Genomic DNA, 45,859 nt, shown 5'->3' with positions numbered 1-45,859 from the left:
CGGCGTAGGCGATGACCAGGGACGGCCCGGCGGCGTTGAGCCGGCCGCCGGCGCCGAGGAACAGGCCGGTTCCGATCGCGCCGCCGATGGCGATCATCTGGATCTGCCGCGGCTTCAGGCTCTTGTGGTAGCCCTTGTCCTCGGCATGGAGAAGGTTTTCAGTGGCGTGTGCCTGGGCCGGGACCGTATGGTCAGTGACCGCCGCGTTCGAGGCGGCGCCCTGTGGGGAGTTGGACATCGGGGGATCCTTTTGGTTTCCGGTTTTGGGAGTGGAGCTTGCGGTGGGCCGGGCCGGGATGGGGTCCGGCCGGACGTTAGGGGGCGGCTTGTTTACTTGCTGAGGTTCGCCAGGCGTTCGGGGCTAAGGAGTTCCCGCAGCTGGGTTTCCGTGAGCAGGCCGTGTTCGAGGACCAGCTCGGCGACGCCGCGGCCTGTGGCCAGGGCTTCCTGCGCGATGGCGGTGGCGGTGGCGTAGCCGAGGTGCGGGTTGAGGGCGGTTACAAGGCCGATGGACTGCTCCACGGTGAGGCGGAGGTGTTCGGTGTTGGCGGTGATGCCGCGGACGCAGCGGGCCGTGAGGGTGCGGCAGGCTGCTTGGAGGTGGGAGATGCTCTTGTGCAGGCTGTGCACGATGATCGGTTCGAAGGCGTTGAGCTGGAGCTGCCCGGCTTCGGCGGCCATGGTGATGGTGACGTCGTTGCCGATGACCTCGTAGGCCACCTGGCTGACCACTTCCGGGATTACCGGGTTGATCTTGCCGGGCATGATGGAGGATCCGGACTGGACGGCGGGCAGGTTGATCTCGCCGAGGCCGGCGCGCGGTCCAGAGGACAGCAGGCGGAGGTCGTTGCAGATTTTGGACAGTTTGACGGCCACGCGCTTGAGCACGCCGGACAGGTGGACGAACGCGCCCACGTCCTGAGTGGCCTCGATGAGGTCGACGGCGGTGACCAGCGGCAGCCCGGTGATTTCGGCCAGGTGCCGGCACGCGGCCTCGGCGTAGCCGGCGGGGGCGTTCAGCCCGGTGCCGATGGCGGTGGCGCCGAGGTTGATCTCGTGGATCAGCAGGTCGGCCTCGGCCAGCCGCTGGCGGTCCTCCCCGATGGTCACCGCGTAGGTGCCAAATTCCTGGCCCAGGGTCATGGGAACGGCGTCCTGAAGCTGGGTGCGGCCCATTTTAACGACCGTCCGGAACTCCATCGCCTTTTCCGCGAAGGCGTCCTCAAGTTCCGCCAGCGCCGCGAGCAGCTCGCGGGCAGCGAAGATAGTGCCGAGCTTCACTGCCGTGGGGTAGACGTCGTTGGTGGACTGGCTGAGGTTGACGTGGTCGTTGGGGTGCAGCCGGGCGTAATCGCCCTTGGGGTGGCCAAGGACTTCCAGCGCCCGGTTGGCGATGACCTCGTTGGCGTTCATGTTGGACGACGTTCCGGCGCCGCCCTGGATCACGTCCACGACGAACTGTTCGCTGAGCTCGCCGTTCATCACATCGGTGCAGGCCTGTTGGATGGCCGCGGCGCGTTCGGCGTCCAGGAGCCCGAGCTCCAGGTTGGTCCTGGCCGCCGCCAGTTTCACGGCGGCGAGGCCGCGGACCAGGTGCATGTTGCTGGAGAGCGGCTGCCCCGTGATGGGGAAGTTTTCCACCGCGCGGAGCGTGTGGACGCCCCAGTAGGCACCGGCGGGGATATCGCGGTCGCCGAGCAGGTCGTGCTCGGAGCGCACGGCGGACAGGGATTGGGCATCCGGCAGGGTCTGGGTTTCGGTCATGTGCAGTCCTTAAAGAACGTCGTCGGTCGGGGACAGGGAGGAAAAATCTGTGGCCTGCAGGAGGCCCACTTGGCGGCCTCCGCCGAGGACCGCCCCGGTGGCGATGCCCGCAAGGGCGGAGGTGTCGACGTCGAGTGCTTCCAGCGCGCGGACAGTGACGGGCATGCGGGCCCGGTCACCGCCGTCGGAAATCTTGATGGCGACGGCGCGTCCGTCCGGAAGGCCCACCAGCTGGATGCCTTCGAAGCCGTCCTTCGCCAGGGCGCCGGGCAGGAGCCGCATGAGCTCCGTGACGTCGCGGCCAACACCTGCCACCATTTCCGGATGGCGGCGCATGGAATGTGCGACGGCGGCTTCCGGGCTTTCGGGGGCGGAAGCGCCATCAGCGAGTTCGGCGGAAGCAAGGCGGCCGAAGGCCCGGGCCATGCCGGCAAGGGTGAGGGCGAACAGCGGCGTGCCGCAGCCGTCGGTGCTGATGCCGGCGGGTTCCTCGCCGGTCAGTTCGGTGACGGTTTCAGCGACGAGCTTCTGCAGCGGGTGGGAGGGGTCGAGGTAGCCATGCACCGGCCAGCCGTTGATGACGCAGGTGGCGGCCATTGCGGCGTGTTTGCCCGAGCAGTTCTGTGCCAGCTGAGTGGGCTGGCCGCCGTCACGCAGGTACTCCTCGCGTTCGCGGACGCCATAGGGGAGGTCGGAGCTGTTCTCGAGGGCCGCGGGCGTGAGGCCGTGCAGTTCCAGGATGCGGCTGGCGCCATCGAGGTGCCGGGCTGCGCCGGAGTGGCTTGCAGCGGTGAGGGCCAGCAGGTCGGCGGGCAGGTCCAGCCCGGCCCGGACCATCGCCACGGACTGCAGGGGCTTGAGTGAAGATCGGGGGTAGAACGCAGCCTGGGGTTCGCCGACGGAGAGCAGGGTGCGGCCGCCGGGCGCGGTGGCGATCAGTGAGCCGTAGTGGACGCTTTCGACCAGTCCGTCGCGGGTCTGGACGGCCAGGGGTTCGTGCTGCGGCAGGATCGCTGCTGCTGCGGCGGGTGCGGAAGGGGAATGGCTTGCCGGCATGGCGGGGGAAGGCATGGCGTCCTCTGGGTTGCGTGTTGACTTGAGTTAGGTGTGGCGTGGAGGAGTTGTGGTGCCAGCGGAAGCTGGCGCCCCTAGGGGCTAAGGATGGAGTCGAGGGCTTCGCCGACGGCACGCAGGTGCCCGGCCATGGCGGCGCTGGCGTCTGCCGCGGACCCGGCTTCGATGGCGTCCAGGATGAGGCGGTGCTCGACGTCGGAGGCGTGCTGGCGGTCCGCCACCATGTTGAGGGTCTCGGACTGGTGGGCGAGGGCGTCGCGGATGTCCGCCACCACGCTTTCGAACACCTTGTTGCCGCTGGCGCGGGCGATGCCGGCGTGGAAGCTGGAATCGAGGGCGACCCACGCTTCGGGATCGGTCTCCACTGCCATGGACGCCATCATGCCGCGGAGGATCTCCAAGTCCTCGGCGGTGCGGCGCTCGGCGGCGAGGCCTGCCGCGGGGACTTCGATGTGCGGGCGGGCCTCGGTGAGGTCGCGGGCGGAGAACTGGCCCAGGACGAGGTCGTTCGCCACGTGATCGGCAACGACGAATGTGCCGCGGCCGGTCTTGGTCAGGGTCAGGCCGAGGGCCGTGCAGGAGCGCAGCGCCTCGCGGATCACCGATCGGCTCACGCCGTACTGCGAGGCCAGGGCAGCTTCGGAGCTGAGCTTGGCGCCGACCGCCAGCGTGCCGCTCTGGATGTCCCCGCGGATGGCGTTGAAGACAGCTTCGGCTGCACTGAGGCGCGCCAGCGGAGAGGTGCTCACTCCACTTAGTGGTCCGGCTGTCCGGCTGTCTGACAGGTTCACGATTAAGAATATGGCACGGGTCACAGGGACGTGTCAACTGCAGGATCGAGACTGCTGGGACGTGACCGGCTGGGTACTCGGGGAGCGGGAGGCCTGCTCGGTACGCTCGTTCCGATTCGAGCTTGTGTTGGTGGAGGCATCGGGCGTAGCGTGAAAAGTACGGGCAAACCGGCACGATCGTTCCTAACTGTTGAGGAGGCGCCGTGGCCAACCCCTTCACCGCTGAGGTCGCCGCCGCTGTCCGTGCCCGGCGCGCCGACCTCCGGCTGAGCCAGCAGGACCTCGCCGACATGGCCGGCGTCTCCGAGCGCTTCGTCCGCTTTGTGGAGCAGGGCAAGCCGACCCTCCGGCTGGACACCCTTTTAGCCCTGCTGGGCACGCTTGGGCTCCAGCTGCAGCTCACCACCCGCACCAGCGCGGCCGCCCGCGCCCTGGTGACCCAACCGCTGTCGGACACCCCGCCGTCGGACGTCCCGCTGGAAGGTGACGAACCCAGCAAACGGAGGCATCAGCCGTGAGGCACCGCATCGCCGACATCTATAAGCGGGGCGTGCTGGCCGCCCGGCTGGAACGGCACGACGGCGGCACCAGGTTCAGCTACCTTCCGGCCTACCTGCAGAGCGCCCGCCCTGCCGTCGCGAGTTCCCTGCCGCTCACAGCGGAACCGGTGCTCTCCGGGGCAGGGGCCGCCCCGCCGTACTTCACCGGGCTGCTTCCGGAGGGCCGCCGGCTGAACGCGCTGCGCCGGTCCATCAAGACCAGCGCGGATGATGACCTCTCGCTGCTCATCGCCGCGGGAGGCAACCCGGTGGGCGACGTGCAGATCGTGGGCCACGGTGAGCCGCTGGACCCGGAGGAGCACGCCGTCGAGGTGGACCCGCGCAAGCCTGTGGACTTCGACGAGCTGCTGGGCGACTCGGGATTGATCGATCCGGTGGCCCTTGCCGGCGTGCAGGACAAACTGTCCGCCGGGATGATCTCCATGCCCGTGGCCAGCGCCGGGCGCCGGTTCATCCTCAAACTCAACGCCCCAGAGTTCCCGCACGTGGTGGAGAACGAGTTCATCATGTTCCGCTACGCGGCGAAGCTGCGGATTCCGCTGAGCCGGGTGCAGCTCATGCGCGACGTCGCCGGCCGGCCCGGGCTGCTGGTGGAACGTTTCGACCGCGTGCCGCTGGAAGGCGGGACGGCGGGCGGGAGTGCGGCGGCCGCTACGGAAAGTGCACCGGACGCGGTGCAGCGCCTCGCCGTCGAGGACGGCGCGCAGGTGCTGAAGCTGTATCCGGCGGACAAGTACAACGTGGGGTTCGGGACGGTGTGCCATGCGCTCGCCGAATACTGCGCGGCGCCGCTGCCGGCCTTGCGGAACCTCGCCATCCAGGCCGCTTTCGCGCTGCTGAGCGGCAACGGCGACCTACATGCGAAGAACGTGTCCATGGTGCAGCAGCCGCACGGGGAATGGTCCATCGCACCCGTCTACGACATCCCCTCCACAGTGGTTTACGGGGACAAGACGCTCGCCCTGACGCTCGGAGGCAAGCGCAGCGGCATCTCCCGCAAGCACTTTCTGGCCTGGGCCACGGGCCTTGGGCTGCCCGAACGCACGTCGGCGCAGGCGGTGGATCTGGCGCTGAAGGCCGCCGGCCCGCTGCTCGCGGACCTGGAATCGGGGACGGCCTTTGCGGCAACCGCGGCAGCCCCAACTGACACCGTTTCAACGGCCGACGGCGGCGCCTCGCCTTTTCCGGGCATGGTCACCCGGGCATGGGTCAAGGAGCTCAAACACCGGCGGAGGCTGCTGGAAGGGTAGGGGCCAAACCTAAAGAGACGGCCCGCCGTCGTACCATCTGAGCACGCGCAGGGCGCGAAGGGTGTTCCAGCGGCTGGGGCGGCCGTCACCGTCCTCCATGGCGAAGTGGATGCGGCCCGGGTGGGTGTTCTCCAGCTGCCAGGTCCCGTCGGGCTGCTGTTTTGAGCGGACCAGCCCGATGGCTTCGGCAACGCGGGTGTCCGGGGTTCCCCCCGTGTCTTGCGAGTGCGCGTCCCGGAAGTAGTCGAGGCCGCGGAGCGCGTCATAGAACCAGCGGGTCGGGTAGGAGAACTGCAGCCAGTCCGGGTCCACCAGCTCCCCGGTGCTCTTTCGGCGGAGCAGCGCACGTTCCAGCAGATACTCCTCGCCCCGCTTCCGCGCAGCAATGGACTCTGGAGTTCCGCCGGTGGCCCGCTCGTGTTCCAACAGCCCTTCCAAAACGTTGATGGTGGTGGCGAAGGACGAGCGCACCGACCCCCGCTCCGCCTCGCAGTTCCAGCCGCCGTCGTCGAGCTGTTCGCTGAGGAGCCGCCGGACGATCCCGTCGACGTTCTCGCCGAAGTAGGCTCCGAGGGCCACGGCCTTGCCGTTGATGCACGGTTCCACCTCACCGTCGAAGAACGGCTGGCCGCCTTCCTCCCACCGGCTGTTCTCCCGGACTTTCCGCACCGCGGCGCGGGCTGCTTCACTGCCGGGGTCAAGGCCGAGGTCGCGCAGGAGAAGCAGGCTGTAGGTGGTGGCAGTCCACGGCTGGCCCGGCTCGGAGCCGTCATATGGCACCGGGAAGAACGTGCCGCCGTCCCACTGGCCGTCGTCGCCTTGCAGGGCGAGCATGCGGGCACCCCAGCCCTCAGAAGCGAGGCGGGCACGTTCGGCGCGAACCTCTTGGGCAGGCGCATCCGTCAGGTCGCGCAGGACCTGCCACCGGATCGAGGGATCGGCATCCAGAAGCCAGTCCAGCACGTGGTAATCCGCCGGCAACCGGGCGCTAAAGGTGCTGGATGCCCGCGCGCTGCATGGCGTCCTTGTAGACGTCCACGCTCTTGGTCAGGAGTTCTTCCTGCTTGGCCTCGGAAACAGCGAAGGCCCGCCCGCCGAGCGCGCTGGCCTTATAGATTTTGATGCCGTTGTTCTTGAGTGAGTAGTGGTAGGTCTTCTCGAAGAGCGTCAGGAAGGTGGCGGCGTCGGTCCCGTGCGCAATGATGGCCGAGACGCGCCGGTTGATCTTCATGAACTGCCGGAAGGGGCGCAGTCCGTCTGTCTTTTCCTGGACGCTGAGGGCCGAGGGCATATCGGGGTCACGCACCCAGGGGTAGGCGTTCCACGGCATGACGTAGCGCGGGTCCAGCTCGGCGAGCTCGTAGATCTGGGTGGCGCGCCGGGCGGCCTCGTCGTCATTGAAGTGGGATACGAAGCCGGACTCGGTTCCCTTGCCCGGGCTGACCTGGAGGCTGACAATCCGGCATTCATCCTCGTCATGGACGGGGTCGATGTAAGGAACGGTCGATCCCGGCTTCTTCTCCATGAGTTCATCGCACAGCTGCGTGACTGCTGCGATGTTCGGTTCCTGTAGCAGGGCTTTCTTTTCGTCCCAGTCAATCGTCACGATTTCTCCCTTAGCTGCATGGCGTCCAAGAATCAGGCGTCTTAGGCCACTCTACGCTTTTGACGGAAAGGGTGGGTGGGGGAGTTTCCGACGACCCAGCAGGAGGCCTAAACCCCTGCGTCCCGAAACGTGAATCGGCCAGCCACGAGAGTTGCAGCGACGGGCATGGTGGCGAACACGGCATCTGGCACGGTAAGGGGATCAGCATCCAGCACAGCGATATCCGCCACATCCCCGGCCCGGATCCGGCCTCGCCCCCGTGTCGAGGCGGCCAGCGCTTCCTCCCTGCTCAGGGCCTGCTCCGGGTGCCAGGGGCCGCGGCCATGGTTGCGCGCCCGTGCGGCCGCGGCGGACATCGCCAACCACGGATCCAGCGCAGCCACCGGTGCATCGGAACCGAGCGCCAGCCTCGCTCCGCCGTCCAGCAGCGAACGCAGCGGGAAGGCCCGGTCGGTCCGGCCGGCCCAGTTCGAGTCAGCGGCGTCGCGGTCGTCAAGGGCGTGCACGGGCTGGACGCTGGCCGTCAGGCCGAGCTCGCCGAACCGGGCGAAATCCTCACGCCGCACAAACTGGGCGTGCTCGATCCGTCCTCCGGTCCCGGCTTCGGCGAAAGCATCCAGAGCAACCTTGTTGGCGCCGTCGCCAATGGCGTGGACTGCCGGCACGAAGCCCGTCTCCCGGGCCCTTGCGAGAAGGGCAACCAACTCCGCTTCGCTTACGGTCAGGATGCCATGCCCGCCGTGCGGGTACGGGTCAACGCAGAAGGCGGTGCGCGTGTTGAGGGAACCGTCGATGAGCACCTTCAGCGGACCTATCCGCAGAAGTCCCGCCCCGCCGTCGACCATTTGCCCCGTCCGCAGGCCCGCAGCAGCGGCCCGCTCCAGGTCCTCCGGATACACGCCCGCCTCGACGCGCAGGGAGCGGAATCCACCGGTCATCCGGCGCAGCCAGACGTCGGGGTTCCACGTCATCTCCAGATCCACCACGCCCACCACACCGCGGGCGGCGGCCTCCTGCCCTGCAGTGCGGACCCAGCCGTCCACGACGTCGTCGGGCAGCTTTCCGAGTTCGCGCGTGACGGCGAATGCCGGCTCCTCCCGGAGCAGGCCGTCTGCCCGGAGTTGGACCCCGTACAGCCGTGCGGCCGCGGAATTCAGCCAGACGCAGTGGAGGTCGTGGCTGATCAGGGCTGTGGGCACTCCCCGGGTGGCGTCGTCGAGCATTTCCACGCTGGGGACGTCGTCCCAGACCGCGTCCCGGAAGCCCGCGCCCACCACTGTCATGGTCCCGCCTGCCGTGGCAATCCCCTTCCGGACAAGTTCGACGGCGGCGCTCGCCGAGGCGGCGCCGGAAAGGTCGATCCGGTTGGCGGCCAGCGCCCACTGCGTCATGTGGACGTGCTCGTCCCACAGGCCGGGAACGACGAAACGTCCTCCGAGGTCCAGCACCTGGGCATCCGCTACCGGGAAAGCTCCGGGGCGTTCTCCGGCTGCGGTGACCGCCGAGACATGTCCGTTGCGGATGTGGATGTTGGAGGACGCTGTGTCGCCGGGCAGCCGGACGGACGCGAGCACCATGTCCGCGGGCGTCGGGTCCTGGGCTGCCGGATCGTCCTGGTTGGAAGGCATACGAACAGGCTAGGCAGGTATCCGGCCGGCACCAACCCGCGCCGCGGCCGCCATTCGTTCGCCCGCACCGCCGGGGCTCCGCGCAACGGACTCTTCCCAGCGCTGGCACGGAAGGTGCATTCTGGACGTGACACGGTACCGACAAGGAAGTCGGGGAGGCGTTGGCCATATGAACGTTAATGTCCGGTCCCATTATGCGTACCGGCCGATTCGACTTGGGCAGCGACTGCCCGCCCGGGGGACGTGAGTGCCATGGACATCACCACCAGCCATCACCGCCTCAAGGTCGTCGTCCACATCGACGCGAACATGGAGCGCGCATGCATCGAGGTCCGCGGAACCCTGACGCCCGCCAACATCCGGGCGCTTTATGTTGTTGCGCGGCGTGCCAGGACCCTGCTGCCGGGCAAGGAAATCATTCTGGACCTGTCGACGGCCCGTGCCGCGATGGACACTATTACCGCGCTCCATGATCCTGCCCAGCTCACCCAACTCAGCGGCGAAGGCACGTCCGAGAAACCGTGCCGGCTTAGCATTCTGGACCCCCGGCCGGGCATTCATGCGCACCCCTCATTCACTCACGGGCACGGTGGCCACAAGAACCCTGACCACAAGCACCCTGACCACAGACACGGTGACCACCAGCACCCGGACGGCGAGCACAAAGACAAGGCCCCATCACGCACCGCCAAATCACGCACCGGCGAACCACGGGTGCCAGCCCGCCGCAGGACCCGGGATAAGGAACCGGCATGAAACCTGGCCGCATGGTGATGCTCGTCCTCGGTACGATCGCCGCGCTCCTGGGACTGGGGCTGTTGGCGGGCGCAGCGGGGGTGGGTTGGCTCAATTTCCAGCAACGCGACGAAGGCTACTTCACCACCCAGCCGCACCGGTTCGACGCAGCATCTTCTGCCATCACCACCGCAGGGCTGGACGTCATGGTCAGCGGCAGGCTGCCGGACGTCATTCCTTCGGAAACGGCCGGCAGCATCCTGCTCCGCGGAGCGGCAGCCAGCCCGGGCAAGGGGATATTCATTGGCGTCGCAACGCAACAGGATGCCGCGCGTTATCTCGAGGGCGTCAAGCGTTCCGAGATCCGGGAACTGAATCTGCGGCCCTACAGGGTCGATTACACCGAAGTGCCGGGGACGCGGATCCCTGCCCGCCCCGGACGCCAGAACTTCTGGGCGGCGTCCGCCGAAGGCACCGGCACGCAGGAACTCAAATGGGACATCCGCCCCGGCAGATGGACCGTGGTGGTCATGAATGCGGACTCCAGCGCCCCGGTCTCCGTGGATCTCCAGGCCGGAGTTCGCTCCGACCTGCTCTTGCCGCTCTTCCTGTGGCTGCTCATCGCGGGGATCGTCTTGCTGGTCATCGGTGTCCCCCTGATTGTTGTAGGCGCCATGGGGCTGGGACGGCACGGGCCGCCGCCGCACTATCCCCCGTCGCAGTATCCGCCGGGCCAGTATCATCCCGGCCACTATCCGCCGGGCCATCCCCTGGCAGGGCCCGCCCCGCCAGGGGGAACCCCGACGGCGGGACCTCCTGCCGCTGCCGGCGCCACCGGGCCGTTCGCCAGCGCAGGCATGCCGGGCGCAGAACCTCCGGGCATGCAGCCGGGTCCGCACCCGGCCCCTGGTTATGCCGCAGCCAGCTACCCGGCTCCGGGGTATCCGGCCCCTGGCTACCCTGCACCCGGTGGCGGGGCGGGCGCACCGCCGCCGCCCGGCGTCGTCGACCTCCTCGAGAACCCGAGGTACCCGGCCCGGCTGACCGGCCACGTGGATCCGGCGCTGTCCCGGTGGATGTGGCTGGTCAAATGGTTCCTGGCCATCCCGCACCTGATCGTCCTGTTCTTCCTCTGGTTCGCGCTGATCATCACCAGCATCGTCGCGTGGTTCGCGATCCTGTTCACCGCCCGCTACCCGCACTCCCTGTTCAATTTCAACGTGGGCGTGCTGCGCTGGAGCTGGCGGGTGTCCTTCTACGCCTTCACCGCGATCGGCACGGACCGCTACCCTCCGTTCACCCTGGCCCGCACCGACTATCCGGCCGACTTTGACGTCGACTATCCGGACCACCTCTCGCGCGGCCTGGTGCTGGTAAAGTCCTGGCTGCTCGCCATCCCGCACCTCCTGATTGTGGCTGTGCTCGCCGGAACAGCGCGTACTTGGGTGGTCACATCTGACCATGACGCCGCCAGCGGCTACACGGCGGGGAACGCGGTCTCGCTCCTGACGCTCCTGGCCTTCATTGCCGGCGTCATCCTGCTGTTTACGGGCAGGTACCTCCGGAGCCTGTTCGACCTGCTGATCGGCCTCAACCGCTGGGTTTACCGCGTCGCGGCATACGTTGCACTGATGCGGGATGAGTATCCTCCGTTCCGGCTGGACATGGGACCCGTTGATCCAGGCGAACCCCAGGCCGCCAGCCCACAAACTCCACCAGGAGGGCCATCATGAAACTCACCGTCCACACCTTTGTGAGCCTTGACGGCGTCATGCAGGGCCCGGGCGGAAGGGACGAGGACACCAGCGGCGGATTCGAGTTCGGCGGTTGGGTGGTGCCGCTCTTCGACGAGGACATGGGCAGGATCGTGAATGCGTGGTTCGCCGAAGCCGACGCCATCCTGTTGGGCCGCACCACCTACCAGATGTTCCAGCCCTACTGGGAGCAGGTCACCGACCCGGACGACGCCGTGGCCAGGGCGCTCAACAGCCTGCCCAAATATGTGGTGTCCTCAACGCTCACCGAGGCAACGTGGAACAACACCACCATTCTCCCCGCGAACTTCCTCGAGGCCGTTGACGACCTCAAATCCGGCCCGGGCCGGGAGCTCCAGGTCCACGGCAGCCACGAACTGGTCCGGGCCCTGCACGACGCCGGCCTGGTGGACGAGTACCGGCTGATCATCTTCCCGGTGGTCCTCGGCCAGGGCAAGCGGCTCTTCGAACCCGGGGTCACGCCGTCGGCCTTCACCCTTGCCGGCAGCAAGGCGACGTCGTCCGGTGCCGTCCACCTGACCCTGCTGCCCGCCGCCTTCGGTTCCGCCGACATGGAGGTAGGGGAGTTCGAGGTGCAGGGAGGCAGGGAGCAGGTCAAGGACTGATGCGCTGCCGGCCCAAATCACCGTCGGCCCGGGCGGCTCTCAACCCAGTCCGCGCAGGCGCTCCATTTCGCGGCGGTCCTTCTTGGTGGGCCGGCCGGTCCCGCGGTCCCGCTGCGGCAGCCCGAGCGCCGGAGCCACGGGCCGCGGCGGGGTATGGTCCGTGAAACAGTGCGACGCTGCCTCTGCACCCACGCGCTTGGCGATAAGCCGGCGCACTTCAAGGATCCGCTCGTAGCCGGGCTGGCGGACGCGCACGGTGTCGCCGGGCACCAGGGACTGCGAGGCCTTGGCCGGGTTCCCGTTGATGCGGACATGCCCTGCGCGGCAGGCGGCCGTGGCGGCGGACCTGGTCTTGTAGGCGCGGATGGCCCAGAGCCAGGCGTCGACGCGTACGGTGCTGGGGGCTGAGGGAAGGCTGCTCATGACTGGAGCCGAGTATAGCCGGGCCGTAGCGGACCTAGGCGTCGGGCGCGGCGGAACTCACCGCAGTCGGGCCGTCCGCCAGCACGATGTCGAAGGCCTCCACGCGACGGTCCGTGACGGTGGTGGGGGATTCGAGATGCACGGCGCCCGTGGGCAGGATGCCGGCACCGCCGAACTTTTCCATCACCCGCCACTGGGCCACCACGTCCTCGCCGCAGTGCTCGGGTGGCAGCTGGGTCCAGAACCTGAAGCCGCCTGCGTCCTCCAGGGCCTGGCGGCGGAACATCGTGCATCCGCCCAGCCAGGCCACCTTGTACGGAATCCACTGTCCGGACTTGAGCTCCAGCTCCGCGCTGACATGGCTCAGGTTGGCTGCGCTGTGCAGTGGCCAGCGTTCAAAGCCGTCCTCGCCGGGACGTATGCGCTCCGGGGTCACCGGCCCCTGCCATGGCGTGAAGGTCCCGGTCTGCTCAGGCCGGCGGTCATTCAGGAAGGAAAGTCCTTGAGGGGCCATGCCCACAAAGCCGCAGCCCAGGGTATCGAGGGCGTCACTCATCCTGGCCAGCGCGCCCGGTTCGAGCCAAACATCGTCATCAAGGAACAGCACTTTGTCCGCCTGGGCCTGCTCGAATGCAAACTGGCGGTGTTCGGCAAGGCCGCGGCGGGGCAGGTGACGGTGCAGTTCGACGGCGGTGCCCTGGGCGCGCAGGACCCGGAGCAGGCTGCCCGCGGCGGGGTGCTCCCAGGCAGCGGGTCCGTCCGACTGGTCACTGATCACCAGCCGGAAGACGGGGCCGTCCTGCGCGGCCAGCCCGGCGAGCGTGACGGCAAGTTCGGCTTGCCGATTGCAGGTGGGGATAAGGATGTCCAGTGCGGCGTTCCCGGTTGTCTGGCCCGAGGCCCAGTTGGCAGATGTGTGGCGACCCATGATCAGCGCCCTTCCGAGACGACAGTTACGTTCGGTGCACTGGTTCAGATACCCCCGGCTGCCGCTGGCTAAACAGGGCTGAGGGAATACTGGTACCCGGCCGGTGCGGACCTGGATGTAGGTCTGATGCGCGGGAAACTACGCGACCAGCACGGCTGCCGCGGAGTCCATGTGTTCGCGGATGGTGTTGCGGGCCAGGGTGGCGTCGCCGGTCTCGATGGCGGCGACGATGTCGTTGTGCCGCTCCACGCTCATGTTCCGCACGCCCTTTTCGAGCCCGGCGAACATGATGGACATCCGGATGGACCCTTCCAGCGATTCCCACGAGTGCAGCAGGGTCTCGTTGCCGGTGAGGCGGCACATGGTGCGGTGGAAGTCGAGGTCGGATTCGACCCGCCCCTCCAGCGTGCCGTGGGTGGCCGCCTCCATCACCTGGATGGCTGCGCGGAGCGTCCCGATGACGTGCTGGCGGTCCGGCAGTTCGCAGAGGGTGCGGGCTGCCAGGGATTCCAGGGCGGCCCGGACGGAGTAGATGTCGCGGATTTCCTTGGCATCCAGGTGGCGGACGGAGAGCCTGCCGCGGGCGCCCGCGGACACCAGGCCTTCCTGCTGCAGCTGCCGCAACGCCTCACGGAGCGTTCCGCGGCTGATCTGCAGCATCTCGGACAGCTCGGTTTCCACCAGGTGGCGGCCCGGCTCTAGCGCGCCGCTGGTGATGGCGGTGCGCAGCGCGGCCAGCGCCTGCTCGCGGAGGCTTTTCTTCTCCAGCCCCAGAAGGGTTGCTGTCGCGGCCATCGGATTCTCCCAAGGTCAGAGGTCAACTGTCTACAGTCACCGTGTTAACAATGATGCCACGGCAGGAGCGCTGGGCAAGCTGTTTTCCCAGCCCTCCTGCCGTGGCTGCGCTCCGGCGGAGCCGAACAGGGTTTTAGCCGAGCTCCGCCAGTACCTTCGCCACGATTCGCTGGACGGACAGGCCGTAGCGTTCGTGCAGTGTGGGCAGGGCTCCGGCATCGAGGAATTCATCCGGCAGCGCCACCGGCACCACCCGCTTGCCAAGCCCTGCGGTCACGACGGCGGAGGCCACCGTTTCGAACAGCCCGCCAATGACGCTGTGGTTCTCCAGCGTCACGGCCAGGCGGTCGGTGTTGATCTCAGCCAGGACGGTGGCGGCGTCGAACGGTTTGATGGTGGGCGTGTGCACGACGGCGACGTCCACGTTGTGTGCCTCCAGCGCCTTGGCGGCCTGGAGGGCGCGCATGGTCATGAGTCCGCTGGAGACGAAGACGACGTCGTTGCCCCCGCGCAGGACCTTGGCCTTTCCGAGTTCGAACGTGTAATCGTACTCGTCCAAGACCGTGGGCACGTTGCCGCGGAGCAGGCGCAGGTAGGTGGGTCCTTCGCTGGCCGCGAGCTGCGGGACGGCCTGCTCGATGTCGAGGGAGTCGCAGGGGTCCACGATGGTCAGGTTGGGCATGCCGCGGAAAATCGCCATGTCCTCGGTGGCCTGGTGGCTGGGGCCGTAACCGGTGGTGAGTCCGGGGAGGCCGCCCACGATGTTGACGTTCAGGTTGGGTTCGGCCGCGTCCAGGCAGAGGAAGTCGTAGGCGCGGCGGGCAGCGAATACGGAGTACGTGGAGGCGAACGGCACCAGGCCGGTTTCGGCGAGGCCGGCCGCCGCGCCGAAGAGGAGCTGTTCGGCCATGCCCATCTGGAAGAACCGCTCGGGGAAGGCCCTGGAGAAGATGTGCATGTCCGTGTACTTGCCGAGGTCTGCGGTGAGGCCCACGATCTTGTCGTTTTCCTGCGCAGCCTTCACCAGGGCGTGCCCGAATGGGGCGGACGCGGTCTTCTGGCCCGGATCGGCGAAGGACGCGATCATGGCCGAGGTCTTCAGCTTCGGCTTCGCGGCTGTTGTAGTGTCGGGAGCCTCGGTGGTGGCGCTCATGCTGAAGCCTTTCCTTCATAACCGGCGGTGAGCTGTTCGCGGCAGGTCTGCCATTCGTGTTCTTCGATGCGCATGAAGTGCGCCTTTTCCCGTTCCTCCAGCAGCGGCACGCCGCGGCCAACCTTGGTGTCGCAGAGGATCACGGAGGGGCGTCCGGTGGTGGCGGCCTGGTCTGCGGCATTGTCGAAGGCGGCGAGCAGTGCGGCAACATCGTTGCCGTCCACCCGCTGGGTGTACCAGCCGGCGGCTTCCCATTTTTCGGTAATGGGTTCGGTGCGGAGCACGGTGTCCGTCTTGCCGTCGGCCTGCAGGGCGTTGATGTCCACCATGGCGGTGAGGTTGCCGAGCTGGTGGTGGTGGGCACCCATGGCGGCTTCCCAGGTGGAGCCCTCGTCAAGTTCCCCATCGGAGAGGAAGTTGTAGATTCTGGCACTGGAGCCCTGGTAGCGCAGGCCCAGGGCCATGCCGACGGCGATGGTCAGTCCGTGGCCCAGGGAACCGCCGGAGATTTCCATGCCGGGGGTGTAGGTGGACATTCCGGACATGGGGAGCCGGGAGTCGTCGGAGCCGTAGGTTTCGAGTTCCTCGACGGGGACGATGCCGGCCTCGGCGAGGGCCGCGTAGTGGCCGATGGCGTAGTGCCCGGTGGAGAGCAGGAACCGGTCCCTCTGCTCCCAGTGTGGATCCTCGGCGCGGTAGCGGAGCTGGTCGGCGTACACGACGGCGAGCATGTCCGCCGCTCCCAGGGCCTGGCCCACGTAGCCCTGGCCCTGGACCTCGCCCATGTTCAGGGCGTGGTGCCGGATCCGGTAGGCGGCGGCACTGATTTTTTCGACGCGGCCGCCGGCCCGTTCGAGTCGTTCTGAGGCGGTTTCCTGGGTCATTCGTTCCTTCCGGGGGAGTGTGTGCAGTTCGTGCGGGCTAGTCTCGTGGACGGTGGTCATCAGGCACTCACCGACTGGGGGGTGCTTTTGGTGATTTCATCGGCCAGCTGGCGTTCCCGCTTGCCCCAGGTTTCCCGGGTGGCGAAGGCTGCCCAGAGGCCGATGAGGGCGTACAGGCCGAACAGCAAAGCCGGGCCGATCCAGCCGAAGCTGACGAACAGCAGGGTGGTGATGAAGGGGGTGAAGCCGGAGACCATGGCCGAGATCTGGTAGGCCAGCGAGGCGCCGGAGGCGCGGGTCTTGGCCTGGAAGAGTTCGGGGAACCAGGCGCCCTGGGCTCCGGCGAGGGAGTTCTGGCAAACGGCGTAGGAGAGCACGATCGTGGCGATGATGAAGACGAACAGGCCGGTGTTGACCAGCAGGAACATCGGAATGGCGAACAGTGCGGCGAAGGCGCAGGACCAGACGTAGATGGGGCGGCGGCCGATCCGGTCGGTCAGGCGGCCCCAGGCCTGGGTGGCGAAGATGCCGATGGCCGAGGCGATGCACAGGGCAACCAGGGTCTGGGTCTTGTCGGCCAGGTGCTGGCCGTTGAGGTAGGAAATCATGTAGGTGATGGACACGGCGTAACCGGCGGTCTCGGCGATGCGCAGGCCGATGCCCTTCACGATGTTGCGCCAGTCCGTCTTGATGACCTCAACGATGGGGGACTTGACGATCTCGCCGTGGCCCTTGACCTCATCGAACACGGGGGACTCGGGGACCTTGGAACGGATGATCAGGCCGACGATCACCAGCACAATGCTGGCAAGGAACGGTATGCGCCAGGCGAGCTCGCCACCGAGCTGGACGCTAAAAAGGAACACCAGGTTGGCCAGCAGCAGGCCCACCGGGAAGCCGGCCTGGACGATGCCCGTGTACTTGCCCTTGGACTTCCACGGCGCGTGTTCGTAGCTCATCAGGATGGCTCCGCCCCATTCGGCGCCGAAAGCCAGGCCCTGGACGACGCGGACGAACACCAGCAGCGCCGGAGCCAGCAGGCCCACCTGGCTGTAGGTGGGCAGCAGCCCGATCAGGAACGTGGCAACACCCATCAGGATCAGGGACGCCACCAGGACGGGCTTGCGGCCCACCTTGTCGCCCAGATGCCCGCCAATGATGCCGCCCAGCGGTCGGGCCGCGAAGCCGACGCCGAGCGTGGCGAAGGCGGCCAGCGTTCCGGTTACCGGGTCACCGGTGGGGAAGAACGCGGTTCCAAAGTACAGGGCGGCCGCGGTACCGAAGCCGATGAAATCGTAGGTCTCGATGACGGCGCCGACGCCCGAGCCGATGGCGACCCGCCGGGCGTCCTTGGTGCCGTGGACCGGCCCCCGCATGGTCAGAGCTTCGTTGCTCATGGTGGTTCCCTTTCGAAGAGCGGCTGAAGAAGCTCCAGCGCTGTCGACTGTTAACAAGATACGTCCCAGTGTGACGGGCGTCATGCTGACTGTCAACAGTCACCGTCGGAGGTTGACTGTTAACAGTCGATTCCTTTAGTGTGGTGTCCATCACTACCGCCTGCCGGGCGCAACCAGAGGATCAATGACGATGTTCCATTCCCGACTCGGGTGCTCATCCATCAGCTTCCGCCACGAGGATCTGCCGACAGCCCTGCGCACCATCGCCGGGCTCGGCTTCACTGAGATCGACCTTGGCGCACTTCCCGGCGTGTGCGACCACGTTCCGTATGAGCTCGACGCGGACGCGGTTTCAGCCGTATCCAGTGACGTTCGCGCCTCCGGCCTGCGGGTGCGTTCCGTCAACGGGGACATCGGGGACCTGAATGCAGTGCTCGACGCCGGCCGGCAGGCCGCACGGGACACTCATCTTGATGCCCTGCTCTCCCTCACCGCGAAAACCGCAGCCAAAGCACTGGTCCTTCCCTGCGGTGCGCTGAGCCACGAGCCGGTCCGGAGCGTCGAGGAGGATCTGGAGACCGTCGCGGCGCAACTTATCCGGGCGGGGGAACGCGCGGCGGAGTTCGGCGTCGAACTTTGGACCGAGTCACTGCACTTCCTGCGGTTCTGCTGGAACCTGGAACGCGCCGAACTGCTGGCCCGCCGGCTGGCGGGCTCCGGCGTCGGAATTGTCATGGACTTCAGTCACATCGTCGCCGCCGGCGAGGACCCACTGGAGTACCTTTCACGCCACGAGGGCCGGATAGCCCACGTGCACCTTCGCGATGCCGTGCCCGGCAACATCAACCTCAGCATCGGCAACGGCCACGCTGATTTCGCCGCCGGGCTGCAGGACCTCGCGGCACAGGGCTACACCGGGCACTTCAGCCTGGAACTCGAAACCCGGGACATCACCCGCGACGAACGCCCGGCCGCCGCAGCCAAGGCAGCCAGATTCATCACCGACCTCATCTGATCCACCCACAAAGAAAATTACCTAGGAGAATCATGTCCGCTATTCAGCGCACCGCCGTCCTCACCGGAGCCACTTCGGAACGGGGCATCGGCATCACTACCGCCCGCCGCTACGCCAGCCAGGGCTGGGGCGTGGTGATCCTGGACCTCGACGGCGAAAAGTCGGCAAAGGTCGCCACCGAAATCGGCAACGAATTCAACGTCCCGGCGTTCGGCTACGAGATCGACGTCGCCAACGAGGACTCCGTCAACGCCGCCTACGGGGCAGTTTCAGCCGAGGTCGGGAGGGGTGCCCTTCCCGCAGTCGGCGCCCTGGCCAACATCGCCGGCATCACCTCGCCGGTGCCCTTCCTGGAAACCACCCTTGACCTCTGGAACAAGGTCATGGCCGTGAACTCCACCGGCACCTACCTCGTCACGAAGGCCTTCCTGCCGGCCATGATCGACAACGGCTGGGGCCGCATCGTCAACATGTCCTCCGTTTCCGCGCAGCGCGGCGGCGGCGTCTTCGGCAAGGTCCCCTACTCCGCTGCCAAGGCCGCCATCCTCGGCTTCACCAAGGCACTCGCCCGCGAACTCGGGGATTCCGGTGTGACCGTCAACGCCATCACCCCGGGCGCAGTGGACACCAACATCCGCGTCGGCAGCACCGATGAACAGGAAGCCGCCATCAACGCCGGCATCCCGCTGGGCCGCAATGCCAGCGCCGAAGAAGTGGCCGCCGTCATCACGTTCCTCTCCTCCGACGAGTCTGCGTACCTGACCGGCACCACCATCGACATCAACGGCGGAAGCCACATGCACTAGGGGGACGCCAGCCAAGGCTCAGCAGGCTATTCGACGATGACCCGCACCCGCTGCACCGTGTTGTTGCCCATGCCCTGGTAGTTCCAGTGCTGTTCCAGAGGCTGGGTGGCACCGGTCGCGTCGGTGGCACGACACGCCAGTTCGTGGTGGCCGGGGTCGGCCACCCAGGGCAGGCTCCAGCCGCGCCACGCAAAGGCGCCGGCAGGCTTGTCCAGCTGGGCCGGAACCCACTTGCCGTCGATGCCGGCCTCCACCTTGGTCACGGTGCCCTCGCCGGACCACGCCCGGCCCTGGAGCATGACGGGGCCGCGGGACAGGTACCTGCGGCGGGTGAAGAAGTCCGGGATGCCCGGCGGAACCATGAGGGACCGGACCCGGATCCGTGAAACCGGGGTGCCGGCGTCGTCAGCGTCGTGCTGGTAACGGTACGCGACCGACTGCTGGTAGCCGGTGAAAGGGGCCGTGACCACCTGGATCGATTGCAGCCATTTGACGCTGGCCATGCCGTACCAGCCGGGGACCACTAGCCGCAGCGGATAGCCGTGCTGCGGCGGCAGTTCGCTGCCGTTCATCTTGTAGGCAAGGACGACGTCGGCCCGCGAGGCTTCCGAAATGGGCAGGCTCCGGGCGTACTGCTGCCGGACACCGCCCTGGATTCCGGTATCAAGGCCGGTGAACACCACCTCGACTGCCTCCGGCTCGACACCCGCCTGGGCGAGCAGGTACGCCAGCGGAACGCCGGTCCACACAGCTGTTCCCACGCCCTCCAGGGTCCAGGGTTGGCTGAGCGGGCGCGGTCTCAGCAGCGAACGCCCGTTGCCGGCGCATTCCATGGTCACTTGGACGCTGATGGCCGGATCCCGCTTGAGTGCCGCGAGGCTCAGTTCCATTGCCCGCTCCACGGCGCCGCCGATCCGCAGGTGCCACGCGCCGGTGACCTGCGGAATGTCGAAGTGCGTGAGCACGTAATGCAGCCCGGGCGGCGTCACGTCCTCACGCAGCGCCTCGAGCGGCATCGAGTGGTTCCGCACCGCGAGCTGCAGCTCTTCCCTGGTGATCGGGCCATGAGTGGGTTCACTGGAATGGAATCCGGTTAGCGCGGACTGCGGTACAGGGCGGGCGGACGGGCGGCGGCGGTAGATCAGCTTGGACATGGCCTTGCGATTCTGCTCGGTGCTGCGGGGTGCAGCTGCTGATAGGCGTGCTCCTCCTCACAGGTTTACGCCGCACTCAGTTGAGGGTCAACAGCCCGTCAAGAGCCGCTGATTAACGCGTCAGAGCTGCGGCAGCTTCACGAATCCCTCCAGCGCCAGCGGGTCCTGCCCCGTGAGCCCGCGAACGTCCGACGTCGGCCCGGCCAGTTCGCCGGCGGCGATCGCCGTGTAGGTGCTGACCCACGCCTCCACCTGCCACCCCGGCGCGCCGTAGGAGGCGCGGGAGGCGAAGGCCTCCTCCACGGTTTCGTGGTGGTACGTGACGGTCCTGCCCGTGGCACGCGTGAGCACCGCGGATGCCTGCGCCAGCGAGATGTCCTCCGGCCCGGTCAGGTTGTACGTTGCGCCGGAGTGGACGGCCGGGTCACGCAGCACGGCCACCGCGGACCGGGCAATGTCCTCCCGCGCGACGGCGGCCATGACGCCCTCGCCCCCCGGCCCCCGGATGACGCCGTCCTCTCCCGCCAGCATGGGAAGGAAGTCCAGGTAAAAGTTGTCCCGCAGGAACGTAAAGGCCATGCCGGAGGCCCGAATGCGCTCCTCGGTGGCATAGTGGTCGCGGCCCAGCGTGAAGGTGCATTCGGGCGCCGCACCGAAGAAGGACGTGTACACAATGTGCTGCACACCGGCCTGCGCGGCGGCGTCCACGAAGGCGTAATGCTGCTGGAGCCGGTCCTGCGCTTCCGCCGCCGAGACCATGAACAGGACCTTGACCCCTTCCAGTGCCATTCGGGACAGCGCCGGGTCCCGGTAGCTGACCGGCACCGACGGCGCGTCCTCCAGTTCCGGTGCCCGCCGGGGGTCGCGGACCAGCAGGCGCTGGGAGAACCCGGCGTCGGACAGCTGACGGGCCACCATGCCGCCCAGAACACCGGTGGCGCCGGTGACGGCAAGGTCTGGAAGTGCAGTCATGGGCCCTCCTAGGCCTCGCGGGTGGCAGGGGACTTTGTCTGGGCCGGGTCACGCTCGGCGAGGGAACCGATGGCGGCGTCGATCTTCTTCAGGACGTCCGGTTCAAGGCGCACGCCGGCGGCAGCGGCGCTGTCGGCCACCTGTTCCGGCCGGGAGGCGCCCACGATGGCGGAGGCGACGTTCGGGTTCTGCAGCACCCAGGCGACCGCCAGCTGCGGCATGGTCAGGCCGGCTTCCTCGGCGACCGGCCGCAGCTCCTGCACCGCGGTCAGGACGGCGTCCCGCATCCAGCGCTGGATCATCTTGGCGCCGCCCTTGTCGTCGGTGGCGCGGCTGCCCTCCGGGAGGGGCCGTCCGGGCTGGTACTTGCCGCTCAGGACGCCCTGCGCCATGGGGGACCAGACGATCTGGGAGACGCCCAGCTCCTCCGACGCCGGAACCACCTCCTCCTCGATGACCCGCCACAGCATGGAGTATTGCGGCTGGTTGGAGATCAGCTGGAAGCCCAGTTCCCTTGCCAGGGCGTGACCGTTGCGGAGCTGCTCGGCCGTCCACTCGCTGACCCCGATGTACAGGGCCTTTCCCTGCCGGACGATGTCCGCGAACGCCTGCATCGTTTCCTCGAGCGGCGTTTCAAAGTCGTAGCGGTGCGCCTGGTACAGGTCGACGTAGTCCGTCTGCAGCCGGCTCAGGGACCCGTCAATGGATTCCATGATGTGCTTGCGGGACAGGCCGAGATCGTTCTTGCCTTTGGGGCCGGTGGGGCCGAACACCTTCGTGAAGATCTCGATTGACTGCCGGCGTTCGCCCTTGAGCGCTTCGCCCAGAACGGTTTCGGCGGCGGTGTTGGCGTAGACGTCCGCGGTATCGAAGGTGCTGATGCCGGCGTCCAGCGCCGCCCGCACGCACTGGCTGGCGACGTCGTTCTCCACCTGGGAGCCGTGGGTCAGCCAGTTGCCGAACGTGATTTCCGAAATCTTGAAGCCGCTGTTTCCGAGGTATCTGAATTCCATGGGCTTCACGCTAGCGGAGATGGTTGCTCAGGGTAAGGGATGCCCGCAGCTTATCTCGCAGCCTGCCACTGTCCGGATCACAGCCGGCCCTGGCACCTGGCGGGTGACACCTGCCCGTCAGGCGCGGGTGCGGGCGTCCGGGTGCTGGGCGAGCGACGTCATGGAGCCGGTGTCCAGGACCGTGACGCGATCGGGTGTACCAGGTTTCCTCGCAGGCCGCGGCGGCTGGGCGGACAACGCCAACGCGGACCGGACCGTGGCCCCCTTGCCGGTGGCACCCGTGCTGGGCGGATCCGCCGGAGCCGCATCGTGGCGGAGGGCTGATTCCACAAGCGGCGCCACCTGCGTCACGCCGGCGGCGGCGACGTCGGGCGGCGGCAGGTCCCGCACCGTGACCTTGACTTCCGGCGCGGCGGCCCGGGCACGTGCCACGGCGCGGGCGTCGGCGGCAGCAACGGCGGCAGCCCAGTCCTTCGCGAGGACGGGCGGCACCGGACGGGCGGCAGTCACCAGCGGGTGGTCGGTGAGGGCGGTACGGAGCGCCACCCGGAGGCCAGCGCGGGTCAGCAGTTTCTTCCAGTCGATCGGTGCGCGCGGCTCACGGACCGGGCGCGGGGCCCTGGCGGACTTCTTCGCCTTGGCAGGCACGCTTTCCGCCCCGGCTGGCAGCGGACTGCCGTCTGCCGCCAGCCGCACAATCTCGATGGTCTCGTTCCTGGGGAGGCGGCCGAACAGCGCCATCACGATCAGCGCGACGAGGCGGCCGAGGCCCGCTATCACCAGCGTGAGCATGACACTGATGCACAGGCCGATGAACATGAGGAAGGCAACACCAAGGGTGCCAAAAAAGGTCAGGTTCAGTGCAATCGTTGTTGGATCTTCCACTTCACCCTCCTTACCTTCGGCGCCCGGTCCGTCCCCCGACGATCGAACCCGGTGGTCACGCCGGAAAACAGCCCCTTACCACCATACGGACTATTTACGGCCGACATGCCCTCATGACAAGTCCCGGCAATTGTTGTTTCCGAGCTGTTATAGGACCGGGCCCTCCCCGGTCGCCTGTAGTCTGATCCAGCAACTGACCGCCTCGTTCCCAGGGATGCCATGACCCAGCCAGAATCATTCTCCGGTAACTGCCCCTGCCTTTCCGGCGAGCAGTACACGGACTGCTGCGGCCGGTTCCACGGCGGTTCGGTAGAGGCGGCAACCGCCGAGCAGCTGATGCGTTCCCGCTACTCTGCCTTCGTCCTGCTGGATGCCGCCTACCTCCTGAAGACATGGCATTCCAGCACGCGGCCTGCGGAACTGGATCTCGATCCGGGCCTGGAATGGCGGCGGCTGGACATCGTATCCCTCGATCGGGGTGGCCCGCTCGACACCGAAGGCGTGGTGGAGTTCAAGGCGCACTTCCGGCACGACGGCGAACGCGGCGTCCACCACGAATCCAGCCGCTTCCTCAGGGTGGACCGGCGCTGGTTCTACGTGGACGCCGTCGCGCTTCACCAGTAGCGGAGCTGACCGGCTACCCGGCAGCCGGTCGGTGCTCCGCCTGGTTCAGTGCTCCTCGTAATCAGCCGTGGGAGTGAACCCGGCGCGGTCCACCTTGCGGTGGAAGTGCATGCCTGCCATGCCGCCCAGGACGGCACCCACCAGAGCCACGAGGGCCACCACGACGGCGGCAATGATGCCGGTGGTGGTGACCTGGCCCTCGTTGACCGGAATCCGCGGGAAGCTGTTCAGCTGCGCCAGGATATTGAACTGCTCGCCGGCGATCATGCCGAGCACGGCCACCAGCACTGCGGCGATCAAGGCCCAGATCCACACCATGAACCCCTGCTTGGCACCATTGAACCGGGCCATCCTGCCGGCGACGTAGCCGCCGCAGTAGTAGGAAACGAAGAGGATGACCAGCAGCACGACGATGCCCACGATCCCAATCGTCTGGTTCGAGGCAGCTCGCCCCACGTCGGTGTTCGTGGCAAGTCCCACGGCGGTCCCGGCCGCGGCGACCAGGGCGGTCAGCAGCACAGCCATGCCCGTGGCGGCCAGCCAGCCGAAGAACGCCGAGCCAACCTTGATGCCGCCGAACGCCTCCCTTTGCCGTGCCGCCGCCATTTCCCGGGTGGCGAAGGCGGGATCGTCTGGCCGTCCCGTGTCCGGGGGGCCGTCCGTTTCAGTGTCGGGTGTGTAGTCTCGCTCGGCGTACGGCGTCTCGGCGTCCGTGGTGTTGAGCGCCCGGGTGTGCGTGTCCGTCGTGGCGCCGGTCCCGGTGACACCGGGGCTGGCGGCTGAACGCCTGGTTTGGGTGGCGTCGTAAACAGGAGTGGCCTCCGTGGGGGCATCTGCCGTACTGCGCTCCGCGCTGAAGCCGGCAGGGTAGGCCTCTGCCGCGCTGTGTTCAGGCCTGTTCGCTTCTGACCTGGTGGGTTCGGACGTGCCTGATTCAGAGGAAGTGCGCCGGGGGCGCCTGTCCCCGGAGCCGATTGGGCTGCTCATCAGCGACTCGCTTTCATTGAACGGACCCGGGCTCAGGGGCCTAAGCCGGGCAACGCAATGCCGAGGCCAAGGCACTGACCTCAGTTTCTAGCTAACTCCGTTCAATGGGTATTAGCAAGGATGCTTAGTATCTTGGTTTTGGCGCGTCTTCCCTTGTCAGAGGCGGTGCGGGTGCTGTCAGGGCCTGGGTTCGTCAGGTCAGCGGTAGGCGCGGTGCAGGTTCTCCCTCGTTGACTCCCGGGCAGAGGCATCGGCGATCCACGGACCGGTCCCTTCGGACTGGTCCAGCACGCCGGCCTCCAGCCACTCGTAGTCGCCGGCCAGAACCTTGCGCGCGAGGTCACGGTCGCCGTGGTCGGTGTTCCGCCACAGCTGGTCGAAGTATTCGTCCACGCGGACGCGTGCCTGCTCACAGAAGGCGTCGGCCAGTTCGAAGGCCGTGGCGCCGCGTTCGGGCGCGGTGCGGAGCAGCATCTCGGCCCGCGAGCAGCAAGCCGCCATGGCGAACAGCTCGGCTCCGATATCGACGATCCGGCCCAGGAACGCTTGTTTGTGCTCAAGGCCGGCCTGCCAGCGGCCCATGCCGTAGAAGGTCTGCCTGGCCAGCCGGCGCGAGGACCGTTCCACGAAGCGGAGGTGCTTGGCCAGCCGGCCGAAGTCGCTGTACGACCGTGGATCCATGCCGGCACCCGCCACCAGTTTGGGCAGCCATTTTGCGTAGAAGCCGGAGGCTCCGACGGCGGCACGCGCCTTGTCCGAAAGGCTCGCCTCCGCGGAGGCCAGGTCCCCGGCGGCGGCAAGGTGGGCGTCCACGGCCTCGCGGGCTATCAGCAGCCGCATGATCTCGGACGAGCCCTCGAAGATCCGGTTGATCCGCAGGTCGCGAAGCTGCTGTTCGGCGGGGACGGCCCGCTCGCCGCGGGCCTCGAGCGACTCGGCCGTCTCGAAGCCGCGGCCGCCCCGGATCTGCACGAGTTCATCGGCGATCCGGTAGCTGATCTCGGTGGACCAGAGTTTGGCCAGCGCAGCCTCGATGCGGACGTCCTTTTGCCCGGCATCGGCCATTTCCGCGGACAGCTCGAATACGGCATCAAGCGCGAACGCGGTGGCGGCGATGAACGCGATCTTCTTGCCGACGGCTTCGTGCTTGCCCACGGGGCGGCCCCACTGGGTGCGGGCGTTGGACCATTCCCGCGCGATCTTGAGGCTCCAGCGGCCCGTCGCCACGCAAAGCGCCGGCAGCGAGAGCCGCCCGGTGTTCAGCGTGGTGAGCGCAATTTTCAGGCCCTGGCCCTCACGGCCCAGCCTGTTGGCGGCCGGCACCGTGACCTGGTGGAAGCGGGTCACACCGTTTTCGATGCCGCGCAGGCCCATGAAGGTGTTGCGGTTCTCCACCGTGATTCCCGGGGAGTCCATTTCCACGACGAAGGCGGTAATTCCCCCCTTGTGGACGGCGCCGTCGGCGCCGGTGTGCTGCGGCACCACGGCCATCACCACCACGAGCTCGGCGATCACGCCGTTGGTGGTCCAAAGCTTGACGCCGTCCAGAACGTACGAATCGCCGTCGGCGGTGGGAACGGCCGTGCTGCCCATCCGGGCGGGGTCGCTGCCGACGTCGGGCTCGGTCAGCAGGAACGCAGTAACAGCCCCCTCCGCGCAGCGCGGCAGGTAGGTGCGTTTCTGCTCGGCGGTACCGAACACCTTGACCGGTTCCGGCACGCCGATGGACTGGTGGGCGGAGAGCAGTGCGCCCAGGCTCGGATGCACGGATCCCAGCAGGGCCAGCGCCCGCCCGTAGTACACCAGTGACAGGCCCAGGCCGCCGTACTCCAACGGGATCTTCATGCCGAATACCCCCAGCTCGGCCAGGCCGCGGAGGTACTCATCGGGAATCTTCGCGTCACGTTCGATGATCCGTCCTGACATGGTGCGGCAGAACTCCGTCAGCCGTGCCATGAAGGCCTCACCGCGCTCCACGTCATCGGGTTTGGCGGCCGGCCAGGGATGGATGAGGCTGAGGTCAAAGCTGCCGAGGTACAGGCCCTTGGCGAAGCTGGGCCTGGCCCATTCGGTTTCGCGTGCAGCCTCGGCAATGGCGCGTGCGTCCTCTGCGGACGCGCCCGCGCCGATCTTCTCCGGGGCAACGGGTGTTTCGGACGCGGGACTGTCCACGGGCGGAACGGCGCCAGTGCCGTCCGTTGCCGTGCTGTCAGAAGCCAGGCTTTCAGTTGCGTGGCTGTCGGTGGCGGAGCTCACGGGGCATCTCCTCTGACCGGATGACCGGCTCAAAGCCCTGGGTCCGCCGCGGGTGGAGAACCCTTCAGCTGTCCCTCAATGCTACCCGCGGGTAAGTTCCGGTGCTAGGGGACGGCTGCCCCTGAAATTCCGCGGGAAACTCGACTGCGGCGGCGTGGTGCACCAGCCTGTCCCAGGCGTGGTTGATCCCGTGGACGGTCCTGAGCAGCACCGCGGCGACGGCCAGCCAGGCAAGCCTTCCCACGCCCACCAGGACGAGGGCGGCGAACGCCGCCACGGCCACGAACAAGACCAGTGCCAAGGCAACCATCAGCGTTCCAATGAACACCAGGGTGCCTGTCTCCACTGCACTCAAGTCGAACTCCATGCTTCCCCCTGCGCCGTTGCTGCGGATGGATCAGTAGCTCGAGACTAGGGCCAGGGGCGAAGCTTCCTCCAGCCTTTCGGCCATGCTGTGGCCGCCTTGATACGGGATCGAGACAATACTCTCCCGTAGGTCACGGAGTGATTGCGAAAACCTCATCTGTCACACCCGTAACGGTGCCTCACTGGCAACCGGGTCTACGGTTCGGGGCGACGGGCGGCTCTGCGTTAACCTTGTAGCTGGCAGTTTTCGGGTTTCCGCTGCCCAGACCATCCCCCAGCCGCTAAGGAGAGTGTGTGCCCCGGTCCGCCACGTCCTCCGCTGACGCGATCAGCGCAAGGCTCCGGGATCTGGAGCTCCTCACCAAGGGGCCGGCATGGGCCCTTACCCGCTCTGCCCCCTGGGTGATCGCGGTGCTGCAGGCATCCTTCACCCGCACCCGGCCGCAGCTTCCGCTGGAAGAATTCCACGCCGACGTCGACTCCTTCCTCGAGCAGCTTCGCCGCCAGGACCCGGGGCTGGGCGGCGGTGCCAACGGCAAGTCCTTCGGCGACGAATGGACCCGCAAGCAGTTCCTGACGCGCCGGAACCAGTCGGGGCAGATCGTGTACGAGGTTACGGAGCCGGCCGCCCGCGTGCTGGCATTTTTGGACAGCCTCTCCAGTGACAGGTCCACGCTTAACGGCTCCCGGCTGGGCACGCTCCTGGGCGACGTGGAGAAGCTCGCCAACGAGACCAACCCGGACCAGAGCGCCAGGCTGGAATCGCTGGAGGAGGAGATCGAGGAGCGGCAACAGCTGATCGAGGACATCAGCTCCGGTGACTTCGACGGACTGCTCGACGATGACCAAGCCGTGGAAGCGGCCGGCAACATCCTGGACCTCGCCGCCAGCCTCCCGGCGGACTACAAGAAAATGCGTGACCGGATCGAGGAGCTCGTGGGCGAGCTCCGGAACCAGATCATCGAGGAATCCCTGACCAAGGGTGCCACGATGGCCCAGGTCCTTGAGGCGGACAAGCGGCTGCGCCAAAGCCCGGAGGGCAGGACCTTCCGTTCCTTCACCGCGTTCCTCGAGGACCCGCAGCAGCAGCTGCGCTTCCGCTCCGCCATCGGTGAAGTGCTCAGCCGCCAGTTCGCGGACGACCTTTCGCCGGAGGACCGGGAGACCCTGAAAAACCTCGTGGCGGAGCTCAGGCAGCAGCACAGCCAGATCCAGCGCATCTACGGCAAGCTCAGCGAGAGCCTGAACACCTACATCCAGAGCGACGATTTCCGCCAGTCGGTGCGGCTCCGCAAGGTGCTGCGCGAGGCGGAGCAGGCCATCCGATCCATGCCTTACGAGCGTGAACGGCCCGGCCTGGTGCGCGGCCCGGTGCTGTTCAATGCCGGGTTCGAATCCCTCGCCATGGTCAAGCTTTTCGACCCGGACGAGTTCGCGGCCCCGCCCAAGCTCGCGGACCCCATTGCGTTCAGCGACTCGGACCGGGTGCGCTCGCCCCGGACCGCCAAGGCCAGGCCGGAGTCGATCCGCGCCGCGGCAGCGGGCGCCACGGCCCTCGCCGAGGCGTGGGGGCAGCTTCCGCCGGAGGAGCAGCACATCAACTCCATCAGGGCGCTGCTCTCGCATGCACTCCACACCGGCGCAGGTTTTGACCAGCTGGCCTGGGAGGCCCTCGACTTCGAACAGATAGACGGCACCACGCGCAAGGCGTACCTGCCGGTGGTAACGCTCAAGAAGGATTAGCGATGACAGACGTTTCAAACACCACGAGTGCAGCACCAGATGCCGCCCAGGGAGAACGGGCGGGGGCGGCATCTGGTGCGGAACGCTCCTTCGCCGTAACCCCGCGCGACACGTTTGTGGACGGCGCCGCCCTCTTCCCCGGCGACACCGGCGTGCTTCCCATGAAGGTGCGGCAGGCCCTCGTGAAGCTGCTGAAGGGCCCGTACGTCGACGGCGGCCGGGACGAGAAGCTTTGGACGACGCTGCTGGATAACCAGCTGATCCTGCGCAGCCGGCTGTCCGAGCTTTTCCTCACCCTCGAGCTGGACCACGAGCGCAAGATCGCGGTGCTGCGTCCGGTTGACCCGGAGGCGATCGGCGGCAGCGCCCGCTCCAGCATCCTGCGCCAGCAGCGTGCCCTCAGCCGGGTGGAAACGATCGTGCTGCTGCGCCTGCGGCTCCTGCTGGACCGCCACGTCACGGCGCAGACGGACCCCACCATCACGCGCGAAGAAATCGCCGAGCTCGTGGCGCACTATCAGCCGGCGGGCCTGCAGGACGCCCTGCGCGACTCGGACGTGGTTAACCGCGCAATCACCAAGCTCCTGGCCCGCCAGCTCCTGCTGACCACCGGCCTGGACGACGTCTACACCATCTCCAACGCCCTGCCCCTGGCCCTCCCGTTCGACAACATCGGCGACATCCCGGCCCAAATCGAAGCCCTCATAGCCGCCACGGCTGACCCCACGGGCACCGAACCCCTCATAGATCTCGACGTCGATTCTGCGGAGGACGCCGAAGACGATAACGAAGGGGCGGGGGCGGCAGCGCCGTCGTCGTTCTCAGCCACGGCAGACGAAGCGGAGGCAGCCAAGTGAGTATTGCGAGCATGCTTCCGCTGGGCGACGTGGTCAACCCGGGCCAGATGCGTCTTGCGCTGGTGCAGGTGGTCAACTGGGGCACGTTCCACGGCGCCCACACGATGCACGTGGACCGCAACGGCACGCTGCTGACCGGCAACTCGGGTGTCGGCAAGTCAACGCTGTTCGACGCGATGCTGCGGGTGTTTGACGCCCGGCCGCGATCCAACGAGGCCGCAGCCCAGCGCTCGGGTGCCGTGGAGGACAAGCGGACCACGTTTACGTACATGCGCGGCAAGGTGGGGGACAAAGCCGTCGGCGAGGGCTCGGCCAGTGCGTTCCAGCGTCCCGGTGCCACCTGGTCCGCTGTCGCCCTCACCTTCGACAACGCGGCCGGCACCAAGGTGACGGTGTCGGCGCTGTTTGACCTGCCTAAGAACGGCACGGAGTCGAGCGTCGGCCGGTACTACCTGATCGACAACAGGCAGCTGGACCTCGCCGCCATTGAGGACATCGCCGAGAAGCGCTTTACCAGGGCGGCGCTGGAAAACATTTTCCCGGACGCCCAGGTCTTTGACGTGCACAAGGCGTTCGCAGAGCGGTTCCGCCGGCTCCTGGGTATCAACTCGGACCAGGCGTTGCCCCTGCTCCGCGTCATCCAGGCCGGAAAGGGCCTCGGCGGCAGTGTGAACACGTTCTTCCGCGACCAGGTGCTGGACGCGCCGGCCACCTTGACCGCGGCGGACGACGTCGTCGAGGAATTCAGCAACCTCATGTCCATCCGGCAGCGCCTGGAGGACGTCCGGCAGCAGCGCGACCAGCTGGCCCCGGTCCCGGGACTGAACAGGGAGTACGCCCAGTCGCTGCTGGACGCGAACCGGCTCCGTGAGCTCGCGGGGGAGGAGTTCGAAGCGTACCGGCAGCAGCTTGCCGTGGGCGTTCACGAGAAAACGCTGGCCCGCTACAAGGCGCTGGCCCAGACGAAGGCCAAGGAGCTCGCCGCCGAACGCGCAGTGCGGGACGGCCTGGCCAAGGAACTCCGGCAGCTGGAGGCCGAGTACAACAACCAGGGCGGCAACGCCATCTCCTCGATCGAGCAGTCCCTCGAGAACGCACGGGTGGGGCTGAAGCTCCGCCAGCAGGTGGAGGAAGCGGCCCGGCAGGCGCTGACGGACGCAGGCCTGGACCTGGAGTGGACGGCCGAGGGCTGGGAACAGGCCCACGAGCAGGCAGCCTCCCGCTCCGCCGAGCTGAAGGACGATGCTGCGGCCCTGCAGGAGCTCCGGTTCGAGGCCTTTGACGCCCACGCCACGAAGAAGCGCGAGCTTGCCGCGGCCGAGCAGGAGCTCGTTTCGCTGAAAACGCGCAAGTCCCTGCTGCCGCCGTCGAGCATTGAAAACCGCGCCGCGATTGCCGCTACTACCGGCATCCCCGAGGAACAGATGCCGTTCGGCGGCGAGCTGATCGACCTGGCCGAGGGCCAGGAGCGGTGGCGCCCTGCCGCTGAACGCGCCTTGCGGAACCTGGCCACCACGCTGCTGGTCCCGGGCGAGCACTTTGCCGCGGTTACCCGCTACCTGAATGGCCACACGGTCCGCGGCGCTTTGCGCGCGGTGGACGTGTCCAAACCGCTCGCCGGAGCGGCGCTCGCGGTGGAAGACGTGGCCGACGGCGACCTGCTGACCAAGCTGGCCATCCTCACCACTGGGACGAACGGGGAAGCCGGTGTGTGGATCCGTGAGCGGATCGCCCTGGACCTCGCGTACCCGTGCGTGGAGAATCCGGACGAGCTTGCGGCCTTGGACAAGGGCCTGAGCCTCGGCGGCGTGGTCAAACGCAACCGGCATACCGTGGAGAAGGACGACCGGTTCACCAGTCGGCAGGATTACGTCCTCGGGTTCGACAACGCCTCCAAGCTGGAGCTCGTGGCCGGGCAGGTTGAGGACCTGCGCCAGGAACTGGCCAAGGCGGCGCAGTTGGCCCAAAGCCGCGAGGAATCACACCAGGGCATGTCCCGGCAGCTTGAGGCCCTGCGCCGGGTGGCCGAGGACCACCGTCCCTGGGAACAGGTCTCGGCGGCGGTTGCTGCCGACGAGCTCGCCAGGATTGAGCAGCGGCTCAAGGATGCCCTTGCCGCCCAGGCGGACCTCGAACCGCTCCGCGCCAACATCGAAACCGCGCGCCAGCAGCACCAGTCCAGCACCGAGGCGGCCGCGGTGCTGCAGAGCGAATACAAGGCGCTGGACCAGCAGCTCACCGCCTCCGATTCACTGCTGGAAGCCGCACGCATCCGTGTGAACCAGGCCCCGCCGTCGGACTCCACCGCCGCTGCGCTGGCGCCGTACTTCGCCGAATTCGGCGACGTCACCGAAATGCATGAGCTGGAAAACATCGCCGGCCGGGTGCGGACCCAGCTGCTCGGGGACTTGCACGGGGCAGAGTCCCGCGCCCAGGCCACGTCGGAGCGGCTCACGCGGATCTTCGAAGGCTTCGTCCGCGACTGGGGCACCGCCATTTCAGCCGACCATGGCACGTCGATCGGTGCGGTCGGCGAGTTCGAGGCCCGCTACCACGCGATCATCAATGACGGGCTGCCCGCGCAGGAGGCAGAGTTCCGGCAGTTCTTCAACCAGCGCACGCACGAGTCGTTCAGCACGCTGCTCCACCTGCTGGACGAGGAACGCCGCTCCATCACGAGCAGGATCCTGCCGCTGAACGGGATCCTGTCCGAGGTGAACTTCCACGAGGGCAGCTTCCTGGAACTCGACATCAAGCAGACCCTCCCGCCCACGGCCAAGCAGTTCAAGGACGCCATCCAGAACGCGCTTAAAACCCGGCACGCCCGGCACGGCAAGACGGAAGGCTCGAACCCCGGACAGGATGACGATGCCGAGCTGACCGCCCGTTACAAGTCCCTCGAGACGCTGGTGAAACGGCTGGGGTCGCAGACGCCCGAGGACCGGCGCTGGCGGGCCGAGGTGCTGGACGTGCGCGGGCACCTCTTCATCCAGTGCAAAGAGCACCGCGAGGTGGACGCGCCCGGGAAAAAGGGCGGGAAACGGATCGAGGTCTTCATGCATGCGGACACGGGTTCCATGTCCGGTGGTGAGCGCCAGCGGTTTACCGCCTTCATCATGGCGGCGGCGCTGAGCTACCAGCTGGGCATTGCCGAGCAGGGCTTCACCACCTACGGCACCGTGATGATGGACGAGGCCTTCGTGCTTGCCTCCGAAGAATTCGCCGGCGCCGGCATCAAGGCGCTGCACGAGTTCGGCTTCCAGCTGCTCCTTGCGGCACCGGAGAACGTCATCGACCTGTCCCGGCATCTGGGCTCGGTCACGGAGATCCTGCGGGACAGGCGCACCAACCGCTCCGGCGTGCTGACCGCGCCCGTTATCACCCCGAAACCGGGAACAGAAGGGCAGTGGCGGTCCGAGGCCAATCCCGTGGATATCGTGCTGCGCTAGTCTGTAACGGTTCGCGCGGCTCATAACAGATCGATGGATATTGTGGCGGCAGGGATCCGCGCTCGACGGCATCATCCGCGCCGGAGTTGAGCAGTTCCCGGCTCAGCCAGCGGATATTGAATGTGCGGCCGTGCAGGCGTCAATCTGGGCCTGGACGATCCCGCCGTAGCCCGCCACCAATTCGTCAAAGTCCCAGCCGTCGAAGAGCCCCAGGGTCCGCACGGTCTCGCCGAAACCGGTCATCAGCGCGGTGACCGTCGACGCATAGCGGCGGTCCGGCGTCGTGTCCCCGATCAGCTTTGCGATGCTGCCGAGGTAGCGTTCGCGCAGCTCGTGCCGGGCCGCCTCGGGATCAGGGGCATCGTGGACGTTGATCGGAATGATGGCCCAGGGCTCGTGCATTCCGCGTTCGCGGCGCATGAGTACCCGGAAGACCAGGGCGCCGCCGAGCTCGGCCGCCGGGACGGTCAGTTCGGTGAGCAGCGACTCGTCCGGCTGCACCGCCGCGAACAGCTTGGCCTTGGAGATGAACAGCTTCATCACCAGCGCGGCGGAAACCCCCGCTTCTGCGGCGATGTCGCGGACTGTCACGGCGCGGTAGCCGCGTTCGCCGAACAGCCGCCCCGCGGCGCTGAGGATGGTCTCCTGGCTGGGGCTGCTCATGCGCGCACCGGCTCCCCGCCGGGCCGCTCTGCGTCTGCCCCGTCCGGGAGATGTTCAGCTGCAAGGTCCACAGTCAGGGACCGGTTATCGACGGTGAGCTTCCGCGCCACGGCTTGATGAGTCACGGGATGAAGCATAGTCACCACGTAGCGTCCGGCGGCGGGAAGCGGAAGTGTGTACACGCCGTCGTCGTCCGTCCTGGCGGTGTCCACATGCTCGCCGGTGGCGTTCAGCAGCGTCACCACGGCACCTGCCACGGGCTCACGGCCAACGGCCGCCCGGCCGGTGATCTCGAGCCGCTCCTGCAGGAGGAAGTTCTGCCTCAGCGTGCGGCCGTCGAAATCGAAGACCTCCGCCATCGGCGCCCAGCCTGCCGCGTTGGCCACCACAAGGTACTTCCCGGCGCCCGGCAGCGCCACCGAATAGTTGCCCTCGGTGTCCACGCGGCTCCAGTCCACCGGCTCGCCCCCGGTCTGGAGAACGGTGACGACGGCGGGGGTGAGCGGGCGGTGGTCGGGAGCCAGGACGCGCCCCTGCACCACGAGCTCTGCTGCCGCCGGCGGGGCGGGACGGTGCGTCGTGATCCGCGGAATGAAGATGGCGGCCAGGACAGACGCGGCGGACGCCAGCGCGGCCATCCAGAACACGTCCCTGAAGGCATCGAAGGACGGCAGCCGGGCGGCGCCCAGCGGGATGGTGACGGACGTGAGAACGGCGGCCACCGCGGCGCTGGATGTTGACGTGCCAATGGAGCGGACCAGGCTGTTCAGGCCGTTGGCCGATGCGGTCTCCGTGATCGGGACGGCACCCATGATCAGGGTTGGCATCGCGGCATAGGCTATGGCCGTGCCGACGCTTACCACCGTGGAGCCGATGATCACCGAGGTGATGGAGTCATAGAAGAAGACCCGGCCCACGTAACCGACGATCATCACGGCGGCTCCCGTCATCAGGGCAGACTTGCCCCCGAAGCGCCGGATGATGCCGCCGGACACCGGGGCGAACACCACCATGGCCAGCCCTGACGGCACCATGCATAGGCCGGCCGTGATGACGCTCAGTTCAAAGCCGTAGCCGGTGGCGCCGGGGAGCTGGAGCTGCTGGGTGGTGAGGAGCATGTTGGCAAACATCGCAAAACCGATCAGCAGCGACGCGAGGTTGGTCATCAGGACGGGCCGCCGGGCGGTGGTCCGAAGGTCCACCATGGGCTGGCCCACCCTGAGCTCGTAGGGAATCCAAACGGCCAGCAGCAGCGCCGCGGCGAGGAACAGCAGAAGAACGGGCTCGGAGCCCCAGCCCCAGGTGCCGCCCTTGGAAATGGCCAGCAGCAACGATCCCAGCGCGGCGGAGAGCACCAGCGCGCCCGCATAGTCGAAGCGGCCGGGAGTGCGGACTTTGGATTCCGGGACCACGAGTACGACGGCGAGCAGCAGCAGTGTGCCGGCGGCCGCGGAAACCCAGAAGATCGACGTCCAGCCGAGGCTTTCATAGAGGACGCCGGCGAGCGGCAGGCCCATGGCGCTGCCGATGCCCAGGGTGGCGCTCATGAGTGCCACCGCGGAGCCCATCTTTTCCTTGGGCAGTTCATCGCGCATGATGCTGATGCCCACCGGGATCAGTGACGCGGAGAACCCTTGAAGTGCCCGCCCGATGATGAGCCACAGGAAGGTCCCGCCCAGGGCGGCCATGACCGAACCGGCCACCATGATGGCGAGGCAGATGACCATCATCTTGCGCTTGCCGTACATGTCGGCGCTGCGGGACACGATCGGGGTGGCGACGGCGCTGGCCAGCAGCGTGGCCGTCACCAGCCAGGATGCGTCGTCGGCAGTGACCGACAGGATCCGCGGAAAATCGGGCAGCAGCGGCACCACCAGGGTCTGCATGAGTGCCACGAGGGTGCCGCTGAGCGCCAGGACGGTGGTGATGGCGGACGGGCTGCGGGTCGGTTTCGGGGCAGGGGGTGCTGTCATGTGCGGCAGGCCTTTTGGGAAGTGTTTGTGGAAAGGAACGCCCGCGTCAGGGTGAACGAGCGTTTACTCCTTCGAGTGAACCATTGTTCACCCTTGGGTTGCAAGGCGCCGGAAGTTAGTCTGGCCACTCGTGGCAATTACCCAACGCAAACCTTTCGTAATGCCGCAAAGGATAGGCTAGTCTTACTTTAGTTTGCTTCATTCACCTAAAGAGTTCCGTGACTTCCCCCTCTTCTCCGGCCCGCAGGCCGTTCGCGGCGGTGCTGCCGCTGGCACCACGCGCCGTTCCCTGCTCAAGACCGCCGGCAAGGCCACCGCCGTCCTCGCCGCCACCGCGCTTTCCCTGACGGCGTGCTCCACCGGGCCGGTCTCCACCGCTTCAGAAGCCAGCGCCACGTTATCCACCAGCGCACACTTCCCGGTGACCATCAAGCACGTCTTTGGCGAGACCACCATCAAGGAGCAGCCCAAGCGGGTCGTCACGGTGTCTTGGGTCAACGACGACGTCGCCATTGCGCTGGGCGTGGTTCCGGTGGGCGTGCTCAAGAACGAATGGGGCGGCAACAGCAAGGGCTCCACTCCGTGGAAGGACGCCGCGCTGGAGAAGCTCGGCGCGGGCTTTGGCTCGGACAAGGCTCCGATCCAGTTCTCCGAGGCGGACGGCATCAACTTCACTGAAATCGCCAAGCTCAACCCGGACGTCATCTTGGGCGCCTACTCCGGCCTGACGGAAGGGGACTACAAGAAGCTCAGCGAGACTGCCCCCGTGGTTGCACATCCCGAGCTCGCTGGCCGCCGGCGTCATGCTTCTTCTGGCCACCGGCATCCTGCTGGGCAGCTACACCGTGACCATCCCCGACTTCTTCAAGATCCTCGCCGCCCACGTCACCGGCGGCGAGAAGATCCCCGGTGCCAGCTTCATCGTGATGGAGGCCAAGCTGCCGCGGGCGGTCACCGGCACGTTGATCGGTCTCGCCTTCGGGCTCTCGGGCGCACTGTTCCAGACCATGCTCCGCAACCCGCTGGCCAGCCCGGACGTGATCGGCATCAGTTACGGGGCCAGCGCCGCCGCGGTCCTGGCCATCGTGGTCTTCGGCGCCTCCTGTGCGGCTGTGTCCGGGGCTGCCCTGCGCGATGGCCGTGGCGGCCCTGATCTACGGCATCGCCCGCGGCGGCTCCCTGGGCATCGGAGACGGCAGCCGGGGCAACGCGGCCGGTAACCGCCTCATCCTCGCCGGCGTCGGCATTGCCGCCGCGCTGCATGCCATGGTCAGCTTCCTCATGACCCTGGGCGACATCCGCACTGCCGCCGAGGCACTTATCTGGATGAATGGCTCGCTCAACTCCGCCAGCTGGGAACGTGCCGGTGTGCTGGCCCTGACGTTGATGGTGCTGGTTCCGCTTGCAGCCCTGCTGGCCGGTCCGCTGCGCATCCTCGAACTGGGGGACGACGCCTCTGCGGGACTCGGCATCCGGGTGGCCGCGACCCGGCTGGGTCTGGTTCTCACCGCCGTCGCGCTGGCCGCGGTGGCGACGGCGGCCGCCGGGCCGGTGGCGTTCGTCGCCTTCCTCGCCGCCCCCATCGCCCGACGCTTCACCGGAAAAGCCAGCTTCCCGGCGTCGGCCCTGGTGGGCGCGCTGATTGTCCTCGCGGCGGACTATGTCGCCGCCAATATCGCCCCGCTGCTGCTGGGCGGCACCGTCCTGCCGGTCGGCGTCGTCACCGGCGCCCTCGGCGCCCCGTTCCTGCTGTGGTTCCTGGTCACGTCCAACCGAAGGGATGCCTGATGGCTGTTCTGCAAGCCCGGGACCTCACCCTGCAATACGACCAGCACCGGGTCGTGGAAAACCTCACGGCGGAGATCCCCGAGGGCAGGGTGACCACGATCGTGGGCGCCAACGCCTGCGGTAAATCCACAGGGCGGAACGTCGACGAACTCTCCGGCGGACAGCGCCAGCGGGTGTGGATCGCCATGGCCCTCGCCCAGGAAACGGACGTGCTGCTGCTCGACGAGCCCACCACCTACCTGGACCTCGCCCACCAGGTGGAGGTGCTGGACCTGGTCACCGACCTCAACCGGCAGCGCGGTACCACGGTGGCGATCGTGCTGCACGATCTCAACCTGGCCGCGCGGTACGCGGACCATGTCATCGCCCTGAAGGCGGGGCGGACCGTGGCGGAGGGCGCATCGTCCAGCGTGATTACCGAGGAGCTGGTCCGGAACGTCTTCGGACTGGAATCCCGGGTGGTGCCGGACCCGGTGTCCGGAACCCCGCTGATCATTCCCCTCGGCAGGCACCACGCCCTGCCCAGAAGTTCCGACCACGACCCTGGAGATGGCCTCATGAGCGCAGTACAGAACAGTTCCGCCCGCACCTCCATCACAGACCGTCCCGGCTTTGCCACCGAGCCGATGACGCTGGCGTTCGATGTCACCGTCTCCGCGGTGCAGGAGCTTAGCCCGAGCTTCCGGCGCGTGACGTTCGGGGGCTACTCGCTGCGCGACTTCGGCGTCCACGGGGACAGCCTGGACCTGCGCATCAAACACATGATCCCTTCGCTGGGGCCGGACGGCAGCCGGCTTCCGCTGACCGGAAGCAGGTGGCCTTCATGGGCTACTGGCGCCAGGGCAAGGCCGAGCTCTGACCCTGGTGCGGCTCGGCGGTCCGCTCACCCTGGGTTAATCCTTTCTTTCCCTGCTGGCCTTTTGGGTTTGCTAGATTCGCTCAGGTGGGTGTCTCTCCATTGCTTCCGGACCGGGGCACGCGGCGGGTCTTCGTTGCCTTGGGGGACTCGTTCACCGAGGGAGTGGGCGACCGGAGTTCAAAGCTGCCGAACGGGGTGCGCGGCTGGGCTGACCGCGTGGCCGAGAAGCTGGCCAAAGCAGAACCTGGCTGGCATTACGCCAACCTGGCGATCAGGAGCAAACGGCTGCGCCACATCGTTGATGAGCAGCTGGAACAGGCCCTGGCCATGGAGCCAACGCTGATCACCCTCTATGCCGGCGGAAACGACATCCTTGACTTCGGCACGGACATGGAAGCGCTCCTGGCCCAGTACGAGGAACTGGTGGCCCGGCTGACCGTCACGGGGGCCACCCTGGTCCTGTTCACGGGGTTTGACGTCAAGGTGTCCGCGGTGCTCGAACCACTGAGGAAACGGAACACGCTGTACAACCGGGGCGTCCGCGACGTGGCAGCCAAGTACGGAGCGGTACTCGTGGATTACTGGTGTTTCGAGGCCTTCCACGACCGCAGGATGTGGGACACCGACAGGCTGCACATGTCCAAAGCCGGCCACAAGTACCTTGCGGCCCAGGTCCTGGACCACCTGGGCGTGCCGCATAAGATCAGCCTCAAGGCGTGGGAGCCCCCGGCCAGGATGACCCTCCGCGACTGGGAACGGCGGCAGCGCCGCTGGGTGAACGACTGGGTCCTGCCGCTGTTTGGCCGCAAGCTTCGCGGCGTCACGCTTGGCGACCACCTGAGCCCCCGCTGGCCCCAGCCGGTGAAGGTTCCGCGCAAAGGCGGCCTGAAAAAGCTGATGGAGCCGCGCGACTAGTCCAGCAGGTTCTCGAACCCCGGAGCAGTGCGGTTGGGGGCGAATTCGACGACCTCGAAGTCTGCAACACCGTGCACGTTATACGGATCCTTGGCCAGGGACTCATCGAGCGTCTGCCGGTCGGCCCTGGAGAGCAGCACACCTCCGGTGCGCGGAACCTTGCGGCCGGCGGCGATGAAGACGCCTTCGTCAAACGCGTCCTTCAGCCAGTCCACGTGGGCATCAAAGTGCTGGTCCACGATCTCCTGGGCAACCTTATAGGTCAGGGAAACTACGTACATGACCGCAAGCCTACCGCCCGAGCCATGGCCAACCGGCGACTCGCCGCCGGCGGAGCCGGCCTTGAACCGTCAAGCGTCAGTTCTCCTAGGATGGTGTAATGACCGAACCGCGCTGGCTCACCGCCAATGAACGCCGGGCATGGCTTGCCCTGCTGAGCATCAACACCATGCTGCCCGCGTCGCTCGACACGCAGCTGCACGCGGCCGGCAAAGTGTCGCTGTTCGACTACAACGTGCTGGCGATGCTTTCCGAGGCTGACGGGCGCTTCCTGCCGATGAGTGAGCTGGCCGCACGGACCAGCGCGTCCCTCTCCCGGCTGTCGCATGTGGTCACCAAACTCCAGAGCCGCGGCTGGGTGGAACGCCGGCCGCATCCCGGCGACGCGCGCGTCACCACCGCGCACCTGACCGAGCAGGGCATGGCCACCATCGTGGATCTGGCCCCGGGCCACGTCGAATCCGTGCGCTCGCTGTTCCTGGACGCTCTGACGGAACGTGACGTTGCGGACCTCGCCCGCATCGGCGAAAAGATCGTGGCCCGCCTGGACAGCAATCACTGGATCCTCCGCGAGCGGCAGCAGTAGCGATAGCTAAGCAGCAGTAGCAGCGCCCAGGCCGCCGGACGGCAAGGGCCTGTCTTGGTTGCTTCCGGCAACGGGTGGCAGACTTGCTCCCATGGATTTCACCGCCCGCTACGTCGCCCTCGGAGATTCCTTCACGGAAGGCGTGGGCGACGACGACCCCACACGTCCCAACGGGGTCCGTGGCTGGGCTGACCGGGTGGCGGAGCAGCTGGCCTCGGCCGATCCCGGCTTCGGGTACGCCAACCTCGCCATCCGCGGCCGCAAGCTGCGGCAGATTCTGGCCGAGCAGGTGGACGCCGCCATTGCGCTCAATCCAACCCTGGTGTCCCTTTACGCCGGGGCGAACGACATTCTCCGCCCCAAGATCGATATCGACGACCTGCTCGCGGACTACGAGAAAGCCGTCGGAAAGCTCGCAGCCACCGGTGCCACAGTGGTGCTGTTCACCGGCTTCGACGCACGGGGTTCCAAGGTCTTCGGCACCATGAGGGGGCGCACGGCCATCTACAACGAACTCGTACGCGGCATCGCCGGGGACCATGGCGCCCTGGTGGTGGACTACTGGCGCTTCAACGAGTATTACGACTGGGGCATGTGGGCGAAGGACCGGATGCACATGTCCGCCGCCGGCCACGCCAACATGGCCAAGCGGGTCCTGACTGTCCTCAAGCACGAGCACTCCATTGAGGTTCCACCGATGACGCCCGTCCCCGAGCTCAGCAAGGCGGAAGCCATCAAGGCCAACGCGCGCTGGGTCCAGGAATTCGCTGCGCCGTGGGTGGTCCGGCGGGTCACCGGTAAGTCCTCCGGCGACAACCTCCAGCCCAGGTACGCCCAGCTCACCCGGCTCTAACCCCGCCGGAAGCCGCCCGTCGCCAGCAGCTCGCCATTGGTAAGGACGGCCAGCGCCTCGATATCCCACGAGGCAGTGGCGCGGTTGAGCATGGGAACCCCGCCGGCCACAATCGCCGTCGCCAGCACATCGGCCGTGACCACGTCCGCCGCGGCGACAGAGACCTGCCGGAATTCAACGGCCCCGGCCGTGGCGCTCCAGATATGATCCCCGCGCTCAGCGGAACCGGAGGTTGCCAGCGCAGCCCGGGCCCCGCCGTCGGCCGTCTTTCCGCCCAGCGGAGTCAAGCTCTGCGGTGGCGCACCCAGCCCCGCCCCGCCCAGCGGAAATCCCGCCAGCAGGGTCCTCCGGTCCGCCGGATCGACGATCCCCGCCCGCCACGGCGCATTGGTGCCGGGGCTGGGGGAACCGCTGACCAGCACATCCCCGCCTGCGTTCAGGCACCAGTTGGCCATGCCCAGCGCCAGCAGCGACATGCCGGCCTCCCTAATGGCGTGCCCCTTGACGATCCCGGAAAGATCCAGAGCCCCGTCCGGACGCTCCGGTGTGAACGCACCCTCGGTCAGAAGCCGCCACTCGGCCGCCTCCTCATACCGCGCCCGCATTCCGGCCGACGCCTCCGGCAGCGCGAGTTCGCCACGCACCAGCCGGCTCGCCTCCGAATCGGGGCGGTAGAGGCTGAAGATGCTGTCCAGTTCGGTGAACAAAAGTTCGACGACGGCGGTCGCCGCGTCCAGCTCATCCGCCGCAGCCTGGGGTGCTTTATGGGCATCCGTCGGAACAGCCAGACTGATGACGGTCCCCATGCAGGTGAACGTCCGGGCCCGGAGACGGTGCGTAGTTTCAGAGGTTTGCTGCATCAAGGGCTGCCTGGAGGGAGGTGAGGTAAGCATCGCTTGTCACGGTGGCGCCGCCCACGGTCTGTACATCGGCGGACTGTGCCTGAAGGATCTCGCTGCGAAGAATCGGGGCGGCATAGTTGCTGATCTGCACGGACCGGCCCTCGGCGTCGGTCAGTTTCAGGGCCGTGACGTCGGTGATCTGCCCGGCCTTTACAGTGATCTGGACCTGCACGGTGCCGAAGCGGGTCTCGACGACGTCGCCGTCGTACGTGCCGCCAGCCTTGGCCGCAGCACCGGCCGCTCCCGCCGCACCGGATGTGCCCGACGACGCCGACGGTCCCGACGACCCGGAGGAAGCGGTGCCACTGCTGTCCGCGGTCTCTGCCCCGGAGGAAGCGGTGCCGCTGCTGTCCGTGGTCTCTGCCCCGGAGGTAGTCCCCGCGGCCTGGTTTCCCGTTGCTGCGGCCGCAACCGCGCTGTGTGTATCGGCCACGTGGATACCTGATTGCCAGCCGACCAGGAGGATGCCGGCTGAAGCCAAGGCTGCTGAAACTGCTGCTCTGATTCTCACCAGTCAAACCTTTCGTGATGGAGCTGATCTTCGTGGACGCCGGCGGCCCGGGCTGCGTTCAGGACGTTGTCTGCCCATCGCGAGGGTCCGCACACGTAGACGTCGGCGTGGCCGATTTCTGGAACGTAATCCGCCAGGCCGTACCCGGCCCGGTGCTCGTCTGCCGGTAGCCAGCTGTCCGGTGAATCGGAGTCCCGTCCGCCTGTGAGATGGAACAGGGTGGCGCCGCGCTGCCGGCACAATTCGAGGATCTCCTCGCTGAGGTAGAGCTCCTGGTTGCTGTGCCCACGGAGCAGGACCGTCGCCTGGCCGGGGGCGAAAGGCGTGGTCTCCAGCAGGGCGCGGAGTGGCGTGATGCCGATGCCGGCACCGATCATGACCACCCGGTCTTTGCTTCGTGCGGCGGAACTGAAGAGACCGTAGGGACCTTCGATGGCGACCTTCGTTCCGCGACGCAGCCTCAGCAGCTGCGCTGAGCCCCGGCCGAGATTACGGACGGTGATCCGCAGTCTCCCGTGCCCGTCGGGTCCGGTCCGCACCGGCTCTGCAGACAGACTGAACGGATGCGGATGCCACCACATCCCGGGGGCGAGGAAGCGCCAGATGAAGAACCGTCCGCCGTTGCCCGCCAGTGATCCGAGCTGCAGGCCGCTCATTTCGATGTTGACCACCCCGGGTGCCACAGCGGTGACGCGTTCCACCGTGAGCTGGTGCCTGAAGGTTGCCCGCAGAGGCTGGATGATCCGGTAATACAGGAGGGCAGCCCCGGTGGCGATGCAGATGCCGAGCCAGTACCAGCGCTGCCATGTACCGACGGCGAACAGTCCGCCCACGCTGAACTGGTGCGGCAGTGAGGTGAGGACGGCAGTATAGGTGAGCAGATGCACGGCGTACCAGAATTCGTAGGGGAAACGCCGGCGGACCGCTACCAGGGACGTGACCACAACGGCAATGAAGAAGGCCATGGAGACAAAAGCGAGCCACATGTCGGGCACCAGCACCCAGAGAGCCACGGCTTCGCTGACCGGGTCAAGCCCTTCAGCCATGCCGTATCCCACCGCGATGAGAAGCCCATGGGCCAGTAGCAGGTACAGCGAGGGTTTTCCCAGCTTCCGGTGAAACTCGAGCGCCCTGTCGTGCCCCACCGCGCCGTCGATAAACGGAATCCTGGCGGTCAGCAGAAGCATGAGCAGCACCAGGTCCATGCCGGCAAGGCCGGCAACAATGCCCAAAGCAGTGATCAATCCGGCCGGGGAAGGCGCCGCAGTCAGGCCGCCGTCGGCCAGCCAGAGCGCAACCGAAGCGGCCAGCGAGGACCAGGCTGCCACCGTCAGGGCGTCGGCGCGGAGGAGCCTGCGCCGATGCCGGCCGGCGAAGCGGCCGCCGTCCCGGACCGGGGCTGGCCCACGGGTGGGTCGTGTCGGTGTGCCGGTCCCGGGGGAGGGCAGGAGCTGTGTGTTCATGACTCAAGATTCGGCCCAAAGCCTTTGACTTTGCTGTGAAGAGCCTTCTTTCCGGATATGTCTTGAATGAAAGTGCCGCCGACGGTTCGCGGGGCTGCGTTATACAGCGTTCCCCTTCGGATTGGTCTTTAATTCGCGTGTCTCGTAGACTTGGTTGGCGCTAGGTGGCGCGGAGCGTGTGCAATTGCTCCGGTTTGCGGCGGCTGTTGGTAGTTTTCACAGTCCCGAAGGCCGGCAGTTAGGGGCTCAAGTTGCGTGCATTCCTGTATTCGCCCAGCATCCCGGCACTCCGCAGTGGTTTCCATTGCCAGGTGTTCGTGGCTCATCGCATTCCGACGCAGTAAACCCGGTTCGCCGGTGTTGAAACGTGCGGACGCGTGAGGCTGGATGCGGACGCCGCCTGCCGCACGGTGAAGCAGAACTCTGCCAGCCGTTACATTCATTTTTCAGAGGAGAGTCGTCATGGCAGCACACTGCCAGGTGACCGGAGCCGAGCCGGGCTTTGGACACAGCATTTCGCACTCGCACCGCCGCAACAAGCGCCGGTTCGACCCGAACATCCAGAAGAAGCGCTACTGGGTTCCGTCCCTGCGCCGTAATGTCACTCTGCAGGTCTCTGCAAAGGGCATCAAGACCATCGACGTACGCGGCATCGACGTTGTCGTCGCCGCCATCCTGGCACGAGGAGTGAAGCTCTAGTGGCAAAGGACAAGGACGTACGTCCGATCATCAAGCTCAAGTCGACCGCGGGCACGGGTTACACCTACGTAACCCGCAAGAACCGTCGTAACGATCCGGACCGCCTGGTCCTGAAGAAGTACGACCCCAAGATCCGCCAGCACGTCGAATTCCGAGAGGAGCGCTAAACACATGGCTAAGAAGTCCAAGATTGCTCGCAACGAGCAGCGCAAGGTCATCGTTGAGCGTTATGCTGCAAAGCGCCTCGAACTGAAGAAGACCCTGGTTGACCCGAACGCGACTGACGAAGCACGCGAAGCTGCACGCCTCGGCCTGCAGAAGCTGCCCCGCAACGCCTCCCCGATCCGTCTGCGTAACCGCGACATCATCGATGGCCGCCCGCGCGGTACCTTCCAGAAGTTCGGTATCTCCCGTGTCCGCTTCCGCGACATGGCTCACCGCGGTGAGCTCCCGGGCATCACCAAGTCTTCCTGGTAATCCAGCACCGCTGATTCCAGCTGCTTGAGGAGGGCCGGCAACCATATGGTTGCCGGCCCTCCTGCGCGTTAACGTCACTTCGTTTTGCGGCCGGGCACCGCCGGGCCTCCGCCGGGCCTCCGCCGGTTCATAGGACCGTGCGGCGTGACGCACCGCACAGAACAGAATCACGACGCCGACGCCCGCCTTTTCGGCCCGTCGCACCCCGCTCGCCGCGGAAGTTCGCGGTTTTTGTGCGGCCTCCCGGTCGATTTGCGTGGGCCTTCGGGGGCGTGTAGAGTCTTTCGAGTCGCCGCCGCTGATGCGGAAAGATAGCGACCGACCCCCTTTCAAACGGCCTGGAAAATGGTGCACTGGTTAGTGTGCTGTGGACGGGCCGGGCGGGGGCCTTCCCTG

The 45,859-nt window shown here is 67.1% G+C and carries 42 protein-coding genes and 4 pseudogenes; 20 read left to right on the top strand and 26 right to left on the bottom strand.

The genetic code is table 11. The features are described from left to right. The 4 genes and pseudogenes from AC1DFE_RS21280 to AC1DFE_RS21265 all read right to left on the bottom strand — a co-directional run. Nucleotides 1–238 (bottom strand): annotated as a pseudogene (locus AC1DFE_RS21280) (amino acid permease); the annotation flags it as partial. Nucleotides 239–330: 92 nt separating this feature from the next. Then, a complete protein-coding gene (locus AC1DFE_RS21275; protein WP_476907844.1) occupies nucleotides 331–1,764 on the bottom strand; it encodes an aspartate ammonia-lyase in 1,434 nt (477 codons plus the stop codon). A gap of 9 nt (nucleotides 1,765–1,773) precedes the next feature. After that, entirely contained in the window at nucleotides 1,774–2,835 is a 1,062-nt protein-coding gene (locus AC1DFE_RS21270) for an asparaginase (protein ID WP_476907843.1), read from the bottom strand. Nucleotides 2,836–2,912: 77 nt separating this feature from the next. Next, a complete protein-coding gene (locus AC1DFE_RS21265; RefSeq protein WP_476907842.1) occupies nucleotides 2,913–3,629 on the bottom strand; it encodes a FadR/GntR family transcriptional regulator in 717 nt (238 codons plus the stop codon). A gap of 203 nt (nucleotides 3,630–3,832) precedes the next feature. Here AC1DFE_RS21265 and AC1DFE_RS21260 point away from each other — a divergent pair, with 203 nt between their 5' ends. After that, nucleotides 3,833–4,147, top strand: coding sequence for a type II toxin-antitoxin system Y4mF family antitoxin (locus AC1DFE_RS21260; RefSeq protein ID WP_476907841.1), 315 nt, complete (start codon nucleotides 3,833–3,835; stop codon nucleotides 4,145–4,147). Next, nucleotides 4,144–5,439: a type II toxin-antitoxin system HipA family toxin gene (locus AC1DFE_RS21255; RefSeq protein ID WP_476907840.1), complete on the top strand. Its 1,296-nt coding sequence runs from the start codon at nucleotides 4,144–4,146 to the stop codon at nucleotides 5,437–5,439. Before AC1DFE_RS21260 ends, AC1DFE_RS21255 begins: the two co-directional genes overlap by 4 nt. Before the next feature lie 9 nt (nucleotides 5,440–5,448). On the opposite strand, the gene AC1DFE_RS21250 is transcribed toward AC1DFE_RS21255, so the two are convergent. The 3 genes from AC1DFE_RS21250 to AC1DFE_RS21240 form a co-directional block, all read right to left on the bottom strand. After that, nucleotides 5,449–6,402 (bottom strand): prenyltransferase/squalene oxidase repeat-containing protein, encoded by a 954-nt coding sequence (locus tag AC1DFE_RS21250; RefSeq protein WP_476907839.1) that lies wholly within the window; start codon nucleotides 6,400–6,402, stop codon nucleotides 5,449–5,451. 25 nt (nucleotides 6,403–6,427) lie between these two features. Continuing rightward, a complete protein-coding gene (locus AC1DFE_RS21245) occupies nucleotides 6,428–7,045 on the bottom strand; it encodes a uracil-DNA glycosylase family protein (RefSeq protein WP_476907838.1) in 618 nt (205 codons plus the stop codon). A gap of 107 nt (nucleotides 7,046–7,152) precedes the next feature. Then, nucleotides 7,153–8,673, bottom strand: coding sequence for an amidohydrolase (locus AC1DFE_RS21240; protein WP_476907837.1), 1,521 nt, complete (start codon nucleotides 8,671–8,673; stop codon nucleotides 7,153–7,155). A 252-nt stretch (nucleotides 8,674–8,925) separates the two neighbouring features. Here AC1DFE_RS21240 and AC1DFE_RS21235 point away from each other — a divergent pair, with 252 nt between their 5' ends. The 3 genes from AC1DFE_RS21235 to AC1DFE_RS21225 are packed head-to-tail and all read left to right on the top strand — an operon-like array spanning nucleotide 8,926 to nucleotide 11,788. Continuing rightward, complete coding sequence (locus tag AC1DFE_RS21235) at nucleotides 8,926–9,429, top strand: hypothetical protein (RefSeq protein WP_476907836.1); 504 nt, start codon at nucleotides 8,926–8,928, stop codon at nucleotides 9,427–9,429. Continuing rightward, nucleotides 9,426–11,141 carry a DUF4389 domain-containing protein gene (locus tag AC1DFE_RS21230; RefSeq protein WP_476907835.1) on the top strand — a complete coding sequence of 572 codons (1,716 nt, stop codon included), beginning with the start codon at nucleotides 9,426–9,428 and terminating at the stop codon, nucleotides 11,139–11,141. The genes AC1DFE_RS21235 and AC1DFE_RS21230 overlap by 4 nt, the downstream gene beginning before the upstream one ends. After that, on the top strand, nucleotides 11,138–11,788 hold the full coding sequence (locus AC1DFE_RS21225) for a dihydrofolate reductase family protein (protein ID WP_476907834.1): 651 nt from the start codon (nucleotides 11,138–11,140) through the stop codon (nucleotides 11,786–11,788). The genes AC1DFE_RS21230 and AC1DFE_RS21225 overlap by 4 nt, the downstream gene beginning before the upstream one ends. 39 nt (nucleotides 11,789–11,827) lie before the next feature. Here the strand turns inward: AC1DFE_RS21225 and AC1DFE_RS21220 are convergent, their stop codons facing one another. The 6 genes from AC1DFE_RS21220 to AC1DFE_RS21195 all read right to left on the bottom strand — a co-directional run bounded on the left by AC1DFE_RS21220 (nucleotide 11,828) and on the right by AC1DFE_RS21195 (nucleotide 17,368). Then, a complete protein-coding gene (locus tag AC1DFE_RS21220; protein WP_087872834.1) occupies nucleotides 11,828–12,211 on the bottom strand; it encodes an RNA-binding S4 domain-containing protein in 384 nt (127 codons plus the stop codon). 34 nt (nucleotides 12,212–12,245) lie between these two features. After that, nucleotides 12,246–13,139 carry a glycosyltransferase family 2 protein gene (locus AC1DFE_RS21215; protein ID WP_476907833.1) on the bottom strand — a complete coding sequence of 298 codons (894 nt, stop codon included), beginning with the start codon at nucleotides 13,137–13,139 and terminating at the stop codon, nucleotides 12,246–12,248. 138 nt (nucleotides 13,140–13,277) lie between these two features. After that, nucleotides 13,278–13,934 carry a GntR family transcriptional regulator gene (locus AC1DFE_RS21210; protein ID WP_476907832.1) on the bottom strand — a complete coding sequence of 219 codons (657 nt, stop codon included), beginning with the start codon at nucleotides 13,932–13,934 and terminating at the stop codon, nucleotides 13,278–13,280. Nucleotides 13,935–14,067: 133 nt separating this feature from the next. Beyond that, a complete protein-coding gene (locus tag AC1DFE_RS21205; protein WP_476907831.1) occupies nucleotides 14,068–15,087 on the bottom strand; it encodes a transketolase family protein in 1,020 nt (339 codons plus the stop codon). Beyond that, nucleotides 15,084–15,971 (bottom strand): transketolase, encoded by an 888-nt coding sequence (locus tag AC1DFE_RS21200; RefSeq protein ID WP_476907830.1) that lies wholly within the window; start codon nucleotides 15,969–15,971, stop codon nucleotides 15,084–15,086. Before AC1DFE_RS21200 ends, AC1DFE_RS21205 begins: the two co-directional genes overlap by 4 nt. 59 nt (nucleotides 15,972–16,030) lie before the next feature. Next, on the bottom strand, nucleotides 16,031–17,368 hold the full coding sequence (locus AC1DFE_RS21195; RefSeq protein WP_476907829.1) for an MFS transporter: 1,338 nt from the start codon (nucleotides 17,366–17,368) through the stop codon (nucleotides 16,031–16,033). Nucleotides 17,369–17,558: 190 nt separating this feature from the next. Here AC1DFE_RS21195 and AC1DFE_RS21190 point away from each other — a divergent pair, with 190 nt between their 5' ends. Both AC1DFE_RS21190 and AC1DFE_RS21185 read left to right on the top strand, forming a co-directional pair. After that, on the top strand, nucleotides 17,559–18,383 hold the full coding sequence (locus tag AC1DFE_RS21190; RefSeq protein ID WP_476907828.1) for a sugar phosphate isomerase/epimerase family protein: 825 nt from the start codon (nucleotides 17,559–17,561) through the stop codon (nucleotides 18,381–18,383). Between the two features lie 32 nt (nucleotides 18,384–18,415). Further along, a complete protein-coding gene (locus AC1DFE_RS21185) occupies nucleotides 18,416–19,189 on the top strand; it encodes an SDR family NAD(P)-dependent oxidoreductase (protein WP_476907827.1) in 774 nt (257 codons plus the stop codon). 26 nt (nucleotides 19,190–19,215) lie between these two features. On the opposite strand, the gene AC1DFE_RS21180 is transcribed toward AC1DFE_RS21185, so the two are convergent. The 4 genes from AC1DFE_RS21180 to AC1DFE_RS21165 all read right to left on the bottom strand — a co-directional run bounded on the left by AC1DFE_RS21180 (nucleotide 19,216) and on the right by AC1DFE_RS21165 (nucleotide 23,213). Further along, nucleotides 19,216–20,343 (bottom strand): sulfite oxidase, encoded by a 1,128-nt coding sequence (locus AC1DFE_RS21180; RefSeq protein WP_476907826.1) that lies wholly within the window; start codon nucleotides 20,341–20,343, stop codon nucleotides 19,216–19,218. Nucleotides 20,344–20,463: 120 nt separating this feature from the next. Next, the gene (locus AC1DFE_RS21175) at nucleotides 20,464–21,315 is read right to left on the bottom strand and encodes an SDR family oxidoreductase (RefSeq protein WP_476907825.1); all 852 of its coding nucleotides are present in this window, start codon (nucleotides 21,313–21,315) and stop codon (nucleotides 20,464–20,466) included. A gap of 8 nt (nucleotides 21,316–21,323) precedes the next feature. Further along, complete coding sequence (locus AC1DFE_RS21170) at nucleotides 21,324–22,328, bottom strand: aldo/keto reductase family protein (RefSeq protein ID WP_476907824.1); 1,005 nt, start codon at nucleotides 22,326–22,328, stop codon at nucleotides 21,324–21,326. Nucleotides 22,329–22,445: 117 nt separating this feature from the next. Next, nucleotides 22,446–23,213 carry a hypothetical protein gene (locus tag AC1DFE_RS21165; protein WP_476907823.1) on the bottom strand — a complete coding sequence of 256 codons (768 nt, stop codon included), beginning with the start codon at nucleotides 23,211–23,213 and terminating at the stop codon, nucleotides 22,446–22,448. Nucleotides 23,214–23,432: 219 nt separating this feature from the next. Between AC1DFE_RS21165 and AC1DFE_RS21160 the strand changes: the two genes are divergently transcribed. Further along, nucleotides 23,433–23,837: a YchJ family protein gene (locus AC1DFE_RS21160; RefSeq protein ID WP_476907822.1), complete on the top strand. Its 405-nt coding sequence runs from the start codon at nucleotides 23,433–23,435 to the stop codon at nucleotides 23,835–23,837. A gap of 45 nt (nucleotides 23,838–23,882) precedes the next feature. Here the strand turns inward: AC1DFE_RS21160 and AC1DFE_RS21155 are convergent, their stop codons facing one another. From AC1DFE_RS21155 to AC1DFE_RS21145, 3 genes are all read right to left on the bottom strand, one after another. Then, entirely contained in the window at nucleotides 23,883–24,824 is a 942-nt protein-coding gene (locus AC1DFE_RS21155; protein ID WP_476907821.1) for a YrzE family protein, read from the bottom strand. A 198-nt stretch (nucleotides 24,825–25,022) separates the two neighbouring features. Then, nucleotides 25,023–26,996, bottom strand: coding sequence for an acyl-CoA dehydrogenase family protein (locus tag AC1DFE_RS21150; protein WP_476907845.1), 1,974 nt, complete (start codon nucleotides 26,994–26,996; stop codon nucleotides 25,023–25,025). A gap of 148 nt (nucleotides 26,997–27,144) precedes the next feature. Next, on the bottom strand, nucleotides 27,145–27,447 hold the full coding sequence (locus AC1DFE_RS21145) for a hypothetical protein (RefSeq protein ID WP_476907820.1): 303 nt from the start codon (nucleotides 27,445–27,447) through the stop codon (nucleotides 27,145–27,147). Nucleotides 27,448–27,740: 293 nt separating this feature from the next. Between AC1DFE_RS21145 and AC1DFE_RS21140 the strand changes: the two genes are divergently transcribed. From AC1DFE_RS21140 to AC1DFE_RS21130, 3 genes are read left to right on the top strand one after another with little or no spacing between them, the layout of a single operon-like run. Then, nucleotides 27,741–29,189 carry a DUF3375 family protein gene (locus AC1DFE_RS21140; RefSeq protein ID WP_476907819.1) on the top strand — a complete coding sequence of 483 codons (1,449 nt, stop codon included), beginning with the start codon at nucleotides 27,741–27,743 and terminating at the stop codon, nucleotides 29,187–29,189. 2 nt (nucleotides 29,190–29,191) lie between these two features. Then, nucleotides 29,192–30,046: a DUF4194 domain-containing protein gene (locus AC1DFE_RS21135; RefSeq protein ID WP_476907818.1), complete on the top strand. Its 855-nt coding sequence runs from the start codon at nucleotides 29,192–29,194 to the stop codon at nucleotides 30,044–30,046. Continuing rightward, on the top strand, nucleotides 30,043–33,495 hold the full coding sequence (locus AC1DFE_RS21130; protein ID WP_476907817.1) for an ATP-binding protein: 3,453 nt from the start codon (nucleotides 30,043–30,045) through the stop codon (nucleotides 33,493–33,495). Before AC1DFE_RS21135 ends, AC1DFE_RS21130 begins: the two co-directional genes overlap by 4 nt. A 102-nt stretch (nucleotides 33,496–33,597) precedes the next feature. Here the strand turns inward: AC1DFE_RS21130 and AC1DFE_RS21125 are convergent, their stop codons facing one another. Further along, nucleotides 33,598–34,158, bottom strand: coding sequence for a TetR/AcrR family transcriptional regulator (locus AC1DFE_RS21125; protein WP_476907816.1), 561 nt, complete (start codon nucleotides 34,156–34,158; stop codon nucleotides 33,598–33,600). Next, nucleotides 34,155–36,131 (bottom strand): MFS transporter, encoded by a 1,977-nt coding sequence (locus AC1DFE_RS21120; RefSeq protein ID WP_476907815.1) that lies wholly within the window; start codon nucleotides 36,129–36,131, stop codon nucleotides 34,155–34,157. Before AC1DFE_RS21120 ends, AC1DFE_RS21125 begins: the two co-directional genes overlap by 4 nt. A 289-nt stretch (nucleotides 36,132–36,420) precedes the next feature. Between AC1DFE_RS21120 and AC1DFE_RS21115 the strand changes: the two are divergent. From AC1DFE_RS21115 to AC1DFE_RS21100, 4 genes and pseudogenes are all read left to right on the top strand, one after another. Next, nucleotides 36,421–36,921 (top strand): annotated as a pseudogene (locus AC1DFE_RS21115) (ABC transporter substrate-binding protein); the annotation flags it as partial. Nucleotides 36,922–36,934: 13 nt separating this feature from the next. After that, nucleotides 36,935–37,919 (top strand): annotated as a pseudogene (locus AC1DFE_RS21110) (FecCD family ABC transporter permease). Next, a pseudogene (locus AC1DFE_RS21105) lies at nucleotides 37,919–38,437 on the top strand (ABC transporter ATP-binding protein); the annotation flags it as partial. The pseudogenes AC1DFE_RS21110 and AC1DFE_RS21105, both read left to right, overlap by 1 nt. A gap of 425 nt (nucleotides 38,438–38,862) precedes the next feature. Next, nucleotides 38,863–39,693 (top strand): SGNH/GDSL hydrolase family protein, encoded by an 831-nt coding sequence (locus AC1DFE_RS21100; protein WP_476907814.1) that lies wholly within the window; start codon nucleotides 38,863–38,865, stop codon nucleotides 39,691–39,693. Here the strand turns inward: AC1DFE_RS21100 and AC1DFE_RS21095 are convergent. Then, the gene (locus AC1DFE_RS21095; protein WP_476907813.1) at nucleotides 39,690–39,974 is read right to left on the bottom strand and encodes a YciI family protein; all 285 of its coding nucleotides are present in this window, start codon (nucleotides 39,972–39,974) and stop codon (nucleotides 39,690–39,692) included. The two genes, AC1DFE_RS21100 and AC1DFE_RS21095, sit on opposite strands and share 4 nt — an antisense overlap. Nucleotides 39,975–40,072: 98 nt before the next feature. On the opposite strand from AC1DFE_RS21095, the gene AC1DFE_RS21090 reads away from it, so the two are divergent. Both AC1DFE_RS21090 and AC1DFE_RS21085 read left to right on the top strand, forming a co-directional pair. After that, nucleotides 40,073–40,558 carry a MarR family winged helix-turn-helix transcriptional regulator gene (locus AC1DFE_RS21090; RefSeq protein WP_476907812.1) on the top strand — a complete coding sequence of 162 codons (486 nt, stop codon included), beginning with the start codon at nucleotides 40,073–40,075 and terminating at the stop codon, nucleotides 40,556–40,558. Nucleotides 40,559–40,649: 91 nt separating this feature from the next. Beyond that, on the top strand, nucleotides 40,650–41,411 hold the full coding sequence (locus AC1DFE_RS21085) for an SGNH/GDSL hydrolase family protein (protein ID WP_476907811.1): 762 nt from the start codon (nucleotides 40,650–40,652) through the stop codon (nucleotides 41,409–41,411). Here the strand turns inward: AC1DFE_RS21085 and AC1DFE_RS21080 are convergent. From AC1DFE_RS21080 to AC1DFE_RS21070, 3 genes are read right to left on the bottom strand one after another with little or no spacing between them, the layout of a single operon-like run. Continuing rightward, entirely contained in the window at nucleotides 41,408–42,271 is an 864-nt protein-coding gene (locus AC1DFE_RS21080) for an FAD:protein FMN transferase (protein ID WP_476907810.1), read from the bottom strand. The two genes, AC1DFE_RS21085 and AC1DFE_RS21080, sit on opposite strands and share 4 nt — an antisense overlap. Continuing rightward, the gene (locus AC1DFE_RS21075; protein WP_476907809.1) at nucleotides 42,255–42,824 is read right to left on the bottom strand and encodes an FMN-binding protein; all 570 of its coding nucleotides are present in this window, start codon (nucleotides 42,822–42,824) and stop codon (nucleotides 42,255–42,257) included. The genes AC1DFE_RS21080 and AC1DFE_RS21075 overlap by 17 nt, the downstream gene beginning before the upstream one ends. Then, nucleotides 42,821–44,287 (bottom strand): ferredoxin reductase family protein, encoded by a 1,467-nt coding sequence (locus tag AC1DFE_RS21070; RefSeq protein WP_476907808.1) that lies wholly within the window; start codon nucleotides 44,285–44,287, stop codon nucleotides 42,821–42,823. The genes AC1DFE_RS21075 and AC1DFE_RS21070 overlap by 4 nt, the downstream gene beginning before the upstream one ends. Nucleotides 44,288–44,749: 462 nt before the next feature. Here AC1DFE_RS21070 and rpmB point away from each other — a divergent pair, with 462 nt between their 5' ends. Genes rpmB through rpsN form a run of 3 tightly spaced genes read left to right on the top strand, consistent with a single transcriptional unit; the run spans nucleotide 44,750 to nucleotide 45,463 of the window. After that, entirely contained in the window at nucleotides 44,750–44,986 is a 237-nt protein-coding gene (gene rpmB, locus AC1DFE_RS21065) for a 50S ribosomal protein L28 (protein ID WP_050687447.1), read from the top strand. After that, on the top strand, nucleotides 44,986–45,153 hold the full coding sequence (rpmG, locus tag AC1DFE_RS21060) for a 50S ribosomal protein L33 (RefSeq protein WP_003798558.1): 168 nt from the start codon (nucleotides 44,986–44,988) through the stop codon (nucleotides 45,151–45,153). Before rpmB ends, rpmG begins: the two co-directional genes overlap by 1 nt. Before the next feature lie 4 nt (nucleotides 45,154–45,157). Continuing rightward, the gene (gene rpsN, locus AC1DFE_RS21055; RefSeq protein ID WP_003798555.1) at nucleotides 45,158–45,463 is read left to right on the top strand and encodes a 30S ribosomal protein S14; all 306 of its coding nucleotides are present in this window, start codon (nucleotides 45,158–45,160) and stop codon (nucleotides 45,461–45,463) included. The last annotated feature ends 396 nt before the right edge of the window (nucleotides 45,464–45,859 follow it).

The sequence above is a fragment of the Arthrobacter sp. 05T423 genome (assembly GCF_056396245.1).
The sequence above is the reverse complement of the archived record's forward strand: the minus strand, read 5'-3'. Positions and strand labels throughout refer to the sequence as shown.

Coding starts and splice junctions, on each gene's coding strand:
- rpsN (WP_003798555.1), top strand. CDS start 45,158: ATGGCTAAGAAGTCCAAGATTGCTCGCAACGAGCAGCGCAAGGTCATC.
- rpmB (WP_050687447.1), top strand. CDS start 44,750: ATGGCAGCACACTGCCAGGTGACCGGAGCCGAGCCGGGCTTTGGACAC.
- AC1DFE_RS21125 (WP_476907816.1), bottom strand. CDS start 34,158: ATGAGCAGCCCCAGCCAGGAGACCATCCTCAGCGCCGCGGGGCGGCTG.
- AC1DFE_RS21135 (WP_476907818.1), top strand. CDS start 29,192: ATGACAGACGTTTCAAACACCACGAGTGCAGCACCAGATGCCGCCCAG.
- AC1DFE_RS21200 (WP_476907830.1), bottom strand. CDS start 15,971: ATGACCCAGGAAACCGCCTCAGAACGACTCGAACGGGCCGGCGGCCGC.
- AC1DFE_RS21155 (WP_476907821.1), bottom strand. CDS start 24,824: ATGAGCAGCCCAATCGGCTCCGGGGACAGGCGCCCCCGGCGCACTTCC.
- AC1DFE_RS21270 (WP_476907843.1), bottom strand. CDS start 2,835: ATGCCTTCCCCCGCCATGCCGGCAAGCCATTCCCCTTCCGCACCCGCC.
- AC1DFE_RS21230 (WP_476907835.1), top strand. CDS start 9,426: ATGAAACCTGGCCGCATGGTGATGCTCGTCCTCGGTACGATCGCCGCG.
- AC1DFE_RS21240 (WP_476907837.1), bottom strand. CDS start 8,673: ATGCCTTCCAACCAGGACGATCCGGCAGCCCAGGACCCGACGCCCGCG.
- AC1DFE_RS21210 (WP_476907832.1), bottom strand. CDS start 13,934: ATGGCCGCGACAGCAACCCTTCTGGGGCTGGAGAAGAAAAGCCTCCGC.
- AC1DFE_RS21180 (WP_476907826.1), bottom strand. CDS start 20,343: ATGTCCAAGCTGATCTACCGCCGCCGCCCGTCCGCCCGCCCTGTACCG.
- AC1DFE_RS21175 (WP_476907825.1), bottom strand. CDS start 21,315: ATGACTGCACTTCCAGACCTTGCCGTCACCGGCGCCACCGGTGTTCTG.
- AC1DFE_RS21160 (WP_476907822.1), top strand. CDS start 23,433: ATGACCCAGCCAGAATCATTCTCCGGTAACTGCCCCTGCCTTTCCGGC.
- AC1DFE_RS21085 (WP_476907811.1), top strand. CDS start 40,650: ATGGATTTCACCGCCCGCTACGTCGCCCTCGGAGATTCCTTCACGGAA.
- AC1DFE_RS21080 (WP_476907810.1), bottom strand. CDS start 42,271: ATGCAGCAAACCTCTGAAACTACGCACCGTCTCCGGGCCCGGACGTTC.
- AC1DFE_RS21275 (WP_476907844.1), bottom strand. CDS start 1,764: ATGACCGAAACCCAGACCCTGCCGGATGCCCAATCCCTGTCCGCCGTG.
- AC1DFE_RS21205 (WP_476907831.1), bottom strand. CDS start 15,087: ATGAGCGCCACCACCGAGGCTCCCGACACTACAACAGCCGCGAAGCCG.
- AC1DFE_RS21190 (WP_476907828.1), top strand. CDS start 17,559: ATGTTCCATTCCCGACTCGGGTGCTCATCCATCAGCTTCCGCCACGAG.
- AC1DFE_RS21220 (WP_087872834.1), bottom strand. CDS start 12,211: ATGAGCAGCCTTCCCTCAGCCCCCAGCACCGTACGCGTCGACGCCTGG.
- AC1DFE_RS21215 (WP_476907833.1), bottom strand. CDS start 13,139: ATGGGTCGCCACACATCTGCCAACTGGGCCTCGGGCCAGACAACCGGG.
- AC1DFE_RS21225 (WP_476907834.1), top strand. CDS start 11,138: ATGAAACTCACCGTCCACACCTTTGTGAGCCTTGACGGCGTCATGCAG.
- AC1DFE_RS21095 (WP_476907813.1), bottom strand. CDS start 39,974: ATGTACGTAGTTTCCCTGACCTATAAGGTTGCCCAGGAGATCGTGGAC.
- AC1DFE_RS21195 (WP_476907829.1), bottom strand. CDS start 17,368: ATGAGCAACGAAGCTCTGACCATGCGGGGGCCGGTCCACGGCACCAAG.
- AC1DFE_RS21120 (WP_476907815.1), bottom strand. CDS start 36,131: ATGACAGCACCCCCTGCCCCGAAACCGACCCGCAGCCCGTCCGCCATC.
- AC1DFE_RS21070 (WP_476907808.1), bottom strand. CDS start 44,287: ATGAACACACAGCTCCTGCCCTCCCCCGGGACCGGCACACCGACACGA.
- AC1DFE_RS21235 (WP_476907836.1), top strand. CDS start 8,926: ATGGACATCACCACCAGCCATCACCGCCTCAAGGTCGTCGTCCACATC.
- AC1DFE_RS21170 (WP_476907824.1), bottom strand. CDS start 22,328: ATGGAATTCAGATACCTCGGAAACAGCGGCTTCAAGATTTCGGAAATC.
- AC1DFE_RS21145 (WP_476907820.1), bottom strand. CDS start 27,447: ATGGAGTTCGACTTGAGTGCAGTGGAGACAGGCACCCTGGTGTTCATT.
- AC1DFE_RS21090 (WP_476907812.1), top strand. CDS start 40,073: ATGACCGAACCGCGCTGGCTCACCGCCAATGAACGCCGGGCATGGCTT.
- AC1DFE_RS21185 (WP_476907827.1), top strand. CDS start 18,416: ATGTCCGCTATTCAGCGCACCGCCGTCCTCACCGGAGCCACTTCGGAA.